The organism is Micromonospora sp. CPCC 205558 (assembly GCF_036902955.1).
In the GTDB taxonomy this organism is placed as follows: Bacteria; Actinomycetota; Actinomycetes; order Mycobacteriales; family Micromonosporaceae; genus Micromonospora.
Map to the genome: position 1 here is coordinate 1 of NZ_JBAKHR010000015.1, position 56,085 is coordinate 56,085.

General features: G+C 71.9%; 53 protein-coding genes (1 of these 53 only partly in view). 17 read left to right on the plus strand and 36 right to left on the minus strand.

The annotated features are described in order from the left end of the window. Positions 1-182 precede the first annotated feature (182 nt). Positions 183-473, plus strand: a complete 291-nt coding sequence (locus V6U86_RS18010; protein WP_334504822.1) for a hypothetical protein — start codon at positions 183-185, stop codon at positions 471-473. Between the two features lie 85 nt (positions 474-558). Here V6U86_RS18010 and V6U86_RS18015 read toward each other — a convergent pair whose 3' ends face one another. From V6U86_RS18015 to V6U86_RS18035, 5 genes are all read right to left on the minus strand, one after another. Further along, the gene (locus V6U86_RS18015; protein WP_334504824.1) at positions 559-1,968 is read right to left on the minus strand and encodes a class II fumarate hydratase; all 1,410 of its coding nucleotides are present in this window, start codon (positions 1,966-1,968) and stop codon (positions 559-561) included. A gap of 35 nt (positions 1,969-2,003) precedes the next feature. After that, the gene (locus tag V6U86_RS18020) at positions 2,004-4,985 is read right to left on the minus strand and encodes an AfsR/SARP family transcriptional regulator (RefSeq protein WP_334504825.1); all 2,982 of its coding nucleotides are present in this window, start codon (positions 4,983-4,985) and stop codon (positions 2,004-2,006) included. 258 nt (positions 4,986-5,243) lie between these two features. Continuing rightward, entirely contained in the window at positions 5,244-6,911 is a 1,668-nt protein-coding gene (locus tag V6U86_RS18025) for a fumarate hydratase (protein WP_124772033.1), read from the minus strand. Between the two features lie 125 nt (positions 6,912-7,036). Beyond that, complete coding sequence (locus V6U86_RS18030) at positions 7,037-8,497, minus strand: outer membrane protein assembly factor BamB family protein (RefSeq protein ID WP_442934962.1); 1,461 nt, start codon at positions 8,495-8,497, stop codon at positions 7,037-7,039. Positions 8,498-8,567: 70 nt separating this feature from the next. Next, positions 8,568-9,071, minus strand: coding sequence for an Lrp/AsnC family transcriptional regulator (locus V6U86_RS18035; protein ID WP_334504830.1), 504 nt, complete (start codon positions 9,069-9,071; stop codon positions 8,568-8,570). A gap of 139 nt (positions 9,072-9,210) precedes the next feature. Here V6U86_RS18035 and hppD point away from each other — a divergent pair, with 139 nt between their 5' ends. The 3 genes from hppD (at position 9,211) to hisC (ending at position 12,728) form a co-directional block, all read left to right on the plus strand. Next, positions 9,211-10,416 (plus strand): 4-hydroxyphenylpyruvate dioxygenase, encoded by a 1,206-nt coding sequence (gene hppD, locus V6U86_RS18040; protein ID WP_334504832.1) that lies wholly within the window; start codon positions 9,211-9,213, stop codon positions 10,414-10,416. A gap of 219 nt (positions 10,417-10,635) precedes the next feature. After that, complete coding sequence (locus V6U86_RS18045) at positions 10,636-11,628, plus strand: RDD family protein (RefSeq protein WP_334504834.1); 993 nt, start codon at positions 10,636-10,638, stop codon at positions 11,626-11,628. After that, the gene (gene hisC / locus V6U86_RS18050; protein WP_334504836.1) at positions 11,625-12,728 is read left to right on the plus strand and encodes a histidinol-phosphate transaminase; all 1,104 of its coding nucleotides are present in this window, start codon (positions 11,625-11,627) and stop codon (positions 12,726-12,728) included. The genes V6U86_RS18045 and hisC overlap by 4 nt, the downstream gene beginning before the upstream one ends. Before the next feature lie 67 nt (positions 12,729-12,795). Here the strand turns inward: hisC and V6U86_RS18055 are convergent, their stop codons facing one another. Continuing rightward, positions 12,796-13,251, minus strand: a complete 456-nt coding sequence (locus V6U86_RS18055) for a hypothetical protein (RefSeq protein ID WP_334504838.1) — start codon at positions 13,249-13,251, stop codon at positions 12,796-12,798. Positions 13,252-13,444: 193 nt separating this feature from the next. On the opposite strand from V6U86_RS18055, the gene V6U86_RS18060 reads away from it, so the two are divergent. Together V6U86_RS18060 and V6U86_RS18065 are read left to right on the plus strand one after the other, a co-directional pair. After that, on the plus strand, positions 13,445-14,008 hold the full coding sequence (locus tag V6U86_RS18060) for a hypothetical protein (RefSeq protein WP_334504841.1): 564 nt from the start codon (positions 13,445-13,447) through the stop codon (positions 14,006-14,008). A gap of 127 nt (positions 14,009-14,135) precedes the next feature. Further along, positions 14,136-15,068, plus strand: coding sequence for a hypothetical protein (locus V6U86_RS18065; protein ID WP_334504843.1), 933 nt, complete (start codon positions 14,136-14,138; stop codon positions 15,066-15,068). A gap of 59 nt (positions 15,069-15,127) precedes the next feature. Here the strand turns inward: V6U86_RS18065 and V6U86_RS18070 are convergent, their stop codons facing one another. The 6 genes from V6U86_RS18070 to V6U86_RS18095 all read right to left on the minus strand — a co-directional run bounded on the left by V6U86_RS18070 (position 15,128) and on the right by V6U86_RS18095 (position 19,999). After that, positions 15,128-15,484, minus strand: a complete 357-nt coding sequence (locus V6U86_RS18070; protein WP_334504846.1) for an LPXTG cell wall anchor domain-containing protein — start codon at positions 15,482-15,484, stop codon at positions 15,128-15,130. A 102-nt stretch (positions 15,485-15,586) separates the two neighbouring features. Further along, complete coding sequence (locus tag V6U86_RS18075) at positions 15,587-16,843, minus strand: outer membrane protein assembly factor BamB family protein (RefSeq protein ID WP_334504849.1); 1,257 nt, start codon at positions 16,841-16,843, stop codon at positions 15,587-15,589. Between the two features lie 81 nt (positions 16,844-16,924). Then, positions 16,925-17,407, minus strand: coding sequence for an SRPBCC family protein (locus V6U86_RS18080; protein ID WP_334504851.1), 483 nt, complete (start codon positions 17,405-17,407; stop codon positions 16,925-16,927). A gap of 144 nt (positions 17,408-17,551) precedes the next feature. After that, a complete protein-coding gene (locus V6U86_RS18085; RefSeq protein ID WP_030327888.1) occupies positions 17,552-17,761 on the minus strand; it encodes a DUF397 domain-containing protein in 210 nt (69 codons plus the stop codon). A 175-nt stretch (positions 17,762-17,936) separates the two neighbouring features. Continuing rightward, positions 17,937-19,133 (minus strand): fumarylacetoacetase, encoded by a 1,197-nt coding sequence (gene fahA / locus V6U86_RS18090; RefSeq protein WP_334504856.1) that lies wholly within the window; start codon positions 19,131-19,133, stop codon positions 17,937-17,939. Further along, positions 19,130-19,999: a hypothetical protein gene (locus V6U86_RS18095; protein WP_334504858.1), complete on the minus strand. Its 870-nt coding sequence runs from the start codon at positions 19,997-19,999 to the stop codon at positions 19,130-19,132. The genes fahA and V6U86_RS18095 overlap by 4 nt, the downstream gene beginning before the upstream one ends. 94 nt (positions 20,000-20,093) lie before the next feature. Here V6U86_RS18095 and V6U86_RS18100 point away from each other — a divergent pair, with 94 nt between their 5' ends. Next, positions 20,094-21,290 (plus strand): homogentisate 1,2-dioxygenase, encoded by a 1,197-nt coding sequence (locus tag V6U86_RS18100; RefSeq protein WP_334504860.1) that lies wholly within the window; start codon positions 20,094-20,096, stop codon positions 21,288-21,290. 124 nt (positions 21,291-21,414) lie between these two features. Here the strand turns inward: V6U86_RS18100 and V6U86_RS18105 are convergent, their stop codons facing one another. Genes V6U86_RS18105 through V6U86_RS18120 form a run of 4 tightly spaced genes read right to left on the minus strand, consistent with a single transcriptional unit; the run spans position 21,415 to position 24,191 of the window. Then, entirely contained in the window at positions 21,415-22,446 is a 1,032-nt protein-coding gene (locus tag V6U86_RS18105) for a tetratricopeptide repeat protein (protein WP_334504861.1), read from the minus strand. Between the two features lie 10 nt (positions 22,447-22,456). Then, positions 22,457-22,942, minus strand: a complete 486-nt coding sequence (gene ispF / locus V6U86_RS18110; protein ID WP_334505118.1) for a 2-C-methyl-D-erythritol 2,4-cyclodiphosphate synthase — start codon at positions 22,940-22,942, stop codon at positions 22,457-22,459. Next, positions 22,942-23,649: a 2-C-methyl-D-erythritol 4-phosphate cytidylyltransferase gene (gene ispD, locus V6U86_RS18115; RefSeq protein ID WP_334504863.1), complete on the minus strand. Its 708-nt coding sequence runs from the start codon at positions 23,647-23,649 to the stop codon at positions 22,942-22,944. The genes ispF and ispD overlap by 1 nt, the downstream gene beginning before the upstream one ends. 56 nt (positions 23,650-23,705) lie before the next feature. Beyond that, the gene (locus tag V6U86_RS18120) at positions 23,706-24,191 is read right to left on the minus strand and encodes a CarD family transcriptional regulator (protein ID WP_007073334.1); all 486 of its coding nucleotides are present in this window, start codon (positions 24,189-24,191) and stop codon (positions 23,706-23,708) included. A gap of 328 nt (positions 24,192-24,519) precedes the next feature. Here V6U86_RS18120 and V6U86_RS18125 point away from each other — a divergent pair, with 328 nt between their 5' ends. Next, positions 24,520-25,212 carry a hypothetical protein gene (locus tag V6U86_RS18125; RefSeq protein ID WP_334504865.1) on the plus strand — a complete coding sequence of 231 codons (693 nt, stop codon included), beginning with the start codon at positions 24,520-24,522 and terminating at the stop codon, positions 25,210-25,212. A gap of 64 nt (positions 25,213-25,276) precedes the next feature. Here the strand turns inward: V6U86_RS18125 and V6U86_RS18130 are convergent, their stop codons facing one another. From V6U86_RS18130 to V6U86_RS18145, 4 genes are all read right to left on the minus strand, one after another. Then, entirely contained in the window at positions 25,277-25,918 is a 642-nt protein-coding gene (locus V6U86_RS18130) for a hypothetical protein (RefSeq protein ID WP_334504867.1), read from the minus strand. Positions 25,919-25,942: 24 nt separating this feature from the next. Then, a complete protein-coding gene (locus V6U86_RS18135; RefSeq protein WP_334504870.1) occupies positions 25,943-26,992 on the minus strand; it encodes a type III polyketide synthase in 1,050 nt (349 codons plus the stop codon). A 94-nt stretch (positions 26,993-27,086) separates the two neighbouring features. After that, entirely contained in the window at positions 27,087-28,253 is a 1,167-nt protein-coding gene (locus tag V6U86_RS18140) for an acyl-CoA dehydrogenase family protein (protein ID WP_334504872.1), read from the minus strand. Between the two features lie 41 nt (positions 28,254-28,294). Next, positions 28,295-29,068, minus strand: coding sequence for a class I SAM-dependent methyltransferase (locus tag V6U86_RS18145; protein ID WP_334504874.1), 774 nt, complete (start codon positions 29,066-29,068; stop codon positions 28,295-28,297). Between the two features lie 46 nt (positions 29,069-29,114). Between V6U86_RS18145 and V6U86_RS18150 the strand changes: the two genes are divergently transcribed. From V6U86_RS18150 to disA, 4 genes are all read left to right on the plus strand, one after another. Next, entirely contained in the window at positions 29,115-29,954 is an 840-nt protein-coding gene (locus V6U86_RS18150; RefSeq protein WP_334504876.1) for a UbiA family prenyltransferase, read from the plus strand. Between the two features lie 140 nt (positions 29,955-30,094). Then, positions 30,095-30,850 (plus strand): hypothetical protein, encoded by a 756-nt coding sequence (locus tag V6U86_RS18155; RefSeq protein WP_334504879.1) that lies wholly within the window; start codon positions 30,095-30,097, stop codon positions 30,848-30,850. An 85-nt stretch (positions 30,851-30,935) separates the two neighbouring features. After that, complete coding sequence (gene radA, locus V6U86_RS18160; RefSeq protein ID WP_334504882.1) at positions 30,936-32,393, plus strand: DNA repair protein RadA; 1,458 nt, start codon at positions 30,936-30,938, stop codon at positions 32,391-32,393. Between the two features lie 131 nt (positions 32,394-32,524). Beyond that, complete coding sequence (gene disA / locus V6U86_RS18165; RefSeq protein WP_030327921.1) at positions 32,525-33,709, plus strand: DNA integrity scanning diadenylate cyclase DisA; 1,185 nt, start codon at positions 32,525-32,527, stop codon at positions 33,707-33,709. Positions 33,710-33,715: 6 nt separating this feature from the next. On the opposite strand, the gene V6U86_RS18170 is transcribed toward disA, so the two are convergent. From V6U86_RS18170 to V6U86_RS18180, 3 genes are all read right to left on the minus strand, one after another. Then, complete coding sequence (locus tag V6U86_RS18170) at positions 33,716-34,420, minus strand: hypothetical protein (RefSeq protein WP_334504889.1); 705 nt, start codon at positions 34,418-34,420, stop codon at positions 33,716-33,718. 106 nt (positions 34,421-34,526) lie between these two features. Beyond that, complete coding sequence (locus V6U86_RS18175) at positions 34,527-35,111, minus strand: peptide deformylase (RefSeq protein WP_334504891.1); 585 nt, start codon at positions 35,109-35,111, stop codon at positions 34,527-34,529. Next, positions 35,108-35,620 carry a glycine cleavage system protein R gene (locus tag V6U86_RS18180; RefSeq protein ID WP_334504894.1) on the minus strand — a complete coding sequence of 171 codons (513 nt, stop codon included), beginning with the start codon at positions 35,618-35,620 and terminating at the stop codon, positions 35,108-35,110. Before V6U86_RS18180 ends, V6U86_RS18175 begins: the two co-directional genes overlap by 4 nt. Before the next feature lie 96 nt (positions 35,621-35,716). Between V6U86_RS18180 and V6U86_RS18185 the strand changes: the two genes are divergently transcribed. Then, positions 35,717-36,628 carry an A/G-specific adenine glycosylase gene (locus V6U86_RS18185; RefSeq protein WP_334504896.1) on the plus strand — a complete coding sequence of 304 codons (912 nt, stop codon included), beginning with the start codon at positions 35,717-35,719 and terminating at the stop codon, positions 36,626-36,628. Between the two features lie 363 nt (positions 36,629-36,991). Here the strand turns inward: V6U86_RS18185 and V6U86_RS18190 are convergent, their stop codons facing one another. The 3 genes from V6U86_RS18190 to lysS all read right to left on the minus strand — a co-directional run bounded on the left by V6U86_RS18190 (position 36,992) and on the right by lysS (position 42,080). Then, positions 36,992-39,535, minus strand: a complete 2,544-nt coding sequence (locus V6U86_RS18190) for an ATP-dependent Clp protease ATP-binding subunit (RefSeq protein ID WP_030327930.1) — start codon at positions 39,533-39,535, stop codon at positions 36,992-36,994. A gap of 578 nt (positions 39,536-40,113) precedes the next feature. After that, on the minus strand, positions 40,114-40,458 hold the full coding sequence (locus V6U86_RS18195; RefSeq protein WP_334504900.1) for a histone-like nucleoid-structuring protein Lsr2: 345 nt from the start codon (positions 40,456-40,458) through the stop codon (positions 40,114-40,116). A gap of 113 nt (positions 40,459-40,571) precedes the next feature. After that, the gene (lysS, locus tag V6U86_RS18200; protein ID WP_334504902.1) at positions 40,572-42,080 is read right to left on the minus strand and encodes a lysine--tRNA ligase; all 1,509 of its coding nucleotides are present in this window, start codon (positions 42,078-42,080) and stop codon (positions 40,572-40,574) included. A gap of 87 nt (positions 42,081-42,167) precedes the next feature. On the opposite strand from lysS, the gene V6U86_RS18205 reads away from it, so the two are divergent. Then, on the plus strand, positions 42,168-42,908 hold the full coding sequence (locus V6U86_RS18205; protein WP_334504904.1) for a class I SAM-dependent methyltransferase: 741 nt from the start codon (positions 42,168-42,170) through the stop codon (positions 42,906-42,908). Positions 42,909-42,945: 37 nt separating this feature from the next. Here the strand turns inward: V6U86_RS18205 and V6U86_RS18210 are convergent, their stop codons facing one another. The 8 genes from V6U86_RS18210 to V6U86_RS18245 form a co-directional block, all read right to left on the minus strand. Further along, a complete protein-coding gene (locus tag V6U86_RS18210; RefSeq protein WP_334504906.1) occupies positions 42,946-43,704 on the minus strand; it encodes a type III pantothenate kinase in 759 nt (252 codons plus the stop codon). A gap of 17 nt (positions 43,705-43,721) precedes the next feature. Beyond that, positions 43,722-44,618: a carboxylating nicotinate-nucleotide diphosphorylase gene (gene nadC, locus V6U86_RS18215; RefSeq protein WP_334504909.1), complete on the minus strand. Its 897-nt coding sequence runs from the start codon at positions 44,616-44,618 to the stop codon at positions 43,722-43,724. Next, positions 44,615-46,309, minus strand: coding sequence for an L-aspartate oxidase (locus tag V6U86_RS18220; RefSeq protein WP_334504911.1), 1,695 nt, complete (start codon positions 46,307-46,309; stop codon positions 44,615-44,617). Before V6U86_RS18220 ends, nadC begins: the two co-directional genes overlap by 4 nt. A gap of 108 nt (positions 46,310-46,417) precedes the next feature. After that, positions 46,418-47,314: a septum formation family protein gene (locus tag V6U86_RS18225; protein WP_334504913.1), complete on the minus strand. Its 897-nt coding sequence runs from the start codon at positions 47,312-47,314 to the stop codon at positions 46,418-46,420. 96 nt (positions 47,315-47,410) lie between these two features. Beyond that, positions 47,411-47,839 (minus strand): aspartate 1-decarboxylase, encoded by a 429-nt coding sequence (gene panD, locus V6U86_RS18230; protein WP_334504916.1) that lies wholly within the window; start codon positions 47,837-47,839, stop codon positions 47,411-47,413. Between the two features lie 43 nt (positions 47,840-47,882). Further along, the gene (gene panC / locus V6U86_RS18235; RefSeq protein ID WP_334504918.1) at positions 47,883-48,731 is read right to left on the minus strand and encodes a pantoate--beta-alanine ligase; all 849 of its coding nucleotides are present in this window, start codon (positions 48,729-48,731) and stop codon (positions 47,883-47,885) included. Further along, on the minus strand, positions 48,728-49,684 hold the full coding sequence (locus V6U86_RS18240) for a Rossmann-like and DUF2520 domain-containing protein (RefSeq protein WP_334504920.1): 957 nt from the start codon (positions 49,682-49,684) through the stop codon (positions 48,728-48,730). Before V6U86_RS18240 ends, panC begins: the two co-directional genes overlap by 4 nt. Positions 49,685-49,863: 179 nt before the next feature. After that, complete coding sequence (locus V6U86_RS18245) at positions 49,864-50,430, minus strand: TetR family transcriptional regulator (protein WP_334504922.1); 567 nt, start codon at positions 50,428-50,430, stop codon at positions 49,864-49,866. Between the two features lie 118 nt (positions 50,431-50,548). Between V6U86_RS18245 and V6U86_RS18250 the strand changes: the two genes are divergently transcribed. The 3 genes from V6U86_RS18250 (at position 50,549) to V6U86_RS18260 (ending at position 53,922) form a co-directional block, all read left to right on the plus strand. Further along, positions 50,549-51,460, plus strand: a complete 912-nt coding sequence (locus V6U86_RS18250; protein WP_334504924.1) for an SDR family oxidoreductase — start codon at positions 50,549-50,551, stop codon at positions 51,458-51,460. Between the two features lie 93 nt (positions 51,461-51,553). Beyond that, complete coding sequence (locus V6U86_RS18255) at positions 51,554-52,738, plus strand: SAM-dependent methyltransferase (protein WP_334504926.1); 1,185 nt, start codon at positions 51,554-51,556, stop codon at positions 52,736-52,738. Further along, the gene (locus V6U86_RS18260) at positions 52,735-53,922 is read left to right on the plus strand and encodes an NADH-quinone oxidoreductase subunit D (RefSeq protein ID WP_208648839.1); all 1,188 of its coding nucleotides are present in this window, start codon (positions 52,735-52,737) and stop codon (positions 53,920-53,922) included. The genes V6U86_RS18255 and V6U86_RS18260 overlap by 4 nt, the downstream gene beginning before the upstream one ends. Before the next feature lie 19 nt (positions 53,923-53,941). Here the strand turns inward: V6U86_RS18260 and V6U86_RS18265 are convergent, their stop codons facing one another. After that, positions 53,942-55,585 carry a hypothetical protein gene (locus V6U86_RS18265; RefSeq protein WP_334504931.1) on the minus strand — a complete coding sequence of 548 codons (1,644 nt, stop codon included), beginning with the start codon at positions 55,583-55,585 and terminating at the stop codon, positions 53,942-53,944. A 112-nt stretch (positions 55,586-55,697) separates the two neighbouring features. After that, positions 55,698-56,085, minus strand: the end of a protein-coding gene (locus V6U86_RS18270) for a glycine betaine ABC transporter substrate-binding protein (RefSeq protein ID WP_334504933.1). The gene runs 617 nt beyond the window's last position; only the last 388 of its 1,005 coding nucleotides appear in the window; its start codon lies beyond the right edge, outside the window; it ends in the stop codon at positions 55,698-55,700.

Here is a 56,085-nt window from a genome sequence, read left to right on the forward strand (position 1 = left end):
GGACGCGGGGCGCGCGGGCGCAGGGGCGCAAGGCACGCGGGGGGCGCGGGGACGCGGGGCGCGCGGGCGCAGGGGCGCGAGGCACGCGGGGGGGCAAGGCACGCGGGGGCGCGGGGGCGCGCGGGAGGGCACGGGCACGGGGTGATGCCACAAACGAGTCAGCTCGAAAGGACCGCAACACCATGTCCCGGACCACCCTGCCCGACCGCGCGACCACACCGAATCGACCGCACCTGCCGCTGCGCCCGCTCTGGCTCTGCCGGGTCTGCGCCGCGCCGTGGCCGTGCCCGGTCGCCCGACTGAGTCTCCGCCGGGAGTACGCGCACGACCGGATCGGTTTGAGCGTCTACCTGTGCACGGTCCTGCATGAGGCAGCCGCCGACCTGTACCGGCTCAACCCGCACGATGGCCCGGACCCAGCGACGCTCTTCACCCGCTTCCTCGGCTGGGCCAGACCACGGCACCTGCCCTGACCAGGCGGGGCAGGGCGAGGCAGGGCAGGGCGAGGCAGGGCAGGGCGAGGCAGGGCGGGGCGGGGCAGGGCAGGGCGAGGCCGACTCAGGGATGGGTCATCCGGAGCAGGTCCAACGTCTCGTCGAGCTGGGTGTCGGTGAGCTTGCCCGAGTCGACGTGCCCCCTAGCGATCACCACCTCGCGGATCGAGGTCTGCTTGGCCAGCGCCTCCTTGGCGATCGACGCGGCCTCGTCGTACCCCAGGTAGCGGTTGAGTGGGGTGACGATCGACGGTGAGCCCTCCGCGTACGCCAGGCAGACCTCGGCGTCCGCGACCAGGCCGACCACCAGGCGGTCGGCGAACAGCCTGCTCACCGCGGAGAGCAGGCGGATCGACTCCAACAGGTTGCGGCCCATCACGGGGAGCATCACGTTCAGCTCGAAGTCACCCTGCGAGCCGGCGAACCCGACCGTCGCGTCGTTGCCGATCACCTGGGCGCAGACCTGCCGCATCGCCTCCGCGACCACCGGGTTGACCTTGCCCGGCATGATCGACGAGCCGGGCTGAAGGTCGGGGATGCGCAGCTCACGCAGACCGGCGCGGGGGCCGGAACCCATCCAGCGGATGTCGTTGGCGATCTTGTAGAGGCCCACGGCGATGGTCCGCAGTTGCCCCGACGTCTCCACCAGGGCGTCCCGCGCGCCCTGCGCCTCGAAGTGGTTGCGCGCCTCGGACAGCGGCAACCCGGTCGACTCGCGCAGCTTGTCGATCACGGCGGCGGCGAAGCCGAGCGGGGTGTTGATCCCGGTGCCCACGGCGGTGCCGCCCAACGGCAGCTCGGCCAGCCGGGGCAGCGCGCCCTCCAGCCGTTCGATTCCGTAGCGGACCTGGGCGGCGTACCCGCCGAACTCCTGGCCGAGAGTGACCGGCGTGGCGTCCATCAGGTGCGTACGCCCCGCCTTGACCACCGTCTCGAACTCCGCCGCCTTGCCTTCCAACGCGGCAGCTAGGTGCGCCAGCGACGGCAGCAGGTCCTCCACGATGAACTGGGTAGCGGCCAGGTGGATCGACGATGGAAAGACGTCGTTGCTGGACTGCGAGGCGTTGACGTGGTCGTTCGGGTGCACCGACGAGCCCAGTTCACGGCTCGCCAAGGTGGCGAGCACCTCGTTGGTGTTCATGTTTGACGACGTGCCAGAGCCGGTCTGGAACACGTCCACCGGGAACTGGTCGTCGTAACCACCGTCGGCCACGTGCGCGGCGGCGGCCACGATGGCGGCGGCCACGTTGGCGTCGATCACGCCCAGCTCGCCGTTGACCTCGGCCGCCGCGCCCTTGATCTGGGCGAGAGCCTTGATGTGGGCCGGCTCGATGCCCCGGCCGGAGATCGGGAAGTTTTGCACCGCACGCTGGGTCTGTGCCCGCCACAGCGCCTCGGCGGGCACCTCCACCTCGCCCATCGAGTCGCGTTCGATGCGGTAACCGGTCGCCTCTGGAGTCGTCACGCGTACCATCCTGCCGCGCTCGTGGCCGACTCGCAGATGATCCGTCAGCCCAACTCGGTGAGCAACGCTTCCACCTCGTGCCGGTCCGGCGACTCGACCTCCCGGAACAACGCCAGCGCCTGCTCCAGGTGCGCGCGGGCCGCCGTCGGATCCGTGGCCAGGACGCACCGGGCGATGCCCTCCAACGCCCGGGCCTTCTCGTAGCGGGCGGCGAGCCGGCTGGCGTCGGCGAGCACCCGGCGGTGCAGGTCGAGCGCGCTGACGGCGTCACCCTGCTCCATCATCGCCCGGGCCAGCAGGTTCCGGGAGGCACACTGACCGATCCGGTCGCCGGCGTCCACCATTGCCACCAGCGCCTCCCGGTGCAGGGATGCGGCACGCTCCGGTTCGCCGGCGACACGCTCCATCACACCGATCTCGTTGAGCACCTCCCCCTCGCCGAATCGGTTGCCGGCCCGGCGTTTGAGATACAACGCCGTCCGCAGCAGACGACGGGCGGGGCCCAGGTCACCCATCCGGTGCCGGACCATGGCGAGGTGCCCTATCGCGTTGTCGGTCTGCCGGGGGTCCTTCGCCTGCCGGGCCGCCAGGAGGTGCAGCCGGGCCAGGCGTAGCGACTCGTCGTACCGGCCCCAGGCGATCAACGCGTAGGACATGTTGTTCAACAGATTGGTCAGCGCATGGACATCGAACGATCCCCGGATCATGGCGAGAGCCTCGTCGAACTTCGCCTTACCCAGCCGCTGGTCACCGTTCGCGGCGTAGGAGACACCAAGGTTCCACAGCGTGCTGAGCATGTCGCCACGTAGCCCGAGCCGGCGGCGCACCGTGAGCGCCACCTCCATCGCGCTGATCGCCTCCGGAAAGCGGGCCAACCGGAAGTACGCCGACGAGAGGTAGTTCAACATGGTGGCGTAGGCCGCCTCGTCGCCCAGCCGCTCGGCGACCCGGAGCCCGATCGTGTGGGTTTCGATCAGCTCGTCGAGGTGCCCGCCCTCGAAGTTGAGTCGCCAGCAGGCCCTGGCCAGCTGCCAGCACTGAACATGGAAGCTCTCCTCCTCCGCCATCCGGACCAGGGCGGTGAGCGCTACGTGGTTCTCCTCGAACCACGCCCGCCCCTCGGCCACCGGAACAGCCAACAGGTCAGGCCGACCGGGGGCGCGCTCGGGAATGTTGCGACGGCTGCCTGCCGCCTCGACCGTCCGGGCGATCGCCAAGGTGACCGACAGGTGATGATCCAACAGCCGCTCCGCGGCGGCGTGTCGCTCCGCCTGCCGCTCCGGGCCGGCGAGCAGCAGCCGAGCGTACTCGCGGAGCAGATCGTGCAACCGGTACCGACCCGGCTGCACCTCCTCCACCAGATGCGCGTCGACCAACTCGTCCAACTCGTCCTGGGTGTCGGCCAGGGGCAGGTCGACGAGGGCGGCGGCCACCCGGCTGTCGAAGCGCCCGGCCGGGTACAGGCCGAGCAGCGGAAACAGCCGCTGCGCCGACGGTGAGACCTGCGCGTACGACAAGGCGAACGCCTGCCCCACCGAGCGCTGCCCGGCGGTCAGCTCGGCCAGCGGGCCCGCCCCGGCGACCAGCCGCTCGGCGAGGTCGGCGACCCGCCAGCGCGGCCGGTGCGCCAACCGCGCGCCAGCCAGCCGGATGGCGAGCGGCAGGTGGCCGCAGCGACGCGCCACCTCGGCCGCCGCTTCCGGCTCGGCGGCGATCCTCTCCATCCCGGCCACCCGGCCGAGCAGCTCGATCGCCTCGTCGGCGTCGAGGACCGGCAACGACGACGGCCGGCCCTCGTCGACCCCGATCAGCCGACGGCGACTGGTGATGAGGACCAGGCTCTGCGCGCCGTTGGGCAGCAACGGCGCCACCTGGTCGGCGCTGGCCGCGTTGTCGAGGACCACCAACGCACGGCGGCCGGCCAGCTCGATCCGCCAGAGCGCCAACCGGTCGTCCAGGTTCTCCGGCACCCGCTCCGCCGGCACACCGAGCTGCCGCAGGAGGGCCGCCACGGCCGTTGCCGTTGTCAGCGGTCGGCGTTCGCTGTGCCCGTGCAGGTCGATGAAGAGCTGGGCGTCGGGATAGCGGTCCGCGAGCGCGGTAGCGACGTGTACGGCGAGGGTGGTTTTGCCGCTCCCCGGCATCCCATCGACCACCTGGATCCGGATGCCGTCCTCCTCGATCTCCTTGACCAGGCGGGCCACCGTCTCCTGCCGGCCGATGAAGTCACCGATCGCCCGGGGCAGGGAACGAACCGCGCCGACGGGTGGGGCTGGCCGACCAGCCAGAGCCAGGTCCCCGGCGAGCACCCGTTGGTGCAGCTCCTGCAGCTCCGCACCCGGTTCGATGCCCAACTCCTCGGCGTACGTCCGCCGGCCCTCGCGGTAGACGGCGAGTGCGTCGGCCTGCCGCCCGACGGAGGACAACGCCAGCATCAGCTGACGTCGCAGCCGCTCCCGCAACGGATTCCGGTCGACACTCTCCGCCAGCTCCTCGATCAGCTCAGCTGCCTGACCGAGGCGCAGTTCGACGTCGACGCACTCCTCCAACGTGGTGAGGCGTTGCTCGTCGAGCGCCTGGGCGCGACGGCGGACGCTCCGGCTCGCGATGCCACCGAGTGTCGGCCCCCGCCACAGTGCCAGCGCGGCGCGGAACTCCGTACGCGCCTCGGCCAGCCGGCCGGCGACGACCTGGGCACGGGCCGCCTCCACGCGGCGGTTGAAGATCTCGGCGTCCAGGTCGTTCGGTGCGGTACGCAGTCCGTACCCGGCCGGGTCGGTGACGATCAGCTCAGGCGCCAGCCCGAGTTCGGTGAACCGGCGGCGCAGCCGCGACACGCAGGTCTGCAACTGCGCGCGGGCGGTGGCCGGCGGGCGGTCCTCCCACACCGCGTCGACGAGTTCGTCGACCGGCACCAGCCGGCCGGCCCGCAACAGCAGCATGGCGAGCACGATCCGGTCGCGTCCCGCGGTGACTGTGGACTCGCCACCGCCCACCCGCAGAGGCCCCAGGATCCCGAACCGCATCTGCTCTCCCGCGTCAGTGCTGCAACTTCCAGCAGCGTAGTCCCGTGGTGACAGATCGCCCCGATCAGGCGAGAGTGATCTGAGAGTGGATCGACAGCGATGCGCAGCAGACTCGCTTCGGGTTGTCGGTGACGGCATCCGACGGGGGCGGTGCGCCCGTCCCACCCCAGCGGGGCGGGCGTACCGATTGTCGGTAGAACACGGGCGACAGACGGGCGCCGGGCGAGTTCGCCCGGCGCCCGTTCGCGTAGCGGTCGGTCAGCGGCGGCCGACGGTGAGCACCGGCTTGGTGACCTCGGCGAAGAAGTCGTTGCCCTTGTCGTCGACGACGATGAAGGCGGGGAAGTCCTCGACTTCGATCTTCCAGACCGCCTCCATGCCCAGCTCCGCGTACTCCAGGACCTCGACGTGCTTGATGCAGTCCTGCGCGAGCCGGGCGGCGGGGCCGCCGATCGAGCCGAGGTAGAAGCCTCCGTGCTGCTGGCAGGAACGGGTCACCTGACGGGAACGGTTGCCCTTGGCCAGCATCACCTGCGAGCCACCGGCGGCCTGGAACTTCTCCACGTAGGCGTCCATCCGGCCGGCGGTGGTCGGGCCGAACGAGCCGGACGCGTACCCCTCGGGGGTCTTCGCCGGGCCGGCGTAGTAGACCGCGTGGTCCCGCAGGTACTGCGGCATCGGCTCACCGGCGTCCAACCGCTCGGCGATCTTGGCGTGCGCGATGTCCCGTGCGACCACGAGCGGCCCGGAGAGCGATAGGCGGGTCTTCACCGGGTACTTCGACAGCTCCGCGCGGATCTCGTCCATCGGCCTGTTCAGGTCGACCCGGACGACCAGCTCGGCGTCGAGCGAATCGTCGGTGACGTCGGGCAGGAACCGCGCCGGGTCGGTTTCGAGGCGCTCCAGCCACACACCCGACGGGGTGATCTTCGCGACGGCCTGGCGGTCCGCCGAGCAGGAGACGGCGATCGCCACCGGGCAGGACGCGCCGTGCCGAGGCAACCGGACCACCCGCACGTCGTGGCAGAAGTAACGCCCACCGAACTGCGCGCCGATGCCGAAGTTGCGGGTCAGCTCCAGCACCTCCGCCTCCAGCTCCAGGTCACGGAAGCCGTGCGCGCTCATCGAGCCCGAGGTCGGCAGCGCGTCGAGGTACTTGGCGCTGGCGTACTTGGCGGTCTTCAGCGCGTACTCGGCGGAGGTGCCGCCGATGACGATGGCCAGGTGGTACGGCGGGCAGGCGGCGGTGCCGATCAGCCGCAGCTTCTCCTCCAGGAACTGCATCATCCGCGTGGGGTTGAGCAGCGCCTTCGTCTCCTGGTAGAGGTACGACTTGTTGGCCGAACCACCGCCCTTGGCCATGAACAGGAACTTGTACGCGTCGGGGTGCCCGTCGGGGTCCTCGGCGTACAGGTCCACCTGGGCGGGGAGGTTGCTGCCGGTGTTCCGCTCGTCCCACATGGTCAGCGGGGCGAGCTGGGAGTAGCGCAGGTTGAGCTTGGTGTACGCCTGGTAGACGCCCCGGGAGATGGCCTCGGCGTCGGCGCCGTCGGTCAGCACGTGCCGGCCGCGTTTGCCCATCACGATGGCGGTGCCGGTGTCCTGGCACATGGGCAGGACACCGCCGGCGGCGATGTTGGCGTTGCGCAGCAGATCCAGCGCGACGAACCGGTCGTTCGGCGAGGCGGCCGGGTCGTCGATTATCGCCCGGAGCTGCGCCAGGTGCGCGGGGCGCAGGAAGTGCGCGATGTCGTGCATCGCCTCGGCGGTCAGCGCGGTGAGCGCGGCCGGCTCCACGGTGAGGAAACGGCGGCCTCCCGGGCCGTGTACGACGTCCACGCCCTCGTCGGTGACCAGGCGATAGTCCGTCTGGTCGGGGCCGGTCGGCAGCAGGGGGGCGTACGAGAATGCGGCGGCACTGCTCATGAGCGGCAAGCCTAGGGCAGACCGGTCGATCACTCCCACCCGCCGGGCGGGTCCTGGGACGCCGCTCTCATCCACCAGGCGCGCGGGGCCCGGCCGCCGTCCGGATCATCGGGCGAGCCGCCGACTCAGCCGTCCTTGCCGCCGCCCGGTTCGGGGCAGAGTTCCCCCTTGGGCCCGCAGTCGCCGTTGTTCGGCCCGCCGGGGCCGGGGCTGGCGGGGCCGGGGCCGCCCGGCCCGGGATTCCCACCGTCGCCGGGCGGTCGGGTGGGTGAGTTCCCGGACGCGCCGAAGCGGACGTAACCGATCTCCCGCCCCTCGCCAATGATCATGCCCTGTGACCCGACGGCGAGCGCGTTCGCCGAGGTGCGCAGGGCGGCCAACTCGCGGCCGGTGCGCGGGTCCAGTGCCGCCAGCCGGGACGGCTTCTCATCGGCCACCACCACCGCGTACGGGGTGAGCGCGGCCCCGGCCTTGCCGCTGGCCTGTCGCGTCCAGAGCACCTTCTCGGTGCCCAGCTCACGGGCGACCACGGAACGCTTGTCGGCGGCCCGGAACACCGCCGAACGGTCGTCCACCGCGATCAACTTGGTGCCCGACGGGCCGACCCAGAGCAGCCGACCGTCGTACCCGTCGATGACTGCCTCCCGGCCGTCCGGCGCGACGCCGATCAGCACGTTCCGCGCGCCCTGCGGGTCCTCGCGTTGCACGCACCCGGCGGAGTCAGCGGTACGCAGGTTGACGCCTGCCTGCCGCCAGGCCTCCTGCCCGGTCGCCGAGTCCCGTGCGGAGATGGAGAAGTAGCAGGTGCCGTCCTGGGATCGGGCGGCGATCCGCAGCAGTCGACCGCCCACCACGGAGAGCCGCTCGTCCCGGGCCGGCTCGACGTTCTGCAACACCCGGCCGGTGGCGGTGTCGACCACGTGGACCCGACCGTCGACCGGGAAACCGAGCAGCGGTGGCGCGGCCTCGGCCCCGGCCACCCCGTCGTCGATCCGGTTGGCGGTGAGCCGGCGGGTGCCGCGCAGACCCGGGTTGTCGGCGAGCAGGCCGCTGTGCACCCCGGGCAGGAAGGCCGTCCAGAGCGGCGCGGTGCCACGCGGGTCCCAGGCGCTCAGGGTGCAGTCGGTGGCGTCGGTGCAGCGGGCGTCGAGGAGCATGTTGCGGTACGTCCAGACGGCCACCGCGTCGTCGTCACGTCGCCGGGTCACCCCGGTCGTCGGGTCGAGTAGCTCGTACCCCTTGACCAGGAGCTTGCCCACGGCCACGACCGGGTCGCGGTCGCCGCCGGCGACCGCCGCCCAGTCCGCCTTGCGTTCCCAGAGCTGGGCGCCGGTGGCCAGACTGCGCGCCTCGACCCGGGTGCGCTGCTCGACCACGACGGTGTCGCCGGCGATTGTCACGCTGCGCGGCGTGCCGCCGACCCGTTGCTGCCAGACCACGTCGGGCTCGGAGATGGGCTCGCTGCGGTCCACCCAGTCCCACAGGCCGGGGAACGGGTTCCACACGCCGGTCGCGGCGAGCGCGACGACCACGGCGAGGCCGAGCAGCAGCCCACCGCGTACGCTCCCCTTCGCCACACCGCACACCGTAGCCACGATCACGGATCTTCCGTACGCCCGCGTCGCCGTGTCGCCGCGCTTTCTGGGCTCGGAGGTGTTACAGCACCTTTCCCTCGGCCCGCACAGCGCTGCGTACCAACGGAAGCGTGCGGTAGGAAATCTGCTCGGCCAACGCGATGATCGTGGAGGCCCGGGTGATGCCCGCGGACGAGACGATCTGGTCGATGACCCGTTGCAGGTCCGTGTTGGAGCGGGCCACGATCCGGCAGAGCAGGTCGCTGGAGCCGGTGATGGTGTGCGCCTCCAGCACCTCGGGGATGGCGGCGAGGTGAGCGGTGACCGGGTCGTGGCCGTGCCGCTGACTGATCTCCAGGGTGACGAAGCTGGTCACCCCGAATCCGATCGCGGCCGGCGCGATCTCGGGGCCGAAGCCCTCGATGACCCGCCGCTCGACGAGCTTGTCCAGCCGGGCCTGCACGGTGCCCCGGGCCACCCCCAGCCGCCGGGAGCACTCCAGCACCCCGATCCGCGGCTCCTCGGCGAGCAGTTCGATCAAGCGCACGTCGAGCGCGTCGAGCTGTACATTCTGCTCACCATTCATGAGTGAAGACCATACCGAATGTGCAACCTGACCAGCATTTCTGGCAACAGTTGCCCACCCGACATCGGGCCAGCGATCCTCGCCACAAGAACCGACCACGGCGGCCCAAAAGGCCGGCCGGTACGCGAGGGAGCCCACCATGACCCAGGCGATCGACCGACCCCAGTCGACCGAGGACGTCGACATCGACCGGCTCGTCGGCGCTGTCGACCACGACATCAGCCACGACCCGTTCCCGGTCCGGGGCCTCGACCACGTGCACTTCCTGGTCGGCAACGCCAAGCAGGCAGCCCACTACTACTCCACCGCCTTCGGCATGACGTGCGTGGCGTACCGCGGCCCGGAGCAGGGTTACCGGGACCACGCCCAGTACGTGCTGACCAGCGGCTCGGCCCGGTTCGTGCTGACCGGCGTGGTGCGCCCGGACGCCGACGGCGCCGAGCACGTGGCCCGGCACAGCGACGGCATCAGCGACATCGCGCTGGAGGTGCCGAACGTGGACGCCGCGTACGCGCACGCCATCGCCCAGGGCGCCGCCAGCGTCGTCGAGCCGCACGAGGTGAGCGACGAGCACGGCACCGTCCGGATGGCCGCCATCGCCGCGTACGGCGACACCCGGCACACCCTGGTCGACCGGTCCCGCTACACCGGCCCGTTCCTGCCCGGCTTCGTGGCCCGGGGCCCGATCGTGGACCGGCAGCCGATGATCGATGCCGGCATCCAGCCGAAGCGCTTCTTCCAGGCCGTCGACCACGTGGTCGGCAACGTGGAGCTGGGCCGGATGGACGAGTGGGTCGAGTTCTACAAGCGGGTGATGGGCTTCTCCAACATGGCGGAGTTCATCGGCGACGACATCGCCACCGACTACTCGGCGCTGATGAGCAAGGTCGTGGCGAACGGCACCCGCAAGGTGAAGTTCCCGCTCAACGAGCCGGCGATCGCCCGCAAGAAGTCCCAGATCGACGAGTACCTGGAGTTCTACCAGGGCCCGGGCGCGCAGCACATCGCCGTCGCCACCAACGACATCCTCGCCAGCGTCGACGCGATGCGCGCGGCCGGTCTGGAGTTCCTCGACACCCCGGACTCGTACTACGACGACCCGGAGCTGCGCGAGCGGATCGGCAACGTGCGGGTGCCGATCGAGGAGTTGAAGGCCCGCAAGATCCTGGTCGACCGGGACGAGGACGGCTACCTGCTCCAGATCTTCACCAAGCCGGTGCAGGACCGCCCCACTGTCTTCTTCGAGCTGATCGAGCGGCACGGCTCGCTGGGCTTCGGCAAGGGCAACTTCAAGGCGCTCTTCCAGGCCATCGAGCGGGAGCAGGAAGCCCGCGGCAACCTGTAACACTTGCGAGCGTGACGCAACCTCCGTCGTACCCGACGCCGCCGGTCGGTGGGCCCCGACCCACCACCACCGGCGGCGTCGCGCCGCAGCCCGGACCACACCCCCACGGGTACGCCCCGCGCCACCTCCGTGCCGAGTTCGCCGGGACGGTCGTCGTTAAGGTGTCTTCGTGAGCGAGCGCAGTGAGCGAACCAGCAGGCAGCGAAGCGGAGCGATGGCGTGAGCGTTCAGCCTGGCTGGTACGTCGACCCTGCCGACACCGAGACCCGGCGTTACTGGGACGGTGAGGGTTGGCTCGGTGCGCCCATTCCCGTCGACGCGACCCCGCCGGACGGCCCGCCGCCGCCCGAGCCACCGCCCGTGCCGGTCACCCCGGCCGCGCCTGCAGCGTCGGCGACCCCCGACGCGGTGACCGCCCCGCCGGGCTGGCCGCCGCACCCGGGCCCACCCCCGGGGTACGGCCCGCAACCGGGCCACGGCCCCGGGTGGGGACCACAGGGCGGCCCGCCCGGGTGGGGTCCGCAGACCGGCCCGCCCGGCTGGGGACCACAGGCTGGCCCGCCCGGGTGGGCGCCACCGCCCGGCCACCCCGGCTGGCCCGGACGACCGCCCGAGCCGCGACCACACGGCCTCAGGCTGGCCGGTTACGGCCGTAGACTCGTCGCCCGACTGATCGACTTCGGCCTCGTCTTCGCACTGAACGTGGTCGTCAACGGCTGGTTCGTCTGGCGCTGGGCGCAGGAGTGGGCGCCGTACTGGCAGGAGGTCTTCCGGCGGGCGGCGCGCGGCGACACCTCCGCCGACGGCCTGCCGCTGCCCAGTGAACAGGCCAACTCGCTGTTGGTGGCGATCCTGCTGATCGCCACCGCGCTCTGGCTGGCGTACGAGGTGCCCGCCATGGCCGCCGGTGGGCAGACCATCGGCAAGAGGGTGATGCGGATCCGGGCGGTGCCGATGGCCGCCGACCAGCCGCTGGGCGTCCGCCGGGCGCTGAGCCGGTGGAGCACGCTGGGCCTGCCGACTCTGCTCTGGTACTGCGTCGGGCTCGGCCTGGTGTTGCAACTACTCGACGCGCTCTCCCCGCTCTTCGACCCCCACCTGCGCCAGGCGCTGCACGACAAGCGCGCGCAGACGGTGGTCGTCGAAGTCCCCAACCGCCCCGATTCCGCCCCCTCGAACGACCGCAACCAGCCCCCGGGAGACACCCCATGACCGACTCCGGACGTCACCAGCCGGCGCTGCGGCTGACCCGCGCCGACCTGGACGCGCTGCCCAGCTACGTGCCGGGACGCAGCCCTGCCGACCTGGCCCGCGAGTTGGGCCTGCCGGAGGCCATCAAGCTGGCCAGCAACGAGGTGCCGTACGGGCCGCTGCCCGGCGTCGTGGAGGCTGTCACCGAGGCGATCACCACGTCGCACCGCTACCCGGACATGGGCGTTGTCGCGCTGCGTGACGCGCTGGCCCAGCGGTACGGCGTGGACGCCGACCGGATCGCCACCGGCTGCGGTTCGGTGGCGCTCGCCGAGCACCTGGTGCGGGCCACCTGCCTGCCCGGTGACGAGGTGCTCTACTCGTGGCGCTCCTTCGAGGCGTACCCGATCATCGTGGCGACCAGCGGCGCGACCAGCGTGCGGGTGCCCAACGACGCCGGGCACGGGCACGACCTGGCGGCGATGGCCGCGGCGGTGACCGACCGGACCCGGGTGATCTTCGTCTGCAACCCGAACAACCCCACGGGTACCGCGGTGCGCCGGGCCGAGCTGGACCGGTTCCTCGACGCGGTGCCGGACGACGTGCTGGTGGTGATCGACGAGGCGTACCGGGAGTTCGTCACCGACCCGGAGGTTCCGGACGGTCTCGACTACCTGGACCGGCCCAACGTGGCGGTGCTGCGCACCCTGTCGAAGGCGTGGGGGCTCGCCGGGCTGCGAATGGGCTGGCTGGTCGCCCAGCCGGTGGTGGCCGCCGCCATCCGTAAGGTGGCGACGCCGTTCTCCAGCAGCACGGCAGCCCAGGCCGGGGCGCTCGCCGCGCTGACCCAGGTGGCGGAGATGGAGCGTCGCTGCGCCCTGGTCGTCGCCGAGCGGGACCGGGTCACCGAGGCGTTGCGTAAGTTCGTGCCCGAGGTGCCGACGAGCCAGGCCAACTTCGTCTGGCTGCCGTTGGGCGAGCGGGCCGTGGCGTTCGGCAAGGCGTGCGAGGCGCGCGGGGTGATCGTGCGGCCGTTCGCCGGAGACGGGGTCCGGGTCACCATCGGCACCCCGGCCGAGAACGACGCGTTCCTGGCGGCGGCCGAGGCCGCCCTGGCCTGAGCGACAGCAGGTAACGAACGACTGGCGGGCGGGACAGCACTCAGCTGCACCGCCCGCCAGTACACGGCTAAGGCGCTCCGTCGACCACGGCCAGTCGCCACTGCGCCTCACCCTCGACCCCGACGGCAAGATCGGTCGAGACGCCCTTGTCGACGAAGACCTGCGACAGGTTGGGCACCCCGTCGCACGGATATCTCAGCGGAGCGGCTGTCTTCACGTTGAGTGCGATCCGACCTCCTCCGGTGCAGATGAAATACACCGTGAAGCTGGCCCCACTGGGAACAACATCGGCGATGGTTGCTTCCTTCTGCTCTGCCAGCGGGCCAGCCAGCAGCACCCGACCGGCCGGATACCACCCCGTCGGCGCTTCCGGAGTGGGGGAAGGCCGGTTCGGCACGGTAGGTGAGGGGGGTTCGGACGGCGCCGCCGATCGTCTCGCCGTGTCACCGGTGCAGCCGCTGACCATCAGCAACGGGACGGCCATGCCGATGGCCAGGCATACGGCGTAACGACCAGCACGCATCTCGTGTCTCCAATCCAGGCCGGACGAGCCTGATGAACCGCACCTCGGTCGTCAAGCCGCCGGGCGTACTCAACCTCAATCGTGAACTAAGACCTGTTTGTCCAACTTTGCGTGCTTTCTGCCCTATCTTCCGAAGTAGCCGTTGTGCCGAGGACTCACGCCGGCTCACTTCGAGAAAACGGGGTAACGAACAGTGCGTACTGCCAAGATCTGTCTGGCCGGTGCGGCCGCCGCGGCGATGGTGGGCTTCCTCGCCGCGCCCGCTGCCGCCGCGCCCGATGACACCACCAGCACCACGTTCGAGGTGCTCGCCGGCACCCTCGACATCACCGCGCCGACCAATGCCGCCCTCGGTGGCGGCGCCCCCGGTGGCGTCATCAGCGGCCCGCTCGGCGTGGTGACGGTCGACGACTCCCGAGGCGCCGCCGACGCCTCCTGGGTCGCCTCGGTGACCGCGACGGTCTTCCAGACCGGCGGCGGCTCGCCCCCCGAGACGGTCCTCCCGGAGGAGATCGACTACTGGTCCGGGAATGCGGTCGGGGTGCCCCCGACCACCGGTGACGGCACCTTCACGCCGGGGCAGCCAACCGCTGGCGACGCCGCACCGCTGTCCAGCGTCACCGAGCTCACCGCCTTCACCCACAGCGGCGGCACCGGCGGCAACACCGCCAACTGGAACCCCACCCTGGTGGTCAACGTCCCGCTGGACAGCATCGCGGGCACCTACACGGGCACGGTGACACATTCCGTGGGGTAGCCGCCGGGGGCGGTCGACCATCGCGGTTGCGCTCGCCCTGTTCTGCCTCGCCGGTCCGGGTCTGTCGACCCGGGCCGGCGCGGTCGAACCGGACGCGGTACCAGACGACGGCAGCATCGGAATCCGGTTGCTGGAGGCCCCGACCGAGCGCCGCACCGACCCTCGCGCGCTGCGCTACATCGTCGACCACCTACCGCCGGGCACCACCATCAAGCGGCAAGTGCTGATCGTCAACCGCACCAACCAGACCCGTCGAGTCGACGTGTACCCGGCGGCCGCGACCCTGGAGGGTGCCACGTTCCGCTTCGGCGAGGGCCGGGCTGAAAACGAGCTGACCTCGTGGGTCACCCTCGACGAGCGATCCGTCGAGCTCAAACCGTGGGGCGAGACCCGGGTCCGAGCGACCGTCACGGTGCCGCCGGCGGCCTCCCGGGGCGAGCGGTACGGGGTGATCTGGGCGTCCACCGCCTCGACGCCGCGGGCCGGCGGTGAGATCACCCAGGTCCACCGGGTCGGGGTCCGGATGTACCTCGACATCGGGCCCGGCGGCGAACCCGCCTCCGACTTCTCGATCGGCGAGGTGCGCCCGGCCCGCAGCCCCGAGGGCGAACCGTCACTGACCGTCCAGGTCACCAACACCGGAGGCCGCGCCGTCGACCTGACCGGCGTGGTCACCCTGACCGATGGCCCAGCCGGCAGCCGGGCCGGCCCGTTTCCGGTCGGGCAGGGCGTCACGCTGGCACCGGGCGCGTCCGGGCAGGTCGTCGCCCGGCTCCCGGCCGCGCTGCCGAACGGCCCGTGGAAGGCGGAGGTGAATCTGGAGAGCGGCCTGGTGAAGCGGAGCATCACCGCGCAGATCACGTTCCCCGACCCTGGTCAGGTCGGGAAACGGGGCAGCGTCGTCTCCCGGATTGTTTCTGGGTGGACCGTGGCGGCGGCCGTCGCGGGGCTGCTGCTGGTCGTCGGCCTCGCCATGCTGGTACGCCGTTCCCGCCGTTCCCGCCGGGCCGGTCGGCCTCCCACCGGCCGTCCGAGGGAGCGCGTCCCGGCCGGTCGTTGACCCCGGCCGGCGGCCGGCACGGGCCGGGTTCGTCAGCGCAGCCGCCTCCGGCGGGCTCGTCAGCTCAGCCGCCTCCGGCGGGCGGCGAACCAACCGACGACCATCAGGGCTACGCCCAGCGCGGCGAGCAGCAGCGCCGACCCGCCCGGGCCGGTGACCGGCAACTCGCCGTGACTGGGCGTGGGTTGCGGTGGTGCCGTCGGCGTGGAGGTAGGTGGCGGCGGGGTCGGGGTCGGGGATGCCGGCAGGATCTCGAAGGTCACGCCACCGCGCGCCGACGGCTCGGCCGGGGCGACGCTGAACCCGCGCGCCGAGGCGGGGGCGGGGGCCAGCACCGGCGCTACCGCCAGCGCCAGGCTCGCGGTGGTGGCGGCGAGCGCGCCGCCCACCAGGTAATTGGCTGCCGTCCTGGCCATGCGCCGACCCTCCTCCTCCGGAAACCTGAACCATGAAAAACATACCCTTTTTGGACAAAGGGGATGAGTCGGTCCGGTGTTCCGAGGTCGAAGACGCCACCATCAGGTGGCGGCCAGGATCACCGCCTCGCCGGTGTAGTAGTAGCGCCGGTCGTCGCCGGCGGGGTCGACCGGCTTACGGAGGCGCTCGACCGCTACGAACCCGTCCTCGGCCGTCACCGCCCCGGGGGCCCAGCCCGTCCCGTCCGAGCCGACGTTGAGCGCAAAGCGGGACAACTGCCTACCGGTCACCGGGTCCAGTGTCACCAGATCGTTCGCCTCGGTCAGCAGGTGCACCCGGCCCGGCTGCGCGGCCAACACCCGGGCCGCGCCCAGGCCCGCGGACCGCCACAGCTCGGTGCCCGTACGCGCCGATCGACCCACCACGACCCCGTCGAGCACGGCGACGGACTGCTCACCGACCAGCGCGGCACCGGCCGAATCCAGCGCGGGGGCGGCGACCGGCGGGCCGACGCCCAACAGCCAACCCCGACCACCCTCGTCACCCGGCGCGGCGGTCCGCAACCCCAGACAGTCCGACTGAGCGGTACGGCAACCGAGCGGCGTCACCACCAACGCGTCCGGACCGTCCGGCGGTCGCCAACGCTCCCGCACCGCGCCCGTCGCCGCGTCCCGGAACTCGACCGTCGCCGCCCCGGCGCAGGTGTCCAGACCAATCAGCTGCCCGGCGGCGGTGCTGCCGACATCGCTCCGGCACCTGCCCGGCAGCTGGACCCGCCACAGCTCCCGACCATCGCTCAGGTCGACCCCACGCGCCTGGGCGTCAGCGGTCACCACCAGCACGATCCGCCCGTCGGGGAGGGCGGTGAGCTGGAGACCGGGCGCATCCCAGACGGTCGCCGCCCCGGTACGCCGCACCGGTGTCACGCTCTCCGCGGGCTCCGGGCCGTCGGCTCGCCAGAGCACCCGGCCGGTCCGCGCGTCGAGTGCGACAAGTAGCCCGTCCGACCAACGGCTGACCACCGTGCTGCCGCTGGCCACCACCCCGGTCAGCTCCGCCGGCCACCGCCGGTACGACCAGTACGGGCTGGTCCGGTACCGACCGTCGACCGGCCGGTCGGCGTAGACCTGGCGGTGGGCGGCGTACACCCGCAGTCTGCCGTCGACGATCAACGGGGCGACCGGCAACCGACCGATCACCCTCGCAGCCGGTCGGGCCGGAGCCGGATAGTCGGCGCGCGCCACCGTGCTCACCTCTGCCGGCGCGAGGACCCGGTGCACGATGACCACGACGGCCGCCGTCGCGAGCAGCGCCGCGACCGCGATCGCGAGCAGTCGCCGGCCTCTCGGGAACCTCATGCCGCACCTCCGCCCGGCACCCTACCCAGCGGAGGGGGGCGAAGCCCGAACAGGTCTCGGCGATCGACTGCCGGCTGGTGCTCAGGCGGCTTCGACGGAACCGGTGGCACCGGCCGCGACGGCCAGATCGGCAAGATCGCGCCAGAGCGCCGCCTCGACCGCACGCGCAGCCAGCCCGCCGAGGAGCAGCGCCACCACCCGGCCGTACGGGGCGGTCGGCACCGCCTCCTGGGTGACGGTGATCGCTGTGCAACCCCGACGGCGGCGGCGGACCGGCCGCAGGCTCCAGGTGATCCGATAGTCAGCGCCGGCGCCGGAGGAACAGAGCACCAGTCGCTGCGGCGCGAACGCCTCCACCACCAGGAACTCTTCGGTAAGCGTGTCGCCGCCAGGCTGGACGCGCTCCTCACGCCAGGAGGTGCCCGGCCCGAACGGGCCCGGGGTGAGCACCTCGATCGGCCCGGCGGCGGTCAGCCGGGCCGCCCGGCCGGGCAGGTCGATCAGCAGACGCCAGACGTCGACAGCGTTGGCCTCGATGATCCCGGTAATCGCCACCGTCGACATGCCACCCTCCCGTGTCCCCGACGGTACGCGGAGTGAGGGCCGGACGGGGCCCCCGGGACGGAATTTCCACCACCCGGAGGCCATGCTGTCCGATTGGGCAGTCGCTTCGGCACCGGTCGTCGTCGACCGGTGCCGAAGCGCCGGTCAGCGCTCGAAGCGACCGGCCCGAATCGCGCCGATGAACGCCGTCCACCCCGGCGGGCTGACCGCGAGCGTGGGACCGGCCTGATCCTTGGAGTCGCGGACCCCGACCAGACCGTGGACATCGACCAGGTTGTCCGCCACTTCCACGCAGAGCCCCTGGTCGTTCGAGCGGCTGCTGGTACGCCAGACCGCGCCTGCAAGATCGTGCATCGTCGTTACCTCCGTGTGCGTCGGGAAGCCCCACCGCTGCCGGCCGGTCGAAGCCGGGCTCGGATCGCGCGGTGCGGCAACGGAATCCGGACGATCAACGGGTCAACCAGGGCCGGTGATCGCACAGCCGGTGCGATCACGGGTCCCGTGCACGAGACGGATGGCGGGTGCCCGCTCAGCGGGCCGGACGAACCGTGCCGGAGACCTCACCGAGGGCGATGGTGGTGCCGTCCGGGCCGGGGGCGGTGGCCGTGATGGTCACCGTGTCTCCGTCGTTGAGGAAGGTGCGGCTCTCGTCGCCCACCTTGACCGGCTCGGCCCCTCCCCAGGTCAGTTCCAGGAAGGACCCGACCTGTCCCCGGTCCGGCCCGGAGACGGTGCCGGAGGCGTACAGGTCACCGGTACGCAGCGAAGCGCCGTTGACGGTGAGGTGCGCCAACTGTTGTGCGGGGGTCCAGTACATGGTGGCGAACGGCGGCTCGCTGACCAGGTCGCCGTTCCACTCGACCGCCAGACGGAGGTCCAGGCCCAGGTGCGGCACGTCCCGCAGGTAGTCGACGACTGGCGGGTCCTGCTCGGGGGCCGCCACGTTGGCCTCGACGAGAGCGTCCAGCGGCGTCACCCAGGCCGATACCGAGGTGGCGAAGGACTTGCCGAGGAACGGGCCGAGCGGCTGGTACTCCCAGGCCTGGATGTCCCGGGCCGACCAGTCGTTGACCAGCACCACCCCGAAGACGTGCTCGGCGAAGTCGTCCACGGAAACCCGATCACCCAACGCGCTGGGTACGCCCACCACGAAGCCGACCTCGGCTTCGATGTCGAGGCGTACCGATGGGCCGGTGACCGGGCCCTCGGCGGAGGCCCGCTGCCCGGTCGGCCGGGTTATCGGCGTGCCGGAGACGACCACCGTGCCGGCCCGGCCGTGGTAGCCGATCGGCAGGTGCTTCCAGTTGGGCAGCAGCGGTGGCTGGCCGGGACGGAAGATCTGCCCGACGTTCGCCGCGTGGTGTTCGGACGAGTAGAAGTCGACGTAGTCGGCCACCTCGATGGGGAGCAGCAGCTCGACGTCGTCGATGGGAACGAGCAGCGGCTCCACCGCGGCCCGGTTCGCCGGGTCGGTCAGCAGCTCGGTGATCCGCTGGCGTACCGCAGTCCACTGCGGACGCCCCAGCGCCATGAAGTCGTTGAGCACGGGCCGGCACAGCGTGCCTGCGGCCAGCACCAGTTCGGCGGCCTCCGCCGCGGCGAGGTCGAAGACCCACGACCCGATCCGTACGCCGATCCGCGACGGACCCCCGTTTCGCCGGAACACCCCGTACGGCAGGTTCGTCACCCCGTACGACGAACCGTCGGCGCCGGTCACCCAGGTCATGCTTCGTAGCCCCCGTTCACCAGCCCCAGCCGGATCAGATCGGTCAGTGGTTCCAGGATGCTGCACGAGCCGAAGCCCACCCACAGGGGTCGGGGCGCGTCCAGCCGGTCCGTCGTGCGCTCCACCAGCGGACGCGGGTCGACCACGGTCAGCAGCTCGGCGACCGAGCGCACCCCGTCACCGTCGGCGGCGGCCAGGGTGGCAGCCAGCACGTTGGCGTAGCCGTGGTGGGTGAAGCCGGTCTCCGGGTCCAGGTGTCGGATCGCCTGGTGCAGCCCGGCGGTGAGCTTGAACGGCAGGTCCCGGTCCCGACAGGCGCAGATCACCGCCGCCAGCTCGGTCGGGGTGGGGAAGAGTTCGGCGGCCAGGCCGCCGGTGCGGAACTTGGCGGCGATCGGCACCCCGTCGGCCCGCGCGGCGACGAGCGCGTCCAACGCGCCCATCAGCCCGAAGGTCAGCGGCAGCTCGGCGTAGACGGCCGCCACGCCTGGTAGCGCGTCGGTCAACCGCAGCAACTCGGCGATGCCGGGCTGCGGATCCTCACCCCGCTTGGCGACCGCCACCTCGACCTGGCGCGCGGCGACGCCGTCCGGGGCGAGCAACGACAGCGTGTGCGGCAGGTTCCCGATCCCGGTGTCACCGATCACGCCGACCACCAGGCCCTCGCCCGGGTCGACCAGACCACTCAGCGCACCGGCGGCCACGTTCGAGGCGGGGATCAGCAGCGGGCCGACCAGGTCGGCGTACCAGGCGGCGCGGTGCTGGCGGTGGGCGGCCAGGGCGTCGGGCAGCGCGGCGCTGCCCGGAGGGAAGACGGCGGCGTCGTCCACCAGGCCGTGGAGGAGTGCGGGCACCTGCGTTGACACGGAACAAGAATGTACGGGACGCTACGAGGAACGGACAACAGCGTCCGATTATCGGACGCGCTCGGCCGGTGGACGGGACTTATCGGGAGGCGAAATGCCGTATTACCGCAGCGTCGGCGAGGTGCCGCGCAAGCGCCACACCCAGTTCCGGCAGCCCGACGGCAGCCTCTACGCCGAGGAGCTGATGGGCCAGGAAGGCTTCTCCTCCGACTCGTCGCTGCTCTACCACCGGCACGCGCCTACCGCGATCCTGGCCGCCGACGAGTTCACCCCGCCCGCGTTCAACCGAGCGCCGAACCTGCCGCTCAAGCCCCGCCACCTGCGCACCCACAAACTGGACACCGGTGGTTGCGACCCCATCCTCGGCCGGCAGTACCTGCTCGCCAACGACGACGTACGGATCGGGTACGTCCTCGCCGACCAGCCCTCACCGCTGTTCCGCGACGCCACCGGCGACCACTGCCTCTACGTCGAGTCGGGCACCCTACGGGTCGAGTCCCCGTTCGGGGTGCTGGACGCGGTCTCCGGCGACTACATCGTCATCCCCACCTCGACCATCCACCGGCTGGTGCCCACCGGCGACCTGCCCGTCCGGCTGCTCGCCGTCGAGGCGTCCGGGCACATCGGCCCACCCAAGCGCTACCTCTCCGTACGCGGCCAGTTCCTGGAGCACTCGCCCTACTGCGAGCGGGACGTCCGCGGCCCCGACGCCCCGCTGCTCGTCGACGGCGAGGAGGTCGAGGTGCTGGTCCGGCACCGGTCCCGGGCCGCAGGCTCCGGTGGCAGCGGCACCGCATGGACGCGTCACACTTACGCCAACCACCCGTTCGACGTGGTCGGCTGGGACGGGCACCTCTACCCGTGGGCGTTCTCCATCCACGACTTCGAGCCGATCACCGGCCGCATCCACCAGCCCCCGCCGGTGCACCAGACCTTCCAGGGGCCCAACTTCGTCATCTGCTCATTCGTGCCCCGCAAGGTCGACTACCACCCGCAGTCGATCCCGGTGCCGTACAACCACCACAACGTCGACTCCGACGAGATGCTCTTCTACACCGGGGGCAACTACGAGGCGCGGCGCGGCTCCGGCATCGAGCAGGGTTCGATCTCGCTGCATCCGTCCGGCTTCACCCACGGCCCCCAGCCGGGTGCCGCCGAGCGGTCCATTGGCGCGGACTACTTCGACGAGCTGGCCGTCATGGTCGACACCTTCCGCCCGCTGGATCTGTGCGCCGCCGCCAGCGCCTGCGAGGACGAGGGGTACGCCTGGACGTGGGCGCGTTCTGTGTAGTCGGCCTTGGGGGGTTTCGCCGGAGCCCGACCCGCTCTGGGCGGTCAGGCTTGATCCCGACGCGGGTCGGGCTCCGGCGAAACCCTGACGTGGTCGAGCTACGCGACGCTTGTTGATCTTGTTGTCACGGGCGGATCGCGGTTCGGGTGAAGACTGCGAACTCGGCTACCGCGGTGACGGCGATGGCTAGCACCAGGGGCCACGGGGAGCCGACCACGGCGTACACCAGCAGCAGCAGCGGCGCGGCGGCCACGGCGTAGACGGCCAGGGCCATCGCTCGATCGGAGTGCAGCAGGGCGGGCAGGACGCTCCGGGTCAGCCCCGGCAGCCGGGCCCCGAGCTGCCAGACGACGATCCCGCCGGTGAGCGCGGCGAGCACCGCCAGGACGCGGGAGAACCCGCCGCTCGCCGACGCCGCAAACGCCACCACCACCGCCGCCACCAGTGACCAGCCCGCGCCGTAGAGCACCAGACGGTGCAGCCCGTACGCGAGGGTCCGTGGCGAGTCGATCCGGCTCGGGCTGACCGTCACCGCCTCGGCGACGTGTTCCAGCGCCTCCGACCAGCGGCGCTGCTCCAGCCGCATGACCCCCACGTCGTGGCCGGCCTCGGCGATCCGCGGGTCGAGCCGCAGCGCCTCCCGGTAGGCCCGCTCGGCCAGGTCGAAGAGGTCCAGCCGGGCGGCGACCAGGCTGAGCACCAGGTGTGCCTGCGGCTCCTGCGGGGCCAACTCGACGCCGCGCCAGGCCGCGTTCAGCGCCGGCTGACCGTTGCGCGCGCCGGCCAGGATCGCCGCCGCGCTCCGCTGGGCGTACGCGTCGGCCGGACCGAGGGCGAGGATCCGGTCGGCGGTGGCCGCCGCCTCGGTGTAGCGCTCCAGGTCGGCCAACGCCATGCCCCTGGCCACCAGCGGGGGCAGGGCCTCCGGTGCGGCGGTCACGGCCGTGTCGGCCGCCGTGAGCGCCTCGGCCGGGCGGTCGGCGGCCAGGTGCACCCGGGCCAGCATCGTGAGCGCTTCCACGTCATCGGGCTGAAGGGCCAACCCGTAGGCCAGCTCACCGGCCGCCTCGTCGTAGCGGCCGAGCTCGGCCAGGAGTTGGGCCCGCTGGACGTAGCCGTCGGCGGCGGACTGGTCGGGGGCGGGGTCGCTGGACATCGCGGCGAGCTTAGGCGGCCGGCGCGTCGTACACCAGGGCCACCGCGACCCCGGCCAACCCTTCCTCGCGGCCAGCGAAGCCGAGCCCGTCGGTGGTCGCTGCCGAGACGGTGACCGGGGCTCCGACCGCGGCGGAGAGGACCTCCTGCGCCTCCGCACGACGCCGGCCGATCTTGGGACGGTTGCCGATGACCTGCACGGACACGTTGCCGATCTCCAGGCCGGCGGCCCGCACCCGGCGGGCCGTCTCGGTCAGCAGCGCCACCCCGGACGCGCCGGCCCACTCCGGCTGGTCCACACCGAAGGCGGAACCGAGATCACCGAGACCGGCGGCGGAGAGCAGCGCGTTGCAGGCGGCGTGCGCGGCCACGTCGGCGTCCGAGTGCCCGGCGAGGCCGTCCTGGTCGGGCCAGAGCAGCCCGGCCACCCAACACGGTCGGCCCGGCTCGAACGCGTGCACGTCGGTGCCGATGGCCACCCGGGGAACGATCATGATCAGAGGGTACGCGTCATACCGGCGGCGAGCAGATGCTCCGCCAGAGCCAGGTCGAACGGTCTGGTGATTTTCAGTGCGTACTCCGAGCCGGGCACGCAGCTCACCGCGACGCCCTGCTTCTCGACCAGCCCGGCGTCGTCGGTCAGCGAGTCACCGGCAGCCGCGTGTGCGGCGCTGAGCACGGCCCGGCGGAAACCCTGCGGGGTCTGCACCGCGCGCAGGGCGGACCGGTCGACGGTGCCGAGCACCACCTCGTCGGCGTCGACTTCCTTGATCGTGTCGACGACCGGCAGGACTGGAATCACCGCGTCCAGCCCGCTCCGAACCGCCGCCGCGACGGATTCGACCAGCTCGGGCGGAGTGAGCGCCCGAGCGGCATCGTGCACCAGAACGATCGCCGGGCCGGCGGGCACCGCAGCCAGCGCGGCGGCCACCGACGCCTGCCGTTCCGCACCGCCGGGCACCACGATCACCGGTGCGACCGGGGCCAACAGCTCACGGACGCCCTGCACCTCGGCGGTCGGCGCGGCCACCACGATGGTGTGCACCGAGGGCGCTGCGGCGAGTCGACGCACGGCGTGCACCAACAGCGGCTCACCGGCGAGTAGCCGCAGCGCCTTGGGTCGGCCGGGGCCGAGCCGTACGCCGGCACCCGCCGCAGGCACAAGGACCGCGACGTCACCGCGCGGATTGAGCTGCGCGGTCACGTCGCGGTCCTCGGTGGTTTCTTCACTACGAAGTGGGTACGACGATGCTGTGCGGACTAGGCCTCGGTGAGGACCTTGTCGAGCAGCGTCTCCGCCTCATCCTTGGTGCTCTTCTCGGCCAGCGCGACCTCGCCGACGAGAATGTCACGGGCCTTGGCGAGCATCCGCTTCTCGCCCGCAGAGAGGCCCCGCTCCCGCTCCCGGCGCCACAGGTCACGCACGACCTCGGCGACCTTCAGCGGGTTGCCGGAGGCCAGCTTTTCCAGATTGGCCTTGTAACGCCGCGACCAGTTGGTCGGCTCCTCGGTGTGCGGAGCCCGCAGAACGTCGAAGACCTTACCGAGGCCCTCTTCGCCGACCACCTCGCGCACGCCCACGATCTCGGCGTTCTCGGCCGGCACCCGGACCGTCAGGTCACCCTGCGCGACCCTCAGGACGAGGTATTGCTTAGGCTCGCCCTTGATGACCCGAGTCTCGATTGCCTCGATGAGTGCGGCCCCGTGGTGGGGGTAAACAACGGTCTCGCCGACACTGAAAACCATAGGTTCGAAACCCCTTTCGCTGTGTCTAGGGTAACACGCTCAGGCACCGATGTCTCACCGATGTCCTGACCGTTGGCGCAGCTCAGGGGCCCTGTGAGAGGTCTTGCTTCAGCTTGACAGGCGGTCAAACCGATGGTTCGAACACGCTCCGTAACGCACAAATGACTGCCCGGTACGGGTGAACAGAACGTCGAGATCAAGGGCTATGCGCTCCTCCCATGGTAGCCCGGCCAGCCGGACCGCGCCCAGATGTAGCGCCAGGAGCCCCTGGTGCGCGACCCTGGAGACAGAGCCGCACTCCGCTCTCGAGACGCTTCCAGGAGGTCCGATGGGCAAGCCGGACGCAGAGGGTCACGGGCCAGCCGACGGCCTGCCCGGCCTGCCGCCCGAATGGGGCCGGGTGGTGGTCCCCGACGACGCGTCCGCGCTGGCGGCCGAGGCGGCCCAGGTCCACCGTGAGCTGCGTCGGGCCAGCGCCCTCCCCGGCGGTCACCGGGCGCTGGGGCTGCCACTGCTGGTCCTGCTGGTGGCGGTCCTCACCACCCTGGCCGGCCTGCTGGCGGTCACCTGGCCCCGGGCCAACCGCGGCACCGACCGCCCGACCCCGGCGCCCTACTCGCCACCGGCGATCCTGACCGGCCAGGCGCTGCCCGCCCTGGACCTGGTCGACGCGGAGGACGCGCCCGTGCCACTGCGCGGTCTGCTACCCGCCATGATCATTCTGTTGGATGGCTGCCCCTGCCCGGACCGGGTCGACGAGGCCCTGGCAGCCGCGCCCTCCGGCGTCTCCGTGGTCACCGTCACCGGACGGCGGACCGCTCCGGTCGGGCCGACCACCCAGCGGCAGGCGCACGTCCTGGCCGACCCAGCCGGAGGGCTGCGCTCGTTCCTGGGCCAACCCGCCCGCCCCGGCGCCGCGACCGCCCTGCTGGTCAACCGCGCCGGCCTGGTCACCCGGGTCCTGCCCGACCTGGGCACTGTCGAGTCCTACCAAAGCGACCTGAACGCCCTGGCCTCCTGACCGCCGGGCCCAGGGCCTGTCTCGGCCCGCGGCGGGCCCGGATCGACCGCCCCACGAAGCAGCCCTAGGGCAGCGCCACGAGCTGCGCCTGGATGTCGATGGGCCGGTCGACGGCCGACAGCGACACCGTGAACGGCCCGCCACCGGGCAGCACCACGGCACTGGCGATCGTGCCGTCGCAGTCGATGCGCGACGCGCCGACGATCTCGGCCCCGGTGCTCGTCACGACCATCGTGCCGGGCCGGGTGCACCGGTACTGGAGCAGGTAGCGGGCACCGTCGTTGCCGGCCCGCCGGGTCAGTCCCTGCCCAGGAGCGAGCTCCCGCTCCTCCCGCCAGATCGTCCCGTTGAACGGCGGCAGATCCCCCGAGGGGAAGAGCGCCTCGGGATCGCCCTCGATGTCGGTGATCGAGCCCGTCTCCGGGTCGATCACCGCCCACGGACGGCTCCGCACCCGGATGACCTCGCCGGTGTCGGGATCCACCCGCGCCGTGATCGGCTCATCGGGCGCCGCCCCCGCCACGACCCGTTCCAACGGGGTGCTGACGCTCTGCTCGGCGCTCGACACCGCCGTCGGAGAAGCAGCCGACCCGGTCGTCGACGCGGGCGCGGCAGCCTGCCACCACCAGCCCCCGACGGCCAGGACGGCCACCGCAGCACCGAACAGAACCGCCGAGCGCAGCCGGTCGTCCGCCGTCGCATCCACGTCATGAGCGTACCGGCCGGAGGTTCAGCCCTGTCGATCGAGCAGGGCGGCGTACAGGGTGAGGCCCGGACCGAAGGCCAACATGACGATGCGCCGAGCCGCCGGTGTAGCCCGGCCCAACCGGTCCAGGATCAGCAGTACCGTCGGCGACGAGCAGTTGCCGTGCTCGTCCAGCGTCGCCCGGGAAGCCGCCAAGCCCAGTGGGGGCAGCGCCAACTCCCGCTCCACCACGTTGAGGATCCGAGGCCCGCCCGGGTGCACCGCCCACCCGTCCACCTCGGAACTGTCGACGCCGTGCCGGGCCAACAGATCGTCGACCAGCCCACGGACATGCCTCGACAGCACCTGCGGCACCTTCGGCGACAACCCCATCCGGAACCCCGCGTCGGTGACGTCCCAGGTCATGTGATCGGCGGTCGAGGTGTCGGTGACGGCGGTGACCTCGCGCACCGCGTACCCCGGACCGCCCGGCACGACCACGGCGGCGACCGCGGCGTCCGAGAAGAGCGCGTGGGAGACGATCTGCTGGGTGTCCACCCGGGCGCTGGACGGTTGGATGTGCAGGCTGGTCAGCTCCGCGCAGAGCAGCAGCGCCGGACGCCCCCGGGCGGTGACGAAGTCACTCGCCGCGCCGAGCCCCGGCAACGCCGCGTAGCAACCCATGTGACCGATGAACATCCGCTGGGTGTCGGCGGCCATGCCCAGATCCCGGGCGAGCAGGATGTCCAACCCCGGGGTGGCGTACCCGGTGCAGGAACAGACGACGAACAACCCGATGTCGCCGGCGCTCAGCCCGGCCGCGGTCAACGCGCGGCCCACCGCCTCCTTGCCGAGCGGCAGCGCCTCCACCTGGTATCGGCGCATCCGGCGCTCGGTCGGCCAGTCCGAGACGTCCTCCAGCAGCGGGTTGACCGCTGCCTGCCGCCGGGTCACCCCCGAGTTGGCGAAGATTCGCTGGGCCAACGACCGGGTGGTGCCGGTGAAGTGACGGGAGAAGAAGCCCTCCCACAACTCGTCCTGCGAAGCGGACGGCGGCTGCGCTGTCCCGAGCCCCGCGATCACTGGTACGGACACGATCCCCACCTCTCGTCAGATGCTGTCCTCCCCCTGGCCGTCCCACCAGCCACCCTGGCTGGTCGTTCCTTCGTGCGGATCCGGTGCGGCGGGCTCACCAACGTGGTGCCGATCCGTCACGATCCGGGTCGCCACCGAGCGCGGCGATGCCGAGCCAGTCGGCGCAGACATCCGACGTGGCCGGGTGCAGTGAGCCGCAGCGGGCGTCGCGGTAGAGCCGCTCCAGTGGATGACCACGGCGGGTCGCCGAGGTGCCCGCCGCCTCCAACACCGACGCCGCGACCTCGGCGGCCGTGGTGCCGGCGAGCAGCTTCGCCCGCCACACCCAACGGTTGGTCTCCTCGTCACCGGGCGCCTCGTCCACCCGGCGGGCCGCCTCCGCGACCACCAGCTGCGCCGCGGCCGTCGCCGCGTCCGCCCGACCCAGACGGGCCCGTACCGCCGGCAGACCGGCCAGGTTGCGGGCGTTGAGGTGCTCGGCCGCCGCGTCGATGGCCGCGCGGGCCACCCCCACGTAGACGGCCGCGTAACTGGCCACCAGCCAGTGCGGCATCAGCTGGGCGACCACCAGCGCCAGCCCTTCCACCCCACCGAGCAGTCGGTCGGCGGGCACGCTGACGTCCAGGTGCAGGTCGTGGGAGGAGGTGGCACGCATGCCGAGCGAGTCCCAGGTCGGCTCCACGGTCAGCCCGTCACCGGCCGGAACCAGGAACTGTGACACCACCGACTGGTCGGCAGCGCTGCGCGCCGCCACCAGGTAGCCGTCCGCGTGCCCGGCACCGGAGCAGAAGGTCTTGCTGCCCTTGAGCTGCCAGCCCCCGTCGATCGGGGCGTACGAGGTGGTCATTTGGGACAGCCGCGCGCCCGCGCCTCGCTCGCTCATCGCCACCGCGTACCAGGAGCCCTGCGCCGCCGCGCTGAGCAGCCGGTCGCGGGCGGCCAGCGCCTCGTCCGGTACGCCCAGCGCCTCGGCCAACTCCTCGGTGACCGCGCCCAGCGCCCCGGTCACCGAGGCGTGCATGTTGAACACCAGGGCCGTCGCGCCATTGCCCCGGGCAAGCTCAGTGGCCACCGCGGCGTACTCGGCGAAGGTGGCGCCCAGACCGCCGAGCGCCCGGGGCACCATCAGCCCGAACAGGCCGGCCTCGCGCAGGTCGGCGAAGTCGTCCACAGGGAAGGAACCGTCCCGGTCGTGCTCGGCCGCCCGCGCGGCGAACCGTGGCGCCAACCGACGTGCTGCCTCAAGCGCGTGCACCGTCATCTCGTCCCCTCCTTGGCGTTCCATACCCCGCCACGGCCTGACTATCCTTTGCGGACCCCCCGGCCCTGGTAGAGCACGGCGGTCGACCGGGTCGGCACGATGCGCGGCGTGCCGCCGACGGGCACCGCACCGGGCGTTCCGGTCGCGCGGGCGCGGCGCAGCAGCCAGGCGAGCAGGCCGCCGACCTGCGGACGGATGCCCCGCAGCCGAAGGTCGACACCGTGCCGGGCGCACTCGGCCACCAGCGCCCGCGCGTCCACGAACAACCGAGGATCGTGGATGCCGCGCGGCACCGTCGGCAGCCGCTCGGCGAGCCGGACCGCGACGAGCCGGGCCAGCGCCGTGTCGTTCAGGGTGTCCAGCACCAGCACCCCGCCGGGGCGCAGCAGCCGACACGCCTCGGCCACCGCCCTCGGCCAGGCCGGCACGTGCTCCAGCAACTCGCCCGCGGAGACCACGTCGGCGCAGCCGTCGGGCAGCGGGACAGCTGTGGCATCACCCTGGACCACCCGTACCCCGTGCTCGGCCGCCTGGACGAGCGCCGAGCGGGTCAGATCCACCCCGACGTGGCGGTAGCCCTTGCCGGCCAGGTGCGGCGCGAGCAGGCCGGCACCGCAACCCAGGTCGACGAGCAATGCGCCCGGACGGGTGGCCGGCGGCACCAGCGCCGCACGGGCCTCCGCCAGCCAGTGCAGCATCGCGAAGGCCCCATCCGGCCGCCACCACTCACCGGCCAGATCGTCGTACTGACGCGGATCGTTTCGCGGCAGCACCCGAGGACCGGTGGGCCCCCCGGCCGCAGCCACGTCTCGCATGGAACCGAGCGTGGCACGACTGCTCGGTAACGACCAGACTTCCCTTATGTCGTCGAGGGTGTTAGGGCTGGTCAGAGCGAGCCATCCGGAACCGGCCGCGGCGGTGACCACGGTGGCCGGTCTGCTGGCCTGGGGAGTGGGCCACCGGCCGGCCGGAATCGTCTCGGTGGTGCTCGCCGTACTGGCCAGCCAGCTCGCGGTCGGCTGGACCAACGACGCGTTGGACGCCGAGCGGGACGCCACTGTGGGGCGTACCGACAAGCCGGTCGCCAGTGGCGCGGTCGGTCGGCGCGTCACGGCCGGGGCCGCCGCTGCGGCCGCGGTGGCCTGCCCCCTGCTGGCGCTGACCACGAACCCGACGGCGGCGTTCTGGCTGACGCTCGCCCTGGTCTCCGCCCTGCTCTACGACTGGCCGCTCAAGGCCACCGCGTTCTCGGTGCTGCCCTACGCCGTGTCCTTCGGCGCGCTGCCCGCCTTCGTGGTGCTGGCGCTGCCCGGTCAGCCGGCCCCGCCGGTCTGGCTGGTGGCGGCGGCGGCCTGCCTGGGCGCCGGCGCGCACTTCGCCAACGTGCTGCCCGACCTGGCCGACGACGCCCGCACCGGCGTGCGCGGCCTGCCCCACCGGCTGGGCGCCGCCGGCAGCCGGGTGGCCGCGGCGGGCCTCCTCCTCGCGGCGACCGCGGCCCTGGTCCTCGGACCACCCGGGCCACCGTCGCCGATCGGCTGGGCGGCGGTCGGCACGGCCGCCGTGGTGCCGCCGCTGAGCTGGTACGCCGAGCGCTCGGCGAGCCGGGCCGGCCGGCGGCCGGTGGCGGCCTTCCGGGCGGTGATGCTGGTGGCCCTCATCGACGTGGTTCTGCTGGTGGCGAGTGGTCGGGTGGTGTGAACGCCACCCGGGCAGGTGGCATTGCCGGGTCCGCGTGCGCGCCTCGATCAGCTCCAACTACCCTGGAGCGCGGTCTGCGCGGGTATGGCCACCGTGCCCGGCGTACGGCCCGGGTGGGGATTGTGACGAGGAGGACCGACGTGACGCGCTCGATCAGAGGATCCCGGCGGGCGGCCCTGTTGCTGTCCGGGATTGCGGCGGCCAGCCTGCTGGCCTCCGGATGCGGCGCCGGTCAGATCGCCGAGACCGCGTTGAAGGAGCCGTCGGTCCAGGGCGTCAACCTCACGACCGACAACGGCTCCTTCTCCGTGCGGGGCCTGCTCGTCGACTTCCCGGGCACCGAGGGTTACCGGGCCGGGCAGGACGCCGGGCTCGGCGCCGTGATCTACAACGACTCCAAGGAGACGGTGACGGTCACCGTCACCACGCAGAGCGCCCGCGAGGTGGTGATCAGCGGCGGCTCGGCGAGCCCGTCGCCGTCCGCCTCGGAGTCCGCCTCGATGAGCCCGTCGAGTTCGACCTCCGGTTCGCCGAGCCCGTCGGTGACGCCCTCCGAGACCGGTTCGTCGTCGGCCACACCGTCCGCCCCGGAGTCGGCGCGGGCGTCCGGTTCGGCCAGCCCTGCCGCCCCGGGCCAGCCGGCCCGGATCGAGCTGGCGCCGTTGAGCTACATCCAGTTCAACTCCGAGGCCACCTCCCAGCTCCGGCTGATCGGCCTGACCGAGGCGCTGCGCTCCGGTCAGAACGTCGTCGTGACCTTCGACTTCGGCAACGGCAACACGGTCACCGGCCAGGCGCCGGTCGCGGTGCCGCTCACTCCGGCGGCCCCGCCGTCGCCGATCATCGAGCGCGAGGGCGGCTACGAGGGCGACGAGGGCGGCACGACCCACGAGTGACCCCAGCTGCACATCGACAAACGCCCCGGCGTGGTGACCACCACGCCGGGGTGTTTTCGTCGTACGCGAGGGCTAGCGTCCTGATGTGACCACCTCCCGATCGACCCCTCCGCGTGGCGGCACGGCCGGTGCCGCCCGTGGTCGGTCCGCCGCCCGCGAGCCGCGTCCGGCCTACCAGTGCGACGCCTGCGGGCACCAGCCGCCCAAGTGGGTGGGGCGCTGCCCGGAGTGCGGCGAGTGGGGGGCGGTGGTCGAGAGCACGGTGACCGGCCCGACGGTCTCCGGTCGGGTGGTCAGCTCCCGGATGCCGGCCGAGCCGGCCCGGCCGATCGCCACCATCAGCGCTGCTCCGGCACGTGCCCGCGCCACCGGGGTGAGTGAGCTCGACCGGGTGCTCGGCGGCGGCCTGGTCCCCGGTGCCGTGGTGTTGCTCGCCGGCGAGCCCGGCGTGGGCAAGTCGACCCTTCTGCTTGATGTGGCGCAGCAGTGGGCGATCAACGCCGGCAGCCCTTCGCTGGTGGTCAGCGGCGAAGAATCGGTCAGTCAGGTGCGCCTGCGGGCCGAGCGGATGGGCACCCTGCACGAGCGGCTCTACCTCGCTGCGGAGAGCGACCTGGCCTCGGTGCTCGGGCACCTCGACGCGGTCAAGCCGGGCCTGTTGGTGCTCGACTCGGTGCAGACCATCTCGACCACCGGCACCGAGGGCGTGCCCGGCGGGGTGACCCAGGTCCGCGCTGTCACCGCCGCGCTGGTGTCGGTCGCCAAGGAGCGGGGCATCGCGACGGTGCTGGTCGGGCACGTCACCAAGGACGGCCAGGTGGCCGGGCCTCGGGTGCTGGAGCACCTCGTCGATGTGGTGCTGCACTTCGAGGGCGACAAGCACTCGTCGCTGCGCCTGGTGCGCGGCGTGAAGAACAGGTTCGGCGCGGCCGACGAGGTCGGCTGCTTCGAGATGCACGAGGGTGGCATCAGCAGCCTGGCCGACCCGTCCGGGCTCTTCCTGACCCGCTACGCGGAGCCGGTCCCGGGCACCTGCGTGACAGTGGCCATGGAGGGGCGGCGGGCCCTGGTCACCGAGGTGCAGGCGCTGATCGGCGCGACCGTGGCGGGCTCGCCGCGACGCACCGTCTCGGGCCTCGACTCGGCGCGACTGGCGATGGTGCTCGCGGTGCTGCAACGGCGCACCGAGCGGCTGACCCTGCACGACCGGGAGGTTTTCGCCGCCACCGTGGGCGGGATCCGGGTGGTGGAGCCGGCCGCCGACCTGGCGGTGGCCCTGGCGGTCGCCTCCGGCGGGCTCAACCTGGCGATCGCGCCGCACCTGGTCGCGATCGGTGAGGTGGGGTTGACCGGCGAGGTGCGCCGGGTCGGGGCGGTGCCACGCCGGCTGGCCGAGGCGGCCCGGCTGGGGTTCAAGGTGGCCCTGGTGCCGCCCGGCTGCGGCCCGGCCAGCACCGGCGCCGGGCCCGAGCAGATGCGGGTGACCGAGGTCACCGACGTCCGTTCGGCGCTGCACCATGCGGCCCGTGCGTCCGCCGAGTGACCCACCGTGCCGACGAGGGCGGCGAAACCGGACAGCGCGTCGTAAGCGGGAAACGTTGGAAAGGGCGGCATCGTGACACATCACAGTAACCACGACAGCACCCACCGCACGGCAGTCCGTAGACTGTGCCCGTGCCGATCGACCGCGATACCACCAAGCCAGCCGGCGCGCCGCCCCAGGCCCGCACCGGCGCCGTGGGCTCGCCCGCCCGCCCGATCAGCGTGAGCGTGACTGCGGGAGCCGCCGGGAGCGCCGGAGACCCGCTGCGGGCCAATCTCGCCCTGATGGCCCCGGGCACCGCCCTGCGCGACGGTTTGGAGCGCATCCTGCGCGGCCGCACGGGTGCGCTCATCGTGCTCGGCTACGACAAGGTGGTCGAGGGTCTGTGCACCGGCGGCTTCCCGCTGGACGTGGAGTTCTCCGCGACCCGGGTGCGGGAGCTGTGCAAGATGGACGGCGCGGTCGTCCTCTCCAGCGACGGGACCAGGATCGTCCGGGCGGCCGTGCACCTGATGCCCGACCCGTCCATCCCGACGGAAGAGTCCGGCACCCGGCACCGCACCGCCGAGCGGGTGGCCCGCCAGACCGGCTATCCGGTCATTTCGGTCAGCCAGTCGATGCGGATCATCAGCCTCTACGTCAACGGGCAACGGCACGTGCTCGATGACTCGGCGGCCATCCTCTCCCGCGCCAACCAGGCGCTCGCCACCCTGGAGCGCTACAAGCTCCGGCTGGACGAGGTCTCCGGCACGCTCTCCGCCCTGGAGATCGAGGATCTGGTCACCGTGCGGGATGCGGTGGCCGTGGTGCAGCGACTGGAGATGGTTCGCCGGATCGCCGACGAGATCGCCGGCTACGTGGTGGAGCTGGGCACCGACGGCCGTCTGCTCGCCCTGCAACTCGACGAGCTGATGGCCGGCGTGGACGCGGACCGCACTCTGGTCATCCGGGACTACCTCCCGGTCGGCCGCAAGTCCCGCACCCTCGACGAGGCTCTTGTCGAGCTGGACCTGCTCGGTGCCACCGAGCTGATCGACCTGGTGTCGGTGGCCAAGGCGATCGGCTACCCGGCCGCGTCCGACGCGCTCGACGCCGCGGTCAGTCCGCGCGGCTTCCGACTGCTGGCGAAGGTGCCCCGGCTCCCGGTGGCGGTGGTCGACCGCCTGGTGCTGCACTTCGGCAGCCTCCAGCGGCTGCTCGGCGCGACCGTGGAGGACCTGCAAGCCGTCGAGGGGGTCGGTGACGCCCGGGCCCGCGGCGTCCGTGAGGGGCTGTCCCGGCTCGCCGAGGCGTCCATCCTGGAACGCTACGTCTGACCCGGCTCAGCCGGTGACGGTCAGCTTCGTCGGGTCGCTGTGCTTCGTGCCGACCCGGGCGAACACCTGGTACGTCCCGATCGGTGCGAGCGGCCCGGCGGCCAGGGCACCGTCGCAGCGGCTGGTGTCCCGCCCGTTCCAGGGCACCCGGTAGGAGCGGACGAAGTCCGGCGTGAAGCTCTGCACATCCGAACCCTGGACCTTGGCGCAGGTGTCCGATGACCAGATCTTCTCGGCACCGGACTTGATGAAGATCTCCTGAAGGTCGGCGCCGACGTTGCGACTGCACGTCCGGTCCGACGTGTTCTTGATCTTCAGTTGCAGCTCGACCACCGCGCCGCGCTGCACCGAGGCCGGGCTCGCCGACGAGACCACGCTGATCTCCGCGTCGGTGCAGGTGCCGTCGTCTTCCGAACCGGCCGCCGCACCCAGTGGCGGTGTGTTGCTGGTGATCGCCGGGGTCGGATTCGCCGCACCCGGATCAGCGGACGCAGGAGGTGACTGCTCTCCGGTCTGCGGTGTCAGCACCGGCCCGCCGGAATCAGACGTCGCCGAGGGTGAGCCGCCCGCCGTCGGATCCTGACCGCCGGAACGACCCGAACCGGTGCAGGAGTAGAGCAGGACAATCAGGAACAGAAACCCCGCTCCGAGTACGACGGCGCGACGCCGCCAGTACACGGCGGGTGGCAGGGGGCCGACCGTCAGACGCATGATGCCCTCCACCGTAGCCGCGCCGTACCCGGCAGTGCGGCGCGACGCGCCGGAACCGATTCGAAGGGCACGCCCGACCATCCATCAAGGACAGACGGCTCACCGATCACAGGTAGACCTTGCGCTGATAGATCGCATGCGCACCCGCCACCCGGTCCAGGAAGAGTAGCCCCGCACAGTGGTCGATCTCGTGCTGCAACGCCCGAGCCTCGAAGCCGTCGGTCACCAACCGGACCGGCTCGCCGCTGCCCGGCAGGTCACCCTCCACCACCAGCCGGCTGGCCCGCTTCACGTCCCCGGTCAGGTCCGGCACCGACATGCAGCCCTCCCGACCCGGCTTCCACCGGGTCGCCTCGACCACGCGCGCGTTGCACAGCACGAAGGTGCCGTGCACAGTCACCGCCTTCGGGTGCCCGGTCACGTCGACGGCGAAGACCCGAGCGCCCACCCCGACCTGCGGCGCGGCCAGCCCGACGCAGCCCGGCGAAACCTTCATCGTGGCCACCAGGTCGGCCGCCAACCGGATCGTCTCCTCCGCCGTGGGATCGACCTCGTCCGCCGCCCGGCTCAACACCGGATGCGGGGCGGACACCACCTTCCGCACCACACCCGGCACCGCCAGCGAATCCGGCGTCCAACCACCCAGACCGGCGTACGCCTCGACGTCCGGACCGCGCTCCTCGCCCGTCACAGCAGATCCGGGTCCGCCGGGCGGAGGGTGACCTCCACGCCCAGCTCGGCAGCCGTCCGGTGCAGCCGGTCGACAAGCGTGTCCGCCACACCGGCCGGCAGCTCGACCTCCGCCAGGACCACGTACAGCTCACCGGTCAACCGGGTACTGAGGTCGGTGACATTCCCCCCGGCATCCACCAGCACCCGCGTCATCGCCGCGACGATCCCCATCCGGTCCGAACCGTGCACCGCCATCACGTACGGCTCACCCGCCGGAGGCACATCGCCGTCCGGGGTGACCGCGCGTACCGTCGCCAGCAGCTGGCCCTCGGCGGCCAACGACGCCAGTGCGGCCTCGACCTCGACGGCGGCCGGCCCGGTGCAGATGAGGGTCATCGCGAAATGCCCCCGCAGCCGCGTCATCGTGCTGTCGGTGAGGTTCGCGCCCAACCGGGCCAGCACCTCCGCGACGTCGGCCACGATGCCCGGCCGGTCCCGACCGATGACGGTGATCGCGAGCTCGTTCATCCGGGCATTCTCCCCCGTCCGCCGAACGACGACGTGGCACCCCGCCCGAGCCGCCCACCCAACGGGAACGCCGGGCGTGACATCATCGACGACGCCATGACTCAACCCGACTTCGCCACCCTGGTCAGCCGGTGGTTCCAGCAGCACGCCCGGGACCTGCCGTGGCGTGAGCCCGGCGTCACCCCGTGGGCCATCCTGGTCAGCGAGGTCATGCTCCAGCAGACACCCGTCGTCCGGGTGGTGCCGGCCTGGCAGGCCTGGTTGGCCCGCTGGCCGGAGCCGGCCGCGTTGGCGGCGGACACTCCCGCCGAGGCGATCCGGATGTGGGGACGCCTCGGCTACCCCCGTCGGGCGGTCCGGCTGCGCGAATGCGCTGTCGCGATCGTCGACCGGCACGGCGGCCAGGTGCCGGACCGGCTGGAGCAACTGCTGGCGCTGCCCGGCGTCGGTACCTACACCGCGCGGGCGGTGGCCGCTTTCGCGTACGGGCAGCGGCACCCGGTTGTCGACACCAACGTACGCCGGGTCGTGTGCCGGGCGGTGGCCGGCGAACCGGACGCCGGGCCCGTCACCCGACCAGCCGACCTGGTCGCCACCGAAGAACTCCTCCCGACGGAACCAGCCGCGGCAGCGCTGGCCAGTGCCGCTTTCATGGAACTGGGCGCGGTGATCTGCACAGCCCGGTCACCGCGCTGCACGGCCTGCCCCGTCGAGTCGGTCTGCGCCTGGCGGGCGTCCGGCCAGGAGGCACCCGTGGGGCCGACCCGCCGACCCCAGCGGTACGCGGGCACCGACCGACAGGTACGCGGTCTGCTGCTCGGAGTGCTCCGGGACAGCACCGGGCCGGTCCCGCACCAGCGGCTGGACCAGGTCTGGACCGACGACGTGCAGCGCGCCCGGGCCCTCGCCGGCCTGGTGCAGGACGGGCTGGTCGAACCCGCCGGCACCGACTCGTTCCGCCTGGTTGGTGACGGCCCGTCCCTCCCAACCGCCGACCTCACCGCCTGACCCGCCCACCCCGCACGCCCCGCACGCCCGGCCCAACCCCGCACGCCCGGCCCACCCCGCACGCCCGGCCCACGCCGGACGCCCTAACGCGGCGCGCGAAGGCCGACAATCTTGCGCCTTCCACCTCAAGATCGTGCTCGATCCTGGATGTAGGGGTGTCGGGCAAGCCGGATGCCACTACATCCAGGATGTTGCGCGATCTTGTGAGAGCGCCCGCATGCGGGCGGGGGCGGCGGGCAGGTGCGACGCAGAGACTGGCCGGGAGGGCACGAGCCCGGGCGGCGGCGGGGTGACCTGAGGGGGCACAACAAGGCGGGGCCCCGGCGGCTTGCGCCACCGGGGCCCCGCCCCTTGCTGGTTGTGCTACTCGTCCACGCCTGCGGCGGCGGTGCCAGCGGCAGTGCCACCGAGATCGGCCGGGACGGCGTCCGGAACCTCGACCGGCTTGTCCGAGCCCCGGAAGACGAGCTTGGACTTGTCGATGTCGTCCGGGTCGCCTTCGCAGTCGACCACGACGATCTGACCCGGGGTCAGCTCGTTGAACAGGATCCGCTCGGACAGGTTGTCCTCGATGTCGCGCTGGATCGTGCGACGCAGCGGACGGGCACCGAGCACCGGGTCGAAGCCCTTCGCAGCCAGGTACTTCTTGGCGTTGTCGGTCAGCTCCAGACCCATGTCCTTGTTGCGCAGCTGGCCCTCGATCCGCTGGATCATGATGTCCACGATCGAGAGGATCTCGGTCTGGCGCAGCTGGTGGAAGACGATGGTGTCGTCGATCCGGTTGAGGAACTCAGGCCGGAAGTGCTGCTTGAGCTCATCGTTGACCTTCTGCTTCATCCGGTCGTAGTTGGACTCGGAGTCCTCCGACTGCTGGAAGCCCAGCGACACCGCCTTGGCGACGTCACGGGTGCCCAGGTTGGTGGTCAGGATGATGACCGTGTTCTTGAAGTCCACGATCCGACCCTGACCGTCGGTGAGCCGACCGTCTTCGAGGATCTGCAGGAGCGTGTTGAACACGTCCGGGTGGGCCTTCTCGATCTCGTCGAAGAGGACCACCGAGAACGGCCGACGCCGCACCTTCTCGGTCAGCTGCCCACCCTCGTCGTAACCGACGTAGCCGGGAGGGGCACCCACGAGCCGGGAGACCGTGTAACGGTCGTGGAACTCGGACATGTCCAGCTGGATGAGGGCATCCTCGCTGCCGAAGAGGAACTCGGCGAGCGCCTTGGACAGCTCGGTCTTACCGACACCGGACGGGCCGGCGAAGATGAACGAGCCCGACGGGCGCTTCGGGTCCTTCAGGCCGGCCCGGGTACGCCGGATCGCCTTCGAGACCGCCTTGACCGCGTCCTCCTGGCCGATGACGCGCTTGTGCAGCTCGTCCTCCATGCGCAGCAGGCGCGAGGTCTCCTCCTCGGTCAGCTTGTAGACCGGGATGCCGGTCCAGTTGCCGAGCACCTCGGCGATCTGCTCGTCGTCAACCTCGCTGACGACGTCCAGGTCACCGGCCTTCCACTCCTTCTCCCGCTGCGCCTTCTGGCCGAGGAGCTGCTTCTCCTTGTCGCGCAGCTGGGCGGCGCGCTCGAAGTCCTGCGCGTCGATCGCGGACTCCTTGTCGCGACGCACCTGGGCGATGCGCTCGTCGAAGTCACGCAGGTCTGGCGGCGCGGTCATCCGACGGATCCGCATCCGGGCACCGGCCTCGTCGATCAGGTCGATCGCCTTGTCCGGGAGGAAGCGGTCGGAGATGTACCTGTCGGCCAGCGTCGCGGCGGCCACGAGAGCCGCGTCGGTGATGCTCACCCGGTGGTGCGCCTCGTACCGGTCACGCAGGCCCTTGAGGATCTCGATGGTGTGCGCCAGCGACGGCTCACCCACCTGGATCGGCTGGAACCGGCGCTCGAGAGCGGCGTCCTTCTCCAGGTGCTTGCGGTATTCGTCAAGCGTGGTGGCACCGATGGTCTGCAGCTCACCACGGGCCAGCATCGGCTTGAGGATGCTCGCGGCGTCGATCGCGCCCTCGGCGGCACCCGCACCCACCAGGGTGTGGATCTCGTCGATGAACAGGATGATGTCGCCGCGGGTGCGGATCTCCTTGAGGACCTTCTTGAGGCGCTCCTCGAAGTCACCGCGGTAGCGGGAACCGGCGACGAGCGCACCGAGGTCGAGCGTGTAGAGCTGCTTGTCCTTGAGGGTCTCGGGCACCTCGCCCTTGATGATCTTCTGGGACAGCCCCTCCACCACGGCGGTCTTACCGACGCCGGGCTCACCGATCAGGACCGGGTTGTTCTTGGTACGGCGGGAGAGCACCTGCATGACCCGCTCGATTTCCTTCTCGCGCCCGATGACCGGGTCGAGCTTGCCCTCGCGGGCGGCCTGGGTCAGGTTGCGGCCGAACTGGTCCAGCACCAGGCTGGTCGACGGCGCGGCCTCACCCGGCGCGGCGCCCGCCGCGGCAGGCTCCTTGCCCTGGTAACCGGAGAGCAGCTGGATCACCTGCTGGCGGACCCGGTTGAGGTCGGCGCCGAGCTTGACCAGCACCTGGGCGGCGACGCCCTCGCCCTCACGGATCAGCCCGAGCAGGATGTGCTCCGTGCCGATGTAGTTGTGGCCGAGCTGCAGCGCCTCGCGCAGCGACAGCTCCAGCACCTTCTTCGCCCGCGGCGTGAACGGGATGTGCCCGCTCGGCGCCTGCTGGCCCTGGCCGATGATCTCCTCGACCTGCTGGCGGACGCCCTCCAGGGAGATGCCGAGGCTCTCCAGGGCCTTTGCCGCGACGCCTTCACCTTCGTGGATCAGGCCCAGCAGGATGTGTTCCGTACCGATGTAGTTGTGGTTGAGCATCCGGGCCTCTTCTTGGGCCAGGACGACAACCCGTCGCGCTCGGTCGGTGAACCGCTCGAACATGCCCTCGTGCTCCTCACGTGCCGTGCGCCTTGATGGTCAAGATCTTGGCGGGGCCGGTGCGCGAACGTCCAGGACGGGCGTCCGTGCCTCCTTACTCTATCGTCGCTGACCGACTCAGCTGAGGTCGTGTGTCTCTGCTCTGGGTCGGTTCCACGTCGTTTTGAACAACCGTCCGCGCTCAGGAGGTGTTCCGGTAGCCCTGTCGCTACGCGCAGAGCGAAATCCGACTGGCGCTACGGAAGCCCGATCCGGGGTCCGGAAGCGCTCCCGGAGGCTCCGGACGGACGAACCGGCGGTCGCGACGGACGCCGCGCCCAACCCTGGGGAGGTTGTCCACAGGCTGTGGATAGCTGTTCCACTGGTTGTGGATAACGCCGGTCGGCCCGGATTGCTTCCCGGCCCCGAACAGACCCGACGACGCCGCCCCGAAAGCGGCGACGCGGCCCCAAAGCGGCGACGCGGGCCCAAAGCGGATACGCGGGCCCTCAGCGGATACGGCGACGCCGGCCCGGAGAACTCCTCCGGCCCGGCGTCGGTGTCGCCTTGCGGTGGCGGCTGGCCACCAAGCTGCTGACGGATCAGCGCTTCGCGTGGAACTCGTCCACGATCTCCTGCGGGATACGACCCCGGTCCGAGATGTCCTTGCCGGCCTTCTTGGCCCACTCCCGGATCGCCTTGTTCTGTTCCCGATCGGCTGTCGCGCCACCCCGACCGCGGGCAGCCCGCCCACCGATCACGACGCCGCCCCGGCCGACCTTGGTGCCGGCACCAACGTACGCGGCAAATGCATCGCGCAATTTCGCGGCGTTGGAGCTCGACAGGTCGATCTCGTACTGAACGCCGTCGAGGGCGAACTTGACGGTCTCGTCCGCGTCCCCGCCGTCCAGGTCATCGACCAGCTTGTGAATGATCTGCTTGGCCACGTCCCACATTCCTTTCGAGCAGGGCGCTCCTGCTAACTAGAGCACAATAACCCCCACGCCGCTCGTCACGTCAATAGGACCCCGTTACAGTCTGCGGGTGAGCCCGGGCGGGACTACTCCTGGCGGACCAACGGGAAGAGGATCGTTTCCCGAATTCCGAGCCCGGTCAGGGCCATCAACAGCCGGTCGATTCCCATTCCCATACCGCCGGCCGGCGGCATTCCATACTCCATCGCCCGAAGAAAGTCCTCATCGAGACGCATCGCCTCGTCGTCGCCACGGGCGGCCAACTGCGCCTGGGCGACCAGCCGTTCCCGCTGCACGACCGGGTCGACCAGCTCGGAGTACGCGGTGCCCAGCTCGAAGCCGAGCACGTAGAGGTCCCACTTCTCGGCCAGCCCCGGCTCGCTGCGGTGCGCCCGGGTGAGCGGGCTCGTCTCCTCCGGATAGTCCCGGACGAAGGTGGGCGCCTGGAGGCCGGGAACGACCAGTTCCTCGAACAACTCCTCGGCCAGCTTCCCCGGGCCCCACTTCGGGTCCACGGCCAATCCCACCTTGTCCGCGTACTCCACCAGGCGGGAGCGTTCGGTGCGAACCGTGACCTCCTCGCCCAGCGCTTCGGAAAGCACACCGAACAACGTCACCGACCGCCACTCGCCGCCCAGGTCGAACTCCCGCCCGTCGGCGTGGGTCACCACCGGCGAGCCGCTCACCGCGATCGCCGCCTGTTGCACGAGATTGCGGGTCAACTCGGCCATCGTGTCGTAGTCGCCGTACGCCTGGTAGGTCTCCAGCATCGCGAACTCCGGCGAGTGCGAAGAGTCGACACCCTCATTACGGAAGTTGCGGTTGATCTCGAAGACGCGGTCGACGCCGCCGACCACAGCGCGCTTGAGAAACAGTTCCGGAGCGATTCGCAGATACAGATCGGTGTTCAACGCATTGCTGTGGGTCACGAACGGTCGGGCGGCCGCTCCTCCATGCAGCAGTTGCAACATCGGCGTTTCCACCTCGATGAAGCCCTGCCCGTGCAGTGAATCGCGCAGACTGCGTACCGCGGCGGCACGGGTGCGCACCATCTCCCGCGCCTGCGGCCGGACAATCAGATCGACGTAACGCTGCCGGACGCGCGCCTCCTCGGAGAGTGGCTTGTGAGCCACCGGCAACGGCCGCAGCGCCTTGGCGGTCATCTCCCACTGCTGAGCCAACACCGACAACTCACCCCGGCGGCTGGTGATCACCTCACCAGTGACGCCGACGTGGTCGCCGAGGTCGACGAGACGCTTCCACGCCTCCAGCCGCTCCGGCCCGACCCGGTCCAGGGAGAGCATCGCCTGCAACTCGGTGCCGTCGCCGTCCCGCAGGGTCGCGAAGCAGAGCTTGCCGGTGTTGCGTACGAAGATCACCCGGCCGGTGACCGCTACCTGGTCGCCGGTCGCGGTGTCGGTCGGCAGGTCGGCGTAGCTCGCCCGGACCTGCGCCAGGGTGGTGGTGCGGGGGAAGCCGACCGGGTAGGGCTCGACGCCCTCGGCGAGCATCCGGTCCCGCTTCTCCCGGCGGACCTTCATCTGCTCGGGAAGGTCGTCGGCGGGGTCCACTGGCACGGGGTTCTGCTCGCTCACGGCACGCTTCCTCGTCACGGAGATACAGGGGTCAGGCCCGAGCGTACTCAAGCGGTCCGGAAGCTGTTACGGGATAACCTGCCCGTCATGGTCGATCACACTCACGCCCTGTCGTTCGGCGCCGCTGCTGGTGATTACGACCGGTTTCGACCACGTTATCCCGAGGCTGCCGTCCGGTGGGCACTCGACGGGCTGAGCCGCGCCCGGGTGGTCGATCTCGCGGCGGGCACCGGCATCCTGACCCGCGCCGTGCTGGCCCTGGGTCACGAGGTCGTACCGGTCGAGCCCGATCCGGGGATGCGGGCGCAGCTCGTCGTCAGCACCCCGGGAACGACGGCTCTGGCGGGCAGCGCCGAGGCCCTGCCGCTGCCCGACTCGGCTGCGGACGCGGTGCTGGTGGGGACGGCGTACCACTGGTTCGACCGGGAGCCTGCGCACGCCGAGATCGCCCGGGTGCTCCGTGGCGGTGGCACCTTCGCCCCCATCTGGAACATTCGGGACGACAGCGTCGACTGGGTGGCCGAGCTGGGTCGCATCGCCCACTTCGGCGACAAGTCGGCCAACGTGGTGGTCAACGACTACCCCGACTTCGGGCCCGCCTTCGACCCCATCGAGCAGCACGAATTCAGCCACCACACCACGCTCACGCCGGATGAGCTGCACGGCGTGGTCCGCACCCGTTCGTACTGGCTCACCGCCACCACGGACGATCAGCAGCGGGTCGAGCGGGAACTGACCGAACTCCTGAACACCCACCCCGCCCTCGCCGGCCGGGACACCATCGACCTGCCGTACCGGACGCTGGTGCTGCGCGCCCGACGGCGCTGAGGCCCAGCCCGGCGGCCGGCACCGACGGCGGCCGGGGTCACCGGTTGCGCTCGTAGACCATCCGCAGACCGATCAGCGTGATCATCGGCTCGTGGTGGGTGATGCTGCGACACTCGTTCATCACCAGGGATGCGAGACCGCCGGTGGCGATCACCGCCCGCACCTCGCCCAGCTCCTCGGTCATCCGCTCGACGATCCGGTCCACCTGCCCGGCGAAGCCGAAGTACAGGCCGGCCTGGAGGCACTCCACGGTGTTCTTGCCGATCACCGAGCGCGGCTTGGTGGCCTCGACCTTGCGCAACTGCGCGGCCCGGGCGGCCAGCGCGTCGAAGGAGATCTCGATGCCCGGGGCGAACGCCCCGCCGAGGAACTCACCACGCTCGCTGATCACGTCGAAGTTGGTGGTGGTGCCGAAGTCCACCACGATCGACGGGCCGCCGTAGAGGGTGTACGCCGCCAGGGTGTTCACCACCCGGTCGGCGCCCACCTCCTTCGGGTTGTCGATCGCCAACTGCACCCCGGTCCGCACTCCCGGCTCGACCACGACGCTCGGCAGGTCGGCGTAGTAGCGGCTCAGCATGGTGCGCAGCGACCGCAGCGCCGCCGGCACCGTGGAACAGGCGGCCACACCGGTGATCTCGACGTTGTCGGCGGCGAGCAGACCCCGGAACATCAGGCCCAGTTCGTCCGCCGTCGAGCGGGCATCGGTCTTGATCCGCCAGGAGTGCACCAGCTTGTCGCCGTCGAAGGTCGCCAGCACGGTGTTGGTGTTTCCGATGTCGATGCAGAGCAGCACGCACGCAGCCTAGACAACTACTCGGTGCGCAGGTCCAGCGCGATGTCCAGGATCGGCGACGAGTGCGTCAACGCGCCCACCGAGAGGAAGTCCACGCCGGTCGCCGCGTACCGGCCGGCCACCTCCAGGGTCAGCCCGCCGGTCGCCTCCAGCTCCGCCCGGTCACCCACCGCGACCACCGCCTCGGCCAGCACCTCCGGCGTCATGTTGTCGCAGAGCAGGAAGTTCGCCCCGGCCTCCACCGCCTCCACCGCCTCGTCGACAGTTGTCACCTCGACCTGCACCGGCACCTCCGGGAACGCCTCCCGGACCCGCCGGTAGGCCGCCGTGATGCCCCCGGCCGCCAACTTGTGGTTGTCCTTGATCATGGCCACGTCGTAGAGGCCCATCCGCTTGTTGGTGCCACCGCCCGCCCGCACCGCGTACTTCTCCAGTGCCCGCAGGCCCGGGGTCGTCTTGCGGGTGTCCAGCACCATCGCCTTCGTGCCGGCCAACGCGTCCGCCCAGGCGCGGGTGTGGGTGGCCACCCCGGACATCCGGCAGAGCAGGTTGAGCGCCGTCCGCTCGGCCGTCAGCAGCAGCCGGGTCGGGCCGGTCACCGTCGCCAGCACATCGCCGCGGGCCACCCGCTCACCGTCGCGGGCCAGCACCGACACCTCGACGGTACGACCGAAGCCCGTCACCTCGCCCACCAGCTCGAACACGGCGGCGGCCACCGCCATCCCGGCCAACACCCCGTCCGCGCGGGCCACCAGGTCGGCCGTGTCGGTCTGCTCCGACGGAATGGTGGCCACGCTGGTGACGTCCAGGAAGTCCGGGCCCAGATCCTCGACCAGCGCGCCCTCGATCACCTGCCGCACCTGCGCCGGGTCCAGCCCGGCCGCCCGCAACGCGTGCCGCGTCGACTCGATCATGAATTGCCCTCCCATTGCTGCGTCACCAGACCCTGCGCCCCGACCGCCCCCACCAGGTGGCCCAGCCACCGTTCGTCGGCCGTCGGAAAGTCCTCCCGCCAGTGGCAGCCACGCGTCTCACCACGGGCGTACGCGGCGGCAACCAGCGTCGACGCCACGGTGAGCAGGTTCGTCGCCTCCCAGTCGGCGGTCCGCGGGCGGCCCCGGGCAACGCCCAGCTCGGTCAACGTCCCGGCCGTGTCGGCCAGCGTGGCCGCGGATCGGAGCACCCCGGCCCCCCGGGTCATCGCCCGCTGCAGGGGCGGCGTCACCTCCGCGGGCAGCACCCAGCCCGTACCCCCACGCCAGGCGCCGACGTCCGCCGGCTGGGCCTGCTCGGGCAGGCCGGCAGCGATGTCCTCGGCGATCCGCCGGGAGAAGACCAGCCCCTCCAGCAGCGAGTTGCTGGCCAGCCGGTTCGCGCCGTGCACGCCCGTGCAGGCCACCTCACCGCAGGCGTACAGGCCCGGGATGGAGGTACGGCCGCGCAGATCGGTCCGGACGCCGCCGGAGGCGTAGTGGGCGGCCGGCGCCACCGGGATCAGGTCGGTCGCCGGGTCCACGCCGATCGCCAGGCAGGACGCCACGATTGTGGGAAACCGACCGGCCAGGAAGTCGCCGCCCAGGTGCCGCGCGTCGAGGAAGACGTGGTCCGCGCCGCTGGCCAGCAGCACCCGGTGGATGCCCTTGGCCACCACGTCGCGGGGAGCCAGCTCGGCCAACTCGTGCTGGCCCACCATGAACCTCTTGCCGTCCGCGTCCACCAGGAACGCGCCCTCGCCGCGCAACGCCTCGGAGACCAGCGGCTGCTGCGCGTGCCCGGCCCCGGGCACCCCCGCGCCGGTCGGGGTGATCAAGGCGGTCGGGTGGAACTGGACGAACTCCACGTCGGTCACCGCCGCGCCGGCCCGCAGCGCCAGCGCCACCCCGTCCCCGGTGGAGACCGCCGGGTTGGTGGTGGCCGAGAAGACCTGCCCCATTCCTCCGGTGGCGAGCACCACCGCACGGGCCAGCAGCGCGCCGACGCCGTCCTCACTGCCCTCACCCAACACGTGCAGGGTGATCCCACAGGCCGGGCCGAGCCCGTCCGGGCCGTCGCCGGGCGCGCGCAGCAGATCCAGCACGAGTGCGTGCTCGACCAGCCGGATCCACGGGTCGCGCTGCACCGCGGCGTGCAGCGCCCGCTGCACCTCCGCGCCGGTGGCGTCCCCGCCGGCGTGCACGATCCGGTCCGCCCGGTGCCCGCCCTCGCGGGTCAGCATCAACGAGCCGTCCGGGTGTCGATCGAAATCGGCGCCGATCCGGATCAGCTCACGCAGCCGGGTCGGGCCCTCCTCGACCAGCACCCGGACCGCGGCCGGGTCGCACAGCCCGACCCCGGCGACCTCGGTGTCCCGGGCATGCGCCGCCGGGGTGTCGGCTGGATCGAGCACTGCGGCGATGCCGCCCTGCGCCCACCGGGTCGAGCCATCGTCAATGTTGACCTTGGTGACCACCGTGACGTGCAGACCCGCCTCACGCAGGTGCAGCGCCGCGGTCAACCCGGCCACGCCGGAACCCACCACGATCACGTCGGTGGTCTCCACCCAGCCGGGCGCGGGCGCGGCCAGCAGCGCGGGCAGGGCAGGCAGGTCGACGGTCGGGAGACGCATGCCCCCAGTCAACCCGAACCATCCTCGCCCGGGGCGGCGGGGGCGGGACGAGTGTTTTGGGCGACGCCGTCCGGCGCACGCCGCGCCGCGCCGACCGTCAGGCCATGGTCACTTCGTCCGGACCGGTAGGCCCGCCGGACCCGCGCCCTTCAACGAGGCCGTCACCGTACGGTCGCTGAGCCACAGATAGCAGCGGACACCCCGATCACCGACCTTCCACCGCCCCGTCCCCGGCGGTCGGACCACCACACCGCTACGGAAGCGCAGTTCGGAGTTGTCCGGTACGCCCGCGTACCGGGCGAGGACACTGCGACAACCCGTGTAGAGCGGCACCCAGTCGGCGTCCCGGGTCGGGTACGCCCGGTCCGGGGCCCGCCACACCCCGACGAACTCGGCGTCGTGCTGTTTGCCGCACTCCACCGGGATCAGCGTCTGCACACCCCGGCCGGCGCCACCGCGGGTCTGCTGGCAACCGAGGCGCAGCCCGGTGGGCCCCTTCAACGCGTCCCGCAGACTGCCCGAACGGACCACCACGGTGGCCGCCGCCTCGACCGTGGTCAGCTCGGTGAGGTCGCAGCGGAACCACCGGGAACCCGCCGCCCAGCCCGGCCCGTTGGGCAGCGCCACGGACAGCCGCAGCCGGCCGGACCTCCAGTCGTCACCCAGGTAGCCGGTCGCCCGGGTGTCGCACTCGGCGAACGCGCCCCGCAGCTCGGTCGAACCACCCGCCGGAGCGGTCGTCCGCTCGACCGGGAACGCCCCGACATGCACGGTCTCCAGTCGGTGCGGGCCGGCGCAGTCCACCGGCTCGTAGCTGGCCAGGCTGACCAGGTCGGTGAAGTCGCCAGCGTGACACACACCGGCCGCCGGGGTGAACGCCGACGGTGCCGGCAACGCCGCCCAGTCGTCGGTCAGATCACCGTCCAGGCCGCCGGAGGGGGCACAGCCCACCAGCAGCGCCGCCGTGGCAACAGCGGCGAACAGGGTCGTCATGGCACGGCGCATCGCGGCCTCCCCCAGCCACCGACCGGCTTCCGCCAGCGTGCTCAGGGTAACCGGAAATGACCTTCTGGTGACAGACCGGAATCGTGGTACGCGGGATCAGACTGCGGACACAGCCAACGGGCTGGGCACCGGGTTCCCGGCCGTGCCAGGTGCCGCAGCCGCCGGGTCGGCACCCAACTCGATCACCCGGTTGTCGGCGTCGACGTGCACCACCCGGGGCCGGTAGGACCGGGCCTCCGCGTCGTCCATCTGCCCGTACGAGATCAGGATGACCAGGTCACCGGGGTGCACCAGGTGCGCTGCGGCACCGTTGATGCCGATCACGCCGCTGCCCCGCTCGCCCGGGATCACGTACGTCTCCAGCCGGGCGCCGTTGGTGATGTCCACGATCGCCACCTGCTCGCCGGGGAGCAGGTCGGCGGCGTCGAGCAGGTCCTCGTCCACCGTCACCGAACCGACGTAGTGCAGGTCGGCCTGGGTCACCGTGGCACGGTGGATCTTCGACTTGAGCATGGTCCGCAACATCGGGGTGCCTTTCGCGGGATTGGTGGACTGTGGTGCGGCCGGGTCAGGGGCGCGGGGCGAGATGGATCGCCGCGTTGTCGATCAACCGAGTGGCGCCCACCCAGGCGGCGATCACCAGCCGGGCCGGCCCGGACACCGGTCCCGGTTCCAACTCGGGATCGGTGAGCACCAGGTAGTCGAGGCGGGCACCGGGCGTACCGGCACCGAACGCGGCGTGCGCGGCGGTCAGCACCGCCCCCGCGTCCAGACCGTCGTCGGCGGCCCGCGCACCGGCCCGCAACGCGGCGGACAGACTCAGCGCGGCGGCCCGCTCCGGCTCGCTCAGGTAACGGTTGCGGCTGGACAGCGCCAGTCCGTCCGGCTCGCGGACGGTCGGCACGCCGACCACCTCGACCGGCACGTCCAGGTCACGGGCCATCCGCCGGACCAGGGTGAGCTGCTGATAGTCCTTCTCGCCGAAGAACGCGAGGTCCGGCTGGGTGAGCTGGAGCAGCTTCAGCACCACGGTGAGCACGCCGTGGAAGAAGCCGGGGCGGCTCGCGCCCTCCAGCTCGGCGCCGAGCGGACCCGGATCGAGGCTCACCCGGGGCTGCCCGTCCGGGTACATGTCCGCCACCGACGGGGCGAAGACCAGATCGGCGCCCGCCCGCCGGCACACCTCCAGGTCGGCGTCGAGGGTGCGCGGGTAGCGGTCGAAGTCCTCGTTCGGCCCGAACTGCAGCGGGTTCACGAAGATCGTCACCAGCACGTGGTCGGCCTGTTCCCGGGCCGCACGCAGCAACGTCTCGTGCCCGGAGTGCAGCGCGCCCATGGTCATCACCACCCCGACCGTGCCCTTCAGCCCGGCCCGCGCCTCGGCCAACTCGGCGCGCGTGTGCACCACCTGCGTCATGCCGCCACCTCCCTAGCGTTGTCGGCCAGCACGCCGAGCAGCGACTGCGCGTCCACCGGCCGCAGCCGGCCGGCGGCGATCGCCCGGTCGGCGGTACGCCGGGCCAGCGCCAGGTAAGCGGGAACGGACTCCGGGGCGGTCTCGGCCAACCGGGCCAGGTGCCGCTGGACGGTGCCCGCGTCGCCACGGGAGACCGGGCCGGTCAACGCGTCGTCGCCGAGCCGCAGCGCGTTCTCCAGGGCCGCGCGCAGCAGCGGGGCGAGCACCTTCTCCGGCCGGGACACCCCGGCGTCACGCAGCCGGTCGGTCGCCTCGTTGACCAGGGTCACCAGGTGGTTGGCGCCGTGGGCCAGCGCGGCGTGGTAGAGCGGACGATCCGACTCGGCCACCCACTCGGGCACGCCTCCGAGGTCGGTGACCAGTCGGGCGGCCAGGGCGCGCAACTCCGCCGGGGCGGTCACCCCGTACGACATGCCGTCGAGGCGGGCCAGGTCGTCCGGCGTACCGGTGAAGGTCATCGCGGGGTGCAGGGCGAGCGGCCGGGCGCCCGCCGCGACGGCCGGCCCCAGCACGGCCAGGCCGTGCGCTCCCGAGGTGTGCGCGACGATCTGGCCCGGATGCAGCACGCCCCGCTCCGCGAGGTCGGCGACCACGGCGGCCAGCCTGTCGTCCGGTACCGCGATCAGCAGCAGGTCGGCGGCGGCGTGGGCTACGGCGGCGACCGGGCGGCGGGGCACCTCGGGCAGGAGCAGTGCGAGGCGGGCACGGCTGGCTCCGGAGTTGCCGGAGACGGCGACCACCCGGTGCCCGGCGGCGGCGAGCGCGGCGCCCAGCACAGCACCGACCCGGCCGGCGCCGACGACACCGACGGTGAGCAGACGGGAGGTGGCGGAAGCACCGAGAACGGCGGGCCCCTGAGGGGCGGCCGGACGCGGGCGCAACGGTGCGCTCATGACGACGATCCAGTCCTCGAGAAGGGGTACCGGTCGATCGCAAGTATGCGCCCGCGCCACAGAGCCGAAACAGGATGTGTGAAAACGTTCACCACTGGAGGAAGGGCCGTTTGTCAACGCCCCCGGTGGGTACGGGGCAGCCACTGCGACCAGGGCCGCGACCAGGTGCCAGCGGTGCGTCAGCCGGTTGCCGACGTGATGGCGCGTAGCTCGGCGGCCACCTCGGCGATCAGGTCGCTGAGCGGGGCGTCGTTGTCGGGCGCGACCCAGCGGGCGTACGCGACCCGGAAGACCGTGACTCCGGACTCGGTGGCCAGGGTGGCCGTGGTCTCGTCGAGGCCCCTGGCCCGCAGGGCGGCGGTGACGGCGGCCACCAGTGAGCCGGTCTTGCGCAGTTCACGCTCCTGCAGCTCCGGGCTGCTCTCGATGATGGTCTGCCGCGCTCGGACCAGGTCGAGACGGTCCGCGAAGATCTCCTCCGCCACCCGGCGGAAGGCGGCGACGACCGCCTCGAACGGGGCGGCGTCCGTCTCGGCCACCGCCTTGACCAGGACCTCCTCCAGGTGCCCACTGCCGCTGAAGAGCGCCTCGCGCTTGTCGCCGAAGAGCCGGTAGAAGGTGCGTTTGTCGAGGCCGGCCCGGGCGGCGATGTCGGCGACAGTGGTCTGTTCGAAGCCGCGCTCGCGGAACAACTCGAAGGCAGCCGCCTCCAGGCGGCCGCGTGCGTCCGGTTGCCAACGGGCCATGTGGCGATGGTATCCGACGTCACACTGCGACATTAATTCGTCCCGCATGTCGCAGCGTGACATCATGCGAGATACGGTTATGTCGCAAGGTGACATCGGCACTCACGAAGGAACCACAATGCGCGTATTCGTCACTGGCGCCTCCGGCCACCTCGGCTCCGCAGTCGTCCCGGAACTGCTCTCCGCCGGGCACGAGGTCGTCGGCCTGGCCCGCTCCGACACCTCCGCCGCCGCCATCGAGAAGCTCGGTGCTCAGGCACACCGCGGCGGCCTGTCCGACCTCGACGTGCTCCGGGACGAGGCGGCAGCCGCCGATGGGGTGATCCATCTGGCATTCCGCCACGACCTCATGGTCAACGGCGACCTGGCCGGCGCTGCCAAGGTTGACCTGGACGCCCTCACGGCACTCGCCGACGGCTTGGCCGGCTCCGGCAAGCCCCTGGTCGGCACCGGCGGGACGGCCATGCTCGTGATGGGCGGCATCGTCGGCCGCCCCGGCACCGAACTCGACACCTTCCCGGGCGGCGGCTACCGGATCGACGCGGAGAACTTCGTCGCCGGCCTCGCCGCCCGCGGCGTGCGCTCCTCCATCGTCCGGCTCGCGCCCACGGTGCACAGTTCACTCGACCACTACGGCTTCATCACCACCATCATCGCGGCGGCCCGGCGGAAGGGGTACGCCGCCTACGTCGGCGAGGGCAGCAACCGGTGGCCGGCCGTCCACACGCTCGACGCGGCAGTGCTCTACCGACTCGCCCTCGAAAAGGCCCCAGCCGGCACTCGCCTGCACGGGGCCGCCGACGAAGGCGTCCCCTTCCAGCAGATCGCGGCAGCCATCGGCGCCAACCTCGGCATCCCGGTCCGCAGCATCAGCCCCGCCGAGGCCAACGACCACTTCGGCTTCCTCGGGTCGTTCGCACAGATGGACAACCCGACGTCGTCCGCCATCACCCGCGAACTGCTGGACTGGACCCCGGCCCACCCCGGCCTGATCGCGGACCTGCACGAAGGGCACTACTTCCAGGCCTGAACCACGCAGCCGACCGGCGGGGACGGAAGTCGTCGCCCCCTCCGGTGGCCGTAGGGTCGGCACGGTGACACCTCGTGAACCCGGAGTGGACTGATGTCGATCCCGTGGCGAGACGCGATGAGCCAGGCCCTCTACGGGCCGGACGGCTTCTTCGTGGCCGGCAGCGGGCCGGCCGACCACTTCCGCACCAGCGTGCACGCGTCCCCGGCGTTCGCCACCGCGCTGCTGCGCCTGCTCACGCAGGTGGACGCCGCCCTCGGCCACCCATCCTGTCTCGATGTGGTCGACGTGGGTGCTGGGCGGGGGGAACTGTTGCGCGCGCTCGTCGGGGGCGCGGTGGAGGTTTCCGGGGAGCCCGCCCACTCCGGGCGGTCACGCTTGATCCCTCCGTGGTCGGGCTCCCCGGAAACCCTGACTCCCACGGCCTCCGCCCCTGCGTTGGCCTCCGATCCGTCGCCGGTCGCTGTCCGTCCGTCGCTTGCGGAACGCATCCGCTTCACAGCAGTCGAGTACGCCGACCGCCCCGAGAACCTGCCCAAAGAGATCAACTGGACCACTGAGATCCCCCACGAGATCACTGGACTGTTGATCGCTACCGAATGGCTGGACAACGTCCCGTTGGACGTGGCGGTGCACACCGAAGATGGTTGGCGATACGTCCTGGTCGACCCCGACAGTGGGGTGGAGACGATTGGCGAGCCGGTCGCCCCCGACGACCTCGACTGGTTGACCACCTGGTGGCCCCATCCCGCGAGCTCGTCCCACGCGGACCCTGATCTGACCCCGACCGACGCGACAACCGAGAACGAGTCGGGTTTCCGGGCAGAGATCGGCAGACCGAGGGACGAAGCCTGGGCCGACGCGGTCCGGAAGATCAGCCGAGGGCTGGCGGTCGCCGTTGACTACGGGCACCTGAGAGAGGGTCGGCCGGTGGACGGGACGTTGACCGGGTATCGGGGTGGGCGGCAGGTGCCTCCGGTGCCCGACGGGTCGAGTGACGTGACCGCGCACGTAGCCATGGACTCGGTCGCCTCCGCTGGCGCGGCGGTCGCCCGGTGCGCGTACTCCCTGGTCTTGCAGCGGGAGGCGCTGCGGGCGCTCGGGGCCGACGGTGGGCGACCGCCGCTCAGCCTGGCCGGCACGGACCCGGTCGGCTACGTGCGGGCGCTGGCCGCCGCGTCGGCGGTGGCCGAGCTGACCGACCCGGCCGGGCTCGGCGGGCACTGGTGGTTGCGCCAGCCGGTCGGCATCCCGCTCGGGCCGGTCGTGGCACGATGACGGGCATGACCACCGACGCCGGGGCCCTCCGTGAACTGACCGTCGGCACCGGGGCCGGCCTGGTCGCCGGCACTGGCGACCAGCAGCTCGGCACCGACATGGTGTTGAACATCGGCCCGCAGCACCCCTCGACGCACGGCGTGCTGCGGCTGAAGCTGGTGCTCGACGGCGAGCGGGTCGTCGCCTGCGAACCGATCGTCGGTTACATGCACCGGGGCGCCGAGAAGCTCTTCGAGGTGCGTGACTACCGGCAGATCATCGTGCTGGCCAACCGGCACGACTGGCTCTCGGCGTTCTCCAACGAGCTGGGTGTGGTGCTCGCTGTGGAACGCCTGATGGGCATGGAGGTGCCGGAGCGGGCCACCTGGCTGCGGATGGCCCTCGCGGAGCTGAACCGGGTGCTCAACCACCTGATGTTCCTCGGCTCGTACCCGTTGGAGATCGGGGCGATCACGCCGATCTTCTACGCCTTCCGGGAACGCGAGACCATCCAGGCGGTGATGGAGGAGGTCTCCGGCGGCCGGATCCACTACATGTTCAACCGGGTGGGTGGCCTCAAGGAAGAGGTGCCGTACGGCTGGACCGGGCGGGCCCGCGCGGCGATCGGTGAGGTACGCCGCCGGTTGCCCGACCTGGACCACCTGATCCGCCGCAACGACATCTTCCTGGCCCGTACCGTCGGCGTGGGCGTCCTGTCCGCCGCGGACGCCGCCGCGTTCGGCGCGTCCGGCCCGGTGGCCCGCGCCTCCGGGCTCGACCTGGACCTGCGCCGCGACGACCCCTACCTGGCCTACGACGAGCTGGACGTGCCGGTGGTCACCCGGACCGCCGGGGACTGCCACGCCCGTTTCGAGGTGCTGCTCGACCAGGTGTACGCGTCGCTGGACCTTGCCGAGCAGTGCCTCGACCGGGTGGACCGGCTGACCGGGCCGATCAACACCCGACTGCCGAAGGTGCTCAAGGCGCCGGAGGGGCACACGTACGCCTGGACGGAGAACCCGCTCGGCATCAACGGCTACTACCTGGTGTCGCGGGGCGAGAAGACGCCGTGGCGGTTGAAGTTGCGCACCGCCTCGTACGCGAATGTGCAGGCGTTGGCCACCCTGCTCCCCGGCTGCCTGGTCCCGGATCTGATCGCGATCCTCGGCTCGATGTTCTTCGTGGTCGGCGACATCGACAAGTGACCCGGGCCGGCTGACCGGGTCACCGCCAGCGGTCGGCGGGTGGCGCGCCGCCGGCACGCGGTGCGTCGTCCTGGGGCGGGTAGCCGTAGCGCTCGTCGACCCGCCGCCGGCCGGTCCGTTCCGGCACGGGTTCCGCCTGGTGGCCGCGTTGGCGCGGTGGGCGCCACTCGTCCGGCACCGGCACACCACCCGCCGGCAGCGCGGGGCGTCCCGGCTCGGCCCGCCAGCCACCGTCGCGGTCGTGGCGGCGCGGCTCTTCATACCGGCCGGCGTCCTCGTAGCGGCGCGGCTCCTCGTAGTAGCCGGCGTCCTCGTGGCGGACGGCGTCCTCGTGGCGGCGCGGCTCCTCGTGGCGGACGGTGGCCCAGCGGTCGGCCATCCGGTACTCGGTGCCGGTGGCGTCGGCGTGCACCTCGGCCCGGCGTTCGCCGACCCGCAACTCGCGGCCGTTCTCGTCGTCACGGACGGCGGCCCACCGGTCACCGGCCCGCAACTGCGACCAGTACTCGCCGGTGTCGTCGGCCCGCAGGGGCGGCCCGGGCTGCGGCGCGGCCGCCGCCCGGTCACGCTGCTCCGACCAGCCCCGGTCATCCGGGCTGTCCCAGGAGCCCGCCGCCGGCCGCTCCGGGGTGCGGTGTGACCGGGGAGCTGGCGTGGGCTCGTCGGGCTGGGCGTACGCGTCGCGCCGCTCGGTCCACTCTGGCTCGTCGCGGCGGTCCGTCCAGCCCGGCTCGTCGCCGTAACCGGCTCTGGGGCGCTCGTCCGGCTCGTTCCTCGCCCGGCCGGCCGGGCGGGGACGCTCGTCCGCGTCACCGCCCCGGGTCCACTCCTGCGCGGGCGGGGTCCACTGGCCGGCGTACCCGCCGCCGTAGCGCCCGGCCGGCTCGGCCGCGCCTCCGTCCACAACTGTGTGCCGGGTGGTGACGTGCACGGTCTCGGTGTGTCGGACCACGCCACCCGGCCGGTGGGCCGGTTCGGGGCGGTCGTGCTCCCGGGGTCGGGCTGAGCCGTACGCGGTGGCGGCCGGCCGTTCCCCGCCGTACGTCCCGGCGGTGGCCGGCGGCTCGGGGGCCTCCCGTGCGTACGCCGGCTCGTCGTCGTCCGGGCGCTCGGAGCGCCCCCATCGGGGCGCGTCGTCGGGGCTCGACACCCGGGCGCGGCCGGCCGACGCGTCGCCCGCGACCCGGCTACGGGCCACCGGCGTGTCGTGCACCTGTGGTTCGACGGCAGCCACCCGCGCCCGCCCGGCGCCGGCCGGCTCGACAGCGGGAGCGGCACCGGCGAGAGCGGCACCGCTGGCGTCGAGGCGGCGGCGCACCGCGGCGACTGCCTCGTGGGCCCGTTGCGCCTGGTCGAGCGCCTGATTGCCGCGCTGGGCGGCAGCCACGATCTCGCCGCGCAGCTCCCGACGCAGCTCTTCGATCTCGTCCAGCAGCTCGTCGGTCCGCGCCGAGTCGCCCTCGCCGTCGGGCCGCAACGCGATGGACAGACCGATCAACACCACCGCGAGAATGGCGAGCACCGCGGCGAAGCGCAGCGGGCCGTTGCCGTCGGCCACCAGCAGGATCAGCGCCGCCACCGGGGCGAGGGCGACGCCCGCCCAGAAGAGCATGGTCAGCAGCGGTGGTTGACGCCGGGCGTCAGAGGTGGCCGGGGCTGGCATGGATGTGCAGCCTACCCACGATGTCCAGCGGAGGGAACGGGGTGCCCGGGACGCGCGGACGCCCCCGCCCGGTCGCGGGCGGGGGCGTCCACAGCAGGTGCGGGAGGAGGGCTCAGCTGGTGGCGAAGGCCCCATCCGAGGAGAAGATCAGGCCCACGCTGATCGAACCGTCGCGCAGCCCGCTCTTGGTCAGCGGCCCACCCTGGTCAAGTGAGGAGAACTTGCCGAACGACAGCCCGTACGTCTTCTCCAGGCCCGGCTTGCAGAACGGACGCTGCTCGCACTCCGGCGGGCCACCCAGCACGGTCGCGCTGCCGGAGCACTTCGCGGCCAACTCGGAGAGGGTCCGCACGCCGTGCTTGTCGGCGAAGGCCTGGGTCACCGCGAAGGCGTTCTGGTCCTGTGCGGCGGCCGGGGTGCCGAAGGTGATGCCGACCTTGTCACCCTCGGCCTTGAGCGCGGTCACCGTCGTGTTGATGTCCGGCGAGGAGATCGGCGGC

What these genes read in the sequence shown, in the direction of transcription:
- V6U86_RS18240 (WP_334504920.1), bottom strand. Translation starts at nt 49,684, where the DNA reads ATGAGCGCACCGTTGCGCCCGCGTCCGGCCGCCCCTCAGGGGCCCGCC.
- V6U86_RS18185 (WP_334504896.1), top strand. Translation starts at nt 35,717, where the DNA reads ATGACTCAACCCGACTTCGCCACCCTGGTCAGCCGGTGGTTCCAGCAG.
- V6U86_RS18070 (WP_334504846.1), bottom strand. Translation starts at nt 15,484, where the DNA reads ATGGCCAGGACGGCAGCCAATTACCTGGTGGGCGGCGCGCTCGCCGCC.
- V6U86_RS18245 (WP_334504922.1), bottom strand. Translation starts at nt 50,430, where the DNA reads ATGGCCCGTTGGCAACCGGACGCACGCGGCCGCCTGGAGGCGGCTGCC.
- V6U86_RS18125 (WP_334504865.1), top strand. Translation starts at nt 24,520, where the DNA reads ATGGGCAAGCCGGACGCAGAGGGTCACGGGCCAGCCGACGGCCTGCCC.
- V6U86_RS18140 (WP_334504872.1), bottom strand. Translation starts at nt 28,253, where the DNA reads ATGACGGTGCACGCGCTTGAGGCAGCACGTCGGTTGGCGCCACGGTTC.
- V6U86_RS18225 (WP_334504913.1), bottom strand. Translation starts at nt 47,314, where the DNA reads ATGCGCCGTGCCATGACGACCCTGTTCGCCGCTGTTGCCACGGCGGCG.
- V6U86_RS18080 (WP_334504851.1), bottom strand. Translation starts at nt 17,407, where the DNA reads ATGTCGACGGTGGCGATTACCGGGATCATCGAGGCCAACGCTGTCGAC.
- V6U86_RS18180 (WP_334504894.1), bottom strand. Translation starts at nt 35,620, where the DNA reads ATGAACGAGCTCGCGATCACCGTCATCGGTCGGGACCGGCCGGGCATC.
- V6U86_RS18255 (WP_334504926.1), top strand. Translation starts at nt 51,554, where the DNA reads ATGTCGATCCCGTGGCGAGACGCGATGAGCCAGGCCCTCTACGGGCCG.
- V6U86_RS18250 (WP_334504924.1), top strand. Translation starts at nt 50,549, where the DNA reads ATGCGCGTATTCGTCACTGGCGCCTCCGGCCACCTCGGCTCCGCAGTC.
- V6U86_RS18075 (WP_334504849.1), bottom strand. Translation starts at nt 16,843, where the DNA reads ATGAGGTTCCCGAGAGGCCGGCGACTGCTCGCGATCGCGGTCGCGGCG.
- V6U86_RS18220 (WP_334504911.1), bottom strand. Translation starts at nt 46,309, where the DNA reads ATGCGTCTCCCGACCGTCGACCTGCCTGCCCTGCCCGCGCTGCTGGCC.
- V6U86_RS18105 (WP_334504861.1), bottom strand. Translation starts at nt 22,446, where the DNA reads ATGTCCAGCGACCCCGCCCCCGACCAGTCCGCCGCCGACGGCTACGTC.
- panD (WP_334504916.1), bottom strand. Translation starts at nt 47,839, where the DNA reads ATGTTGCGGACCATGCTCAAGTCGAAGATCCACCGTGCCACGGTGACC.
- V6U86_RS18010 (WP_334504822.1), top strand. Translation starts at nt 183, where the DNA reads ATGTCCCGGACCACCCTGCCCGACCGCGCGACCACACCGAATCGACCG.
- V6U86_RS18150 (WP_334504876.1), top strand. Translation starts at nt 29,115, where the DNA reads ATGTCGTCGAGGGTGTTAGGGCTGGTCAGAGCGAGCCATCCGGAACCG.
- V6U86_RS18120 (WP_007073334.1), bottom strand. Translation starts at nt 24,191, where the DNA reads ATGGTTTTCAGTGTCGGCGAGACCGTTGTTTACCCCCACCACGGGGCC.
- V6U86_RS18025 (WP_124772033.1), bottom strand. Translation starts at nt 6,911, where the DNA reads ATGAGCAGTGCCGCCGCATTCTCGTACGCCCCCCTGCTGCCGACCGGC.
- nadC (WP_334504909.1), bottom strand. Translation starts at nt 44,618, where the DNA reads ATGATCGAGTCGACGCGGCACGCGTTGCGGGCGGCCGGGCTGGACCCG.
- hisC (WP_334504836.1), top strand. Translation starts at nt 11,625, where the DNA reads ATGACCGACTCCGGACGTCACCAGCCGGCGCTGCGGCTGACCCGCGCC.
- fahA (WP_334504856.1), bottom strand. Translation starts at nt 19,133, where the DNA reads ATGACCTGGGTGACCGGCGCCGACGGTTCGTCGTACGGGGTGACGAAC.
- V6U86_RS18190 (WP_030327930.1), bottom strand. Translation starts at nt 39,535, where the DNA reads ATGTTCGAGCGGTTCACCGACCGAGCGCGACGGGTTGTCGTCCTGGCC.
- hppD (WP_334504832.1), top strand. Translation starts at nt 9,211, where the DNA reads ATGACCCAGGCGATCGACCGACCCCAGTCGACCGAGGACGTCGACATC.
- V6U86_RS18260 (WP_208648839.1), top strand. Translation starts at nt 52,735, where the DNA reads ATGACGGGCATGACCACCGACGCCGGGGCCCTCCGTGAACTGACCGTC.
- V6U86_RS18035 (WP_334504830.1), bottom strand. Translation starts at nt 9,071, where the DNA reads ATGAATGGTGAGCAGAATGTACAGCTCGACGCGCTCGACGTGCGCTTG.
- V6U86_RS18205 (WP_334504904.1), top strand. Translation starts at nt 42,168, where the DNA reads ATGGTCGATCACACTCACGCCCTGTCGTTCGGCGCCGCTGCTGGTGAT.
- V6U86_RS18020 (WP_334504825.1), bottom strand. Translation starts at nt 4,985, where the DNA reads ATGCGGTTCGGGATCCTGGGGCCTCTGCGGGTGGGCGGTGGCGAGTCC.
- V6U86_RS18170 (WP_334504889.1), bottom strand. Translation starts at nt 34,420, where the DNA reads ATGCGTCTGACGGTCGGCCCCCTGCCACCCGCCGTGTACTGGCGGCGT.
- panC (WP_334504918.1), bottom strand. Translation starts at nt 48,731, where the DNA reads ATGACGCAGGTGGTGCACACGCGCGCCGAGTTGGCCGAGGCGCGGGCC.
- V6U86_RS18085 (WP_030327888.1), bottom strand. Translation starts at nt 17,761, where the DNA reads ATGCACGATCTTGCAGGCGCGGTCTGGCGTACCAGCAGCCGCTCGAAC.
- V6U86_RS18265 (WP_334504931.1), bottom strand. Translation starts at nt 55,585, where the DNA reads ATGCCAGCCCCGGCCACCTCTGACGCCCGGCGTCAACCACCGCTGCTG.
- V6U86_RS18145 (WP_334504874.1), bottom strand. Translation starts at nt 29,068, where the DNA reads ATGCGAGACGTGGCTGCGGCCGGGGGGCCCACCGGTCCTCGGGTGCTG.
- V6U86_RS18055 (WP_334504838.1), bottom strand. Translation starts at nt 13,251, where the DNA reads ATGCGTGCTGGTCGTTACGCCGTATGCCTGGCCATCGGCATGGCCGTC.
- V6U86_RS18100 (WP_334504860.1), top strand. Translation starts at nt 20,094, where the DNA reads ATGCCGTATTACCGCAGCGTCGGCGAGGTGCCGCGCAAGCGCCACACC.
- V6U86_RS18015 (WP_334504824.1), bottom strand. Translation starts at nt 1,968, where the DNA reads ATGGTACGCGTGACGACTCCAGAGGCGACCGGTTACCGCATCGAACGC.